42 protein-coding genes (1 of these 42 only partly in view) are annotated in these 42,135 nt (G+C 73.4%); 29 read left to right on the forward strand and 13 right to left on the reverse strand.

What is annotated here, in order from left to right; translation table 11 throughout:
- The 7 genes from ACFYZF_RS12835 to pheT form a co-directional block, all read left to right on the forward strand.
- Nucleotides 1-348, forward strand: the 3' portion of a protein-coding gene (locus tag ACFYZF_RS12835) for a PH domain-containing protein (RefSeq protein ID WP_387019221.1). It extends 114 nt beyond the left edge of the window; the window shows 348 of its 462 coding nt (coding positions 115-462); its start codon lies off the left edge, out of view; the stop codon is at nucleotides 346-348.
- Between the two features lie 378 nt (nucleotides 349-726).
- The gene (gene infC / locus ACFYZF_RS12840; RefSeq protein WP_387019224.1) at nucleotides 727-1,377 is read left to right on the forward strand and encodes a translation initiation factor IF-3; all 651 of its coding nucleotides are present in this window, start codon (nucleotides 727-729) and stop codon (nucleotides 1,375-1,377) included.
- A gap of 19 nt (nucleotides 1,378-1,396) precedes the next feature.
- Nucleotides 1,397-1,591 (forward strand): 50S ribosomal protein L35, encoded by a 195-nt coding sequence (rpmI, locus tag ACFYZF_RS12845; protein ID WP_320067918.1) that lies wholly within the window; start codon nucleotides 1,397-1,399, stop codon nucleotides 1,589-1,591.
- Between the two features lie 32 nt (nucleotides 1,592-1,623).
- Entirely contained in the window at nucleotides 1,624-2,016 is a 393-nt protein-coding gene (rplT, locus tag ACFYZF_RS12850) for a 50S ribosomal protein L20 (protein ID WP_161691512.1), read from the forward strand.
- A gap of 29 nt (nucleotides 2,017-2,045) precedes the next feature.
- Nucleotides 2,046-2,897 carry a TrmH family RNA methyltransferase gene (locus ACFYZF_RS12855; protein WP_387019226.1) on the forward strand — a complete coding sequence of 284 codons (852 nt, stop codon included), beginning with the start codon at nucleotides 2,046-2,048 and terminating at the stop codon, nucleotides 2,895-2,897.
- A 250-nt stretch (nucleotides 2,898-3,147) separates the two neighbouring features.
- Nucleotides 3,148-4,227, forward strand: coding sequence for a phenylalanine--tRNA ligase subunit alpha (gene pheS, locus ACFYZF_RS12860; RefSeq protein WP_387019229.1), 1,080 nt, complete (start codon nucleotides 3,148-3,150; stop codon nucleotides 4,225-4,227).
- 39 nt (nucleotides 4,228-4,266) lie between these two features.
- Nucleotides 4,267-6,816 (forward strand): phenylalanine--tRNA ligase subunit beta, encoded by a 2,550-nt coding sequence (gene pheT / locus ACFYZF_RS12865; protein ID WP_387019232.1) that lies wholly within the window; start codon nucleotides 4,267-4,269, stop codon nucleotides 6,814-6,816.
- 69 nt (nucleotides 6,817-6,885) lie between these two features.
- Here pheT and ACFYZF_RS12870 read toward each other — a convergent pair whose 3' ends face one another.
- Entirely contained in the window at nucleotides 6,886-7,770 is an 885-nt protein-coding gene (locus tag ACFYZF_RS12870) for a Crp/Fnr family transcriptional regulator (RefSeq protein WP_387019234.1), read from the reverse strand.
- A gap of 215 nt (nucleotides 7,771-7,985) precedes the next feature.
- On the opposite strand from ACFYZF_RS12870, the gene ACFYZF_RS12875 reads away from it, so the two are divergent.
- From ACFYZF_RS12875 to argH, 9 genes are all read left to right on the forward strand, one after another.
- A complete protein-coding gene (locus tag ACFYZF_RS12875) occupies nucleotides 7,986-8,780 on the forward strand; it encodes a hypothetical protein (RefSeq protein WP_387019334.1) in 795 nt (264 codons plus the stop codon).
- Between the two features lie 287 nt (nucleotides 8,781-9,067).
- Entirely contained in the window at nucleotides 9,068-10,072 is a 1,005-nt protein-coding gene (gene argC, locus ACFYZF_RS12880) for an N-acetyl-gamma-glutamyl-phosphate reductase (RefSeq protein ID WP_387019236.1), read from the forward strand.
- Nucleotides 10,069-11,241, forward strand: coding sequence for a bifunctional glutamate N-acetyltransferase/amino-acid acetyltransferase ArgJ (gene argJ / locus ACFYZF_RS12885; protein WP_387019238.1), 1,173 nt, complete (start codon nucleotides 10,069-10,071; stop codon nucleotides 11,239-11,241). The genes argC and argJ overlap by 4 nt, the downstream gene beginning before the upstream one ends.
- Before the next feature lie 114 nt (nucleotides 11,242-11,355).
- Nucleotides 11,356-12,297, forward strand: a complete 942-nt coding sequence (gene argB / locus ACFYZF_RS12890; protein WP_387019241.1) for an acetylglutamate kinase — start codon at nucleotides 11,356-11,358, stop codon at nucleotides 12,295-12,297.
- Nucleotides 12,294-13,478: an acetylornithine transaminase gene (locus ACFYZF_RS12895; protein WP_387019243.1), complete on the forward strand. Its 1,185-nt coding sequence runs from the start codon at nucleotides 12,294-12,296 to the stop codon at nucleotides 13,476-13,478. The genes argB and ACFYZF_RS12895 overlap by 4 nt, the downstream gene beginning before the upstream one ends.
- Complete coding sequence (gene argF / locus ACFYZF_RS12900; protein WP_387019246.1) at nucleotides 13,475-14,401, forward strand: ornithine carbamoyltransferase; 927 nt, start codon at nucleotides 13,475-13,477, stop codon at nucleotides 14,399-14,401. The genes ACFYZF_RS12895 and argF overlap by 4 nt, the downstream gene beginning before the upstream one ends.
- On the forward strand, nucleotides 14,398-14,913 hold the full coding sequence (locus ACFYZF_RS12905; RefSeq protein WP_387019249.1) for an arginine repressor: 516 nt from the start codon (nucleotides 14,398-14,400) through the stop codon (nucleotides 14,911-14,913). Before argF ends, ACFYZF_RS12905 begins: the two co-directional genes overlap by 4 nt.
- Nucleotides 14,910-16,115, forward strand: coding sequence for an argininosuccinate synthase (locus ACFYZF_RS12910; RefSeq protein ID WP_387019252.1), 1,206 nt, complete (start codon nucleotides 14,910-14,912; stop codon nucleotides 16,113-16,115). The genes ACFYZF_RS12905 and ACFYZF_RS12910 overlap by 4 nt, the downstream gene beginning before the upstream one ends.
- A gap of 14 nt (nucleotides 16,116-16,129) precedes the next feature.
- Nucleotides 16,130-17,593, forward strand: coding sequence for an argininosuccinate lyase (argH, locus tag ACFYZF_RS12915; protein ID WP_387019336.1), 1,464 nt, complete (start codon nucleotides 16,130-16,132; stop codon nucleotides 17,591-17,593).
- Between the two features lie 146 nt (nucleotides 17,594-17,739).
- Here argH and ACFYZF_RS12920 read toward each other — a convergent pair whose 3' ends face one another.
- Both ACFYZF_RS12920 and ACFYZF_RS12925 read right to left on the reverse strand, forming a co-directional pair.
- Nucleotides 17,740-18,093, reverse strand: coding sequence for an MmcQ/YjbR family DNA-binding protein (locus tag ACFYZF_RS12920; RefSeq protein ID WP_387019254.1), 354 nt, complete (start codon nucleotides 18,091-18,093; stop codon nucleotides 17,740-17,742).
- Nucleotides 18,093-18,539 carry a DNA-binding protein gene (locus ACFYZF_RS12925; protein WP_387019256.1) on the reverse strand — a complete coding sequence of 149 codons (447 nt, stop codon included), beginning with the start codon at nucleotides 18,537-18,539 and terminating at the stop codon, nucleotides 18,093-18,095. The genes ACFYZF_RS12920 and ACFYZF_RS12925 overlap by 1 nt, the downstream gene beginning before the upstream one ends.
- 138 nt (nucleotides 18,540-18,677) lie before the next feature.
- Between ACFYZF_RS12925 and ACFYZF_RS12930 the strand changes: the two genes are divergently transcribed.
- The 8 genes from ACFYZF_RS12930 to ACFYZF_RS12965 all read left to right on the forward strand — a co-directional run bounded on the left by ACFYZF_RS12930 (nucleotide 18,678) and on the right by ACFYZF_RS12965 (nucleotide 25,811).
- Nucleotides 18,678-19,187: a GNAT family N-acetyltransferase gene (locus ACFYZF_RS12930; RefSeq protein WP_387019258.1), complete on the forward strand. Its 510-nt coding sequence runs from the start codon at nucleotides 18,678-18,680 to the stop codon at nucleotides 19,185-19,187.
- A gap of 223 nt (nucleotides 19,188-19,410) precedes the next feature.
- Nucleotides 19,411-19,803, forward strand: coding sequence for a VOC family protein (locus ACFYZF_RS12935; protein WP_387019338.1), 393 nt, complete (start codon nucleotides 19,411-19,413; stop codon nucleotides 19,801-19,803).
- A gap of 400 nt (nucleotides 19,804-20,203) precedes the next feature.
- Nucleotides 20,204-21,478 (forward strand): MFS transporter, encoded by a 1,275-nt coding sequence (locus tag ACFYZF_RS12940; RefSeq protein ID WP_387019260.1) that lies wholly within the window; start codon nucleotides 20,204-20,206, stop codon nucleotides 21,476-21,478.
- 159 nt (nucleotides 21,479-21,637) lie between these two features.
- A complete protein-coding gene (locus tag ACFYZF_RS12945) occupies nucleotides 21,638-22,279 on the forward strand; it encodes a DNA-3-methyladenine glycosylase (protein WP_387019263.1) in 642 nt (213 codons plus the stop codon).
- A gap of 296 nt (nucleotides 22,280-22,575) precedes the next feature.
- Nucleotides 22,576-23,661: a WD40/YVTN/BNR-like repeat-containing protein gene (locus ACFYZF_RS12950; RefSeq protein WP_387019264.1), complete on the forward strand. Its 1,086-nt coding sequence runs from the start codon at nucleotides 22,576-22,578 to the stop codon at nucleotides 23,659-23,661.
- Nucleotides 23,662-23,937, forward strand: a complete 276-nt coding sequence (locus ACFYZF_RS12955; RefSeq protein WP_387019267.1) for a ubiquitin-like small modifier protein 1 — start codon at nucleotides 23,662-23,664, stop codon at nucleotides 23,935-23,937. It abuts the gene before it with no gap.
- A 111-nt stretch (nucleotides 23,938-24,048) separates the two neighbouring features.
- Nucleotides 24,049-25,191: an LLM class flavin-dependent oxidoreductase gene (locus tag ACFYZF_RS12960; protein ID WP_387019270.1), complete on the forward strand. Its 1,143-nt coding sequence runs from the start codon at nucleotides 24,049-24,051 to the stop codon at nucleotides 25,189-25,191.
- Nucleotides 25,188-25,811: an FMN reductase gene (locus tag ACFYZF_RS12965; protein WP_387019273.1), complete on the forward strand. Its 624-nt coding sequence runs from the start codon at nucleotides 25,188-25,190 to the stop codon at nucleotides 25,809-25,811. Before ACFYZF_RS12960 ends, ACFYZF_RS12965 begins: the two co-directional genes overlap by 4 nt.
- A gap of 121 nt (nucleotides 25,812-25,932) precedes the next feature.
- Here the strand turns inward: ACFYZF_RS12965 and ACFYZF_RS12970 are convergent, their stop codons facing one another.
- The 3 genes from ACFYZF_RS12970 to ACFYZF_RS12980 all read right to left on the reverse strand — a co-directional run bounded on the left by ACFYZF_RS12970 (nucleotide 25,933) and on the right by ACFYZF_RS12980 (nucleotide 30,646).
- Nucleotides 25,933-26,811, reverse strand: coding sequence for a universal stress protein (locus ACFYZF_RS12970; RefSeq protein WP_387019276.1), 879 nt, complete (start codon nucleotides 26,809-26,811; stop codon nucleotides 25,933-25,935).
- A gap of 206 nt (nucleotides 26,812-27,017) precedes the next feature.
- Nucleotides 27,018-27,914, reverse strand: a complete 897-nt coding sequence (locus ACFYZF_RS12975) for a universal stress protein (protein WP_387019279.1) — start codon at nucleotides 27,912-27,914, stop codon at nucleotides 27,018-27,020.
- Nucleotides 27,911-30,646 carry a cation-translocating P-type ATPase gene (locus ACFYZF_RS12980; protein WP_387019281.1) on the reverse strand — a complete coding sequence of 912 codons (2,736 nt, stop codon included), beginning with the start codon at nucleotides 30,644-30,646 and terminating at the stop codon, nucleotides 27,911-27,913. Before ACFYZF_RS12980 ends, ACFYZF_RS12975 begins: the two co-directional genes overlap by 4 nt.
- Before the next feature lie 276 nt (nucleotides 30,647-30,922).
- Here ACFYZF_RS12980 and ACFYZF_RS12985 point away from each other — a divergent pair, with 276 nt between their 5' ends.
- Complete coding sequence (locus ACFYZF_RS12985; protein WP_387019284.1) at nucleotides 30,923-31,399, forward strand: cyclic nucleotide-binding domain-containing protein; 477 nt, start codon at nucleotides 30,923-30,925, stop codon at nucleotides 31,397-31,399.
- 53 nt (nucleotides 31,400-31,452) lie between these two features.
- Here ACFYZF_RS12985 and ACFYZF_RS12990 read toward each other — a convergent pair whose 3' ends face one another.
- From ACFYZF_RS12990 to pflB, 3 genes are read right to left on the reverse strand one after another with little or no spacing between them, the layout of a single operon-like run.
- Complete coding sequence (locus tag ACFYZF_RS12990) at nucleotides 31,453-31,743, reverse strand: hypothetical protein (protein WP_387019286.1); 291 nt, start codon at nucleotides 31,741-31,743, stop codon at nucleotides 31,453-31,455.
- Between the two features lie 32 nt (nucleotides 31,744-31,775).
- Nucleotides 31,776-32,528: a pyruvate formate-lyase-activating protein gene (pflA, locus tag ACFYZF_RS12995; protein ID WP_387019288.1), complete on the reverse strand. Its 753-nt coding sequence runs from the start codon at nucleotides 32,526-32,528 to the stop codon at nucleotides 31,776-31,778.
- Nucleotides 32,525-34,771 carry a formate C-acetyltransferase gene (gene pflB / locus ACFYZF_RS13000; protein ID WP_387019340.1) on the reverse strand — a complete coding sequence of 749 codons (2,247 nt, stop codon included), beginning with the start codon at nucleotides 34,769-34,771 and terminating at the stop codon, nucleotides 32,525-32,527. The genes pflA and pflB overlap by 4 nt, the downstream gene beginning before the upstream one ends.
- Nucleotides 34,772-35,044: 273 nt before the next feature.
- On the opposite strand from pflB, the gene ACFYZF_RS13005 reads away from it, so the two are divergent.
- The 3 genes from ACFYZF_RS13005 to ACFYZF_RS13015 all read left to right on the forward strand — a co-directional run bounded on the left by ACFYZF_RS13005 (nucleotide 35,045) and on the right by ACFYZF_RS13015 (nucleotide 37,749).
- Nucleotides 35,045-35,527: a GNAT family N-acetyltransferase gene (locus tag ACFYZF_RS13005; RefSeq protein ID WP_387019290.1), complete on the forward strand. Its 483-nt coding sequence runs from the start codon at nucleotides 35,045-35,047 to the stop codon at nucleotides 35,525-35,527.
- A gap of 67 nt (nucleotides 35,528-35,594) precedes the next feature.
- A complete protein-coding gene (locus tag ACFYZF_RS13010) occupies nucleotides 35,595-36,236 on the forward strand; it encodes a hypothetical protein (protein ID WP_387019291.1) in 642 nt (213 codons plus the stop codon).
- Nucleotides 36,237-36,411: 175 nt separating this feature from the next.
- Nucleotides 36,412-37,749, forward strand: coding sequence for a hemolysin family protein (locus ACFYZF_RS13015; protein ID WP_387019292.1), 1,338 nt, complete (start codon nucleotides 36,412-36,414; stop codon nucleotides 37,747-37,749).
- 41 nt (nucleotides 37,750-37,790) lie between these two features.
- Here the strand turns inward: ACFYZF_RS13015 and ACFYZF_RS13020 are convergent, their stop codons facing one another.
- From ACFYZF_RS13020 to ACFYZF_RS13035, 4 genes are all read right to left on the reverse strand, one after another.
- On the reverse strand, nucleotides 37,791-38,099 hold the full coding sequence (locus ACFYZF_RS13020) for a PRC-barrel domain containing protein (protein ID WP_387019295.1): 309 nt from the start codon (nucleotides 38,097-38,099) through the stop codon (nucleotides 37,791-37,793).
- On the reverse strand, nucleotides 38,086-38,466 hold the full coding sequence (locus tag ACFYZF_RS13025) for a hypothetical protein (RefSeq protein WP_387019298.1): 381 nt from the start codon (nucleotides 38,464-38,466) through the stop codon (nucleotides 38,086-38,088). Before ACFYZF_RS13025 ends, ACFYZF_RS13020 begins: the two co-directional genes overlap by 14 nt.
- Nucleotides 38,463-39,689, reverse strand: coding sequence for an NRAMP family divalent metal transporter (locus tag ACFYZF_RS13030; protein ID WP_387019301.1), 1,227 nt, complete (start codon nucleotides 39,687-39,689; stop codon nucleotides 38,463-38,465). Before ACFYZF_RS13030 ends, ACFYZF_RS13025 begins: the two co-directional genes overlap by 4 nt.
- An 88-nt stretch (nucleotides 39,690-39,777) precedes the next feature.
- Complete coding sequence (locus ACFYZF_RS13035) at nucleotides 39,778-40,161, reverse strand: PaaI family thioesterase (protein WP_387019343.1); 384 nt, start codon at nucleotides 40,159-40,161, stop codon at nucleotides 39,778-39,780.
- Between the two features lie 107 nt (nucleotides 40,162-40,268).
- Here ACFYZF_RS13035 and tyrS point away from each other — a divergent pair, with 107 nt between their 5' ends.
- Nucleotides 40,269-41,576 (forward strand): tyrosine--tRNA ligase, encoded by a 1,308-nt coding sequence (gene tyrS, locus ACFYZF_RS13040; RefSeq protein ID WP_387019304.1) that lies wholly within the window; start codon nucleotides 40,269-40,271, stop codon nucleotides 41,574-41,576.
- Nucleotides 41,577-42,135: the final 559 nt, after the last annotated feature.

The raw sequence follows: 42,135 nt of genomic DNA on the forward strand, positions 1-42,135 counted from the left end.
GGGACCGGCAATGGCTACGGCAGCTTCCAGCGCGGGGACCAGCTCGCCATGATCGGCCTGGGCGTCTTCGGCGCGCTCGGCATTCTGCTGTTCACCCGGCCCCGGGTGGAGGCGGACGCGCGTGGCGTGCGGGTGCGCAACGTCATCGGCTCGTACGAGCTGCCCTGGGAGGTCGTCCGGGGGGTGCGCTTCGACCGTGGCGCGCCGTGGGCGAGCCTGGAGCTGCACGACGACGACCTGCTGCCGATGGTGGCCCTCCAGGCGGCCGACAAGGAGCTGGCGGTCGAGGGGGTGCGCGCCCTGCGCCGGCTGCACGAGGCCCGCCTCGCGGCCCTCGCCACCCGCTGAGCCGTCCAGGTCATGGCCCCGGGCCGTGGGGGGCGGCCAACCCGGGGGCTGAGCTGCGCGCCCGGGTTGGGATCGGATCGGGTGAGGGTGTAGTCTTGCTGAGTCGACCAGACTGCCCCCGTGTCCCACGTGCGGGTGGTCTTGAAGCGGAGCGCCTGCTCCCACCCGAGTTGCCCCAGTCGGTGGCCGGGTCCGGTCACCGGTTCCGGGCACGCCCCGGGCCCGGATGCGCGATCATGTGATCGTGCCGACCGGTCGAGCGGGCCCTGGCATATGCCGGGGCCTTCTGCTTTCCGGATCGGCCTCCACCATGGGGGCCGCGGAGTCGGCCACGCAGGAGACTCGACTCGAGGAGGCCCCATCAGCGTCGAACCACGCGTGAACGAGCAGATCCGGGCACGTGAGGTCCGACTGGTCGGCCCCGAGGGTGAGCAGGTGGGCATCGTCCCGCTGGAGCGCGCCCTTCAGCTGGCCGCGGACGTCGACCTGGACCTGGTCGAGGTTGCGCCGATGGCGCGCCCACCGGTGTGCAAGCTCATGGACTTCGGCAAGTTCAAGTACGAGAGCGCACTCAAGGCGCGCGAAGCGCGGCGTAACCAGCAGCAGACCGTCATCAAGGAGATGAAGCTCCGGCCGAAGATCGACCCGCACGACTACGAGACCAAGAAGGGTCACGTGGTGCGGTTCCTCAAGGCCGGCGACAAGGTCAAGGTGACGATCATGTTCCGCGGTCGCGAGCAGAGCCGCCCGGAGCTGGGCTACCGGCTCCTGCGCCGGCTCGAGTCCGAGATCACGGAGCTGGGATACGTCGAGGCCGCTCCGAAGCAGGACGGTCGAAACATGATCATGGTTCTCGCTCCGCACCGGGCCATCAAGGCCTCCGCGGTCGCCGCGACGGCGTCCCGCGGTGCACCCCGGGACCGGGCCGTGGACGAGTCCGCTGCTCCGGCAGCCGGTGAGACCGTGGCAGTCGGCGAGACCGCACCAGCCGGTGAGACCGGCGCAGTCGCCGACAACAGCGGCGAGTAACAGGGGAGAAGACGTTTCAATGCCGAAGATGAAGAGCCACACGGGCATGGGCAAGCGGGTCAAGGTGACCGGCAGGGGCAAGCTCGTCACCGAGCAGGCCGGCAAGCGCCATCTCCTGGAGAAGAAGGCCTCCACCCGCACCCGCCGGCTGACCGGCACCGTCGAGGTGGCCAAGGCCGACGTCAAGCGCATCAAGAAGCTGCTCGGCCGCTGACGCGCGCCACCTGAACCGAATAAGGAGTTGAGATGGCACGCGTCAAGCGGGCTGTGAACGCCCAGAAGAAGCGTCGTACTCTGCTGGAGTCCGCGAGCGGCTACCGCGGTCAGCGCTCCCGGCTGTACCGCAAGGCCAAGGAGCAGGTGCTGCACTCGATGCAGTACGCCTACCGGGACCGTCGCGACCGCAAGGGCGACTTCCGGCAGCTGTGGATCACCCGGATCAACGCGGGTGCCCGCGCCAACGGGATGACCTACAACCGGCTGATCCAGGGCCTGCGCCTGGCCGGCGTCGAGGTCGACCGGAAGATCCTGGCCGACATGGCCGTCAACGACGCCGCCTCGTTCGCCGCGATCGTCGAGATCGCCCGCGTCGCCGTGGCGGCCGAGGGCACCGGTGGCGCGGCGGCCCAGGCCGCCTGATCCGCCAGCACCCGGCCGAGGCGCCCCCCGTGTCGTCCACGACGCACGGCGGGCGCCTCGGTCGCGCTCCGGAGCCGGACACCATGCCCTTCACCCCACGTACCCCCAGGGTCGTCGCCGCCCGCCGGCTGCACCGGCGCCGTGACCGCGACGCCGCCGGCCGGTTCCTCGCCGAGGGGCCGCAGGCCGTCCGGGAGGCCCTCGCCCGCCCCGGCACCGTCGTCGAGCTGTTCGGCACCCCGGGAGCCCTCGACCGGTACGCCGACCTGGCCGCCCGGGCCGCCCACGCCGACGTGCCGGTCTCCGAGGTCACCGACGACGCCCTCGCCGCGCTCACCGAGACCGTCGCCCCGCAGGGCCTGGTCGCCGTCTGCCGGTACCTGGACGTGCCGCTGGACGACGCGCTCGCCGCCGGCCCCCGGCTGGTGGCGGTGCTCGCCGAGATCCGCGACCCGGGCAACGCCGGCACCGTGCTGCGCACCGCCGACGCCGCCGGTGCCGGTGCCGTGGTCTTCGCCGGGGACGCGGTCGACCCGTACAACGGCAAGTGCGTGCGGGCCTCGGCCGGCAGCCTCTTCCACGTCGACGTGGTCCGCGCGCCCGACCCCCTCGCCGTGGTCGCCGCGCTGCGCGCCGCCGGGCTCTCGATTCTCGCCACCACCGGGTACGGCGACAGCGACCTCGACGACCTCACCGACGGCGGTCGGCTGGCCGCCCCCACCGCCTGGTTGTTCGGCTCGGAGGCGCACGGGCTGCCCGAGGAGCTGGCCGCCGCCGCCGACGCCCGGGTGCGGGTGCCGCTGCACGGGCGCGCCGAGAGCCTGAACCTGGCTGCGGCTGCCGCCGTGTGCCTGTACGCTTCAGCGAGAGCACTGCGCTGACGCCCGAGCGCGTCCGCACCCGGTGTGCGGGTGCCCGGCCGGCGGCGCGGTTCCAGCACAGGGGAGTCGTCCACATGATGAACGCGCCACGGCGTTCGTTTAGCCAGCCCGCCGGTGTCGGCGGGCGGCGGGCCTGACCCTTCCCCCTGCGCGACCTCCCACCGGCGGGCTGCGGCACAGCCGCGCGTCCGTAGACTCGCTTCGCCGCCCGTGCAGGGCCGGTGCCGCCGTGAGGGAGTGCCCGTAAGCCATGACCTATCGCAACGATCCGTACGACCCGAAGCAGGTCGCCCTGCTCGCCCCGGACGCGCTGGCCGGGGCCGTGGCCGACGCCGAGCAGGCGCTCGCCGCCGCCGCCGACCCGGACGCGCTCACCGCGCTGCGTCCCGCGCACCTCGGTGACCGGTCCCCGGTCTCGCTGGCCCGCCGGGAGATCGGCGCGCTGCCGCCGGCCGCGAAGTCCGACGCCGGCAAGCGGGTCAACGAGGCCCGCCGGGCGATCGAGGCCGCCTACGCCGCCCGCGCCGAGGTCCTCGAACGCGAGCAGGCCGAGCGGGTGCTGCTCACCGAGCGGGTCGACGTCACGCTGCCCTTCGACCGCCGGCCGCGCGGCGCCCGGCACCCGCTGAGCACGCTGATGGAGCAGATCAGCGACCTGTTCGTCGGGATGGGCTACGAGGTGGCCGAGGGGCCCGAGGTCGAGCTGGAGTGGACCAACTTCGACGCCCTCAACATCCCCGCCGACCACCCGGCGCGCGGTCTGATGGACACCTTCCACATCGCACCGCCGCCGGGAGCGGAGAGCTCCGGGCTGGTGCTGCGCACCCACACCTCACCGGTGCAGGCGCGCACCATGCTGACCCGTAAGCCGCCGATCTACGTGGTGGTGCCCGGCCGGGTGTACCGCACCGACGAACTGGACGCCACCCACGCCCCCGTGTTCCACCAGGTCGAGGGCCTGGTGGTGGACAAGGGGATCACCATGGCGCACCTGCGCGGCACCCTCGACCACTTCGCCCGGGCCATGTTCGGCGAGGGCGCGAAGACCCGTTGGCGGCCGCACTACTTCCCGTTCACCGAGCCGTCCGCCGAGTTCGACGTGTGGTTCCCGGAGCACCGCGACGGGCCGCGCTGGGTCGAGTGGGGCGGCTGCGGCATGGTCAACCCCCGGGTGCTGCGGGCCTGCGGGATCGACCCGGAGGCATACTCCGGATTCGCCTTCGGCATGGGCATCGACCGGACCGTGATGTTCCGCCACGGGGTCAGCGACATGCGGGACATGGCCGAGGGCGACGTGCGGTTCACCCGCGCGTTCGGGGCCGGGGCGTAGACGGTGCGGGCACGAGTAACGGAAACGGTGATCTGAGTCATGCGAGTCTCTGTCAGCTGGCTGCGGGAGTGCGTCGACCTCCCGACCGACCTGCCCGCCGAGGACCTGGAGCAGGCGCTGGTCGACCTCGGTATCGAGGTCGAGTCGATCGTGGACCTGCGGGCCACGGTCAGCGGCGCCCTGGTCGTCGGCGAGGTTTTGGAGATCGAAGAACTCACCGGCTTCAAGAAGCCGATCCGGTTCTGCCGGGTCGACGTCGGCGCGGCCAACGGCACCGGTGAGCCGCAGGAGATCGTGTGCGGGGCGCGTAACTTCGCCCCCGGCGACCGGGTGGTGGTGATCCTCCCCGGCGGGGTGCTGCCCGGCGGCTTCGCCATCGGCGCGCGCAAGACGTACGGGCGCAACTCCCACGGCATGATCTGCTCCGCCAAGGAGCTGGGCCTGGGCGACGACCACTCGGGCATCATCGTGCTGCCCGAGGACGTCAAGGCGCTGCCCGGTGACGACGCCCGCCCGGTGGTCGGGCTCGACGACGTGGTCGTCGAGGTGGAGATCACCCCGGACCGGGGGTACGCCCTGAGCGTCCGCGGCATCGCCCGGGAGTTGGCGCACGCCCTCGGTGTGCCGTTCCGCGACCCGGGCCTGGCACCCGCCCCGGCCGGTACGGTCGAGCCGGCTTACCCGGTCGAGGTGCGCGACACCGTCGGCTGCGACCGGTTCACCGCCCGGATGGTGCGCGGGATCGACCCGACCGCGTCGACCCCGGGCTGGATGCAGCAGCGGCTCACCGTGGCCGGCGTGCGCAGCATCTCGCTGCCGGTCGACGTCACCAACTACGTGATGCTCGAACTGGGCCAGCCGATGCACGCCTTCGACGCCGACCGGATCTCCGGGCCGCTGGTGGTGCGCCGGGCCGGGGCGGGGGAGAAGCTGACCACCCTGGACGGGGTGGCCCGCATTCTGACCGCCGAGGACATGGTGATCTGCGACGACAGCGGGCCCATCTCGCTCGCCGCGGTGATGGGCGGCGAGACCAGCGAGGTCCTCGCCTCCACCACCGACGTGCTGTTCGAGGCCGCGCACTGGGACCCGGTGATGGTCGGACGCACCGCCCGCCGGCACAAGCTGTTCAGCGAGGCGGCGAAGCGCTGGGAGCGGGGCGTCGACCCGGCCCTGGCGCTGGTCGCCGTCGAGCGGGCGGTACGGCTGCTCACCGAGCACGCCGGCGGCACCCCCGGGGCGGAGATCCTCGACCTGGACCACGTCCGGCCGCGTACCCCGGTCACCCTGCCGGCGGACCTGCCGAGCCGGCGGGTCGGGGTCGCCTACTCCCCGGAGCGGGTGGTGTCCCTGCTGGAGCAGGTCGGCTGCCGCGTCACCCGGGGCGTCGACCGGCTGGGCGAGGACCCGGGCGCGGCCGGGGTTCCGGCCACCGGGGGTGCCGACGTGCTCACCGTCGTCCCGCCGACCTGGCGTCCGGATCTCACCGACCCCGCCGACCTGGTCGAGGAGGTGGTCCGCCTCGACGGGTACGACCGGGTCCCGTCGGTGCTGCCCACCGCGCCGCCCGGCCGAGGGCTGACCTGGCAGCAGCGCCGCCGCCGGGCCGTGGCCCGCTCGCTCGCCGAGCGCGGGTACGTCGAGGTGCTGGCCCACCCGTTTGTCGCCGGCGAGCTGGCCGACCTGCTCGGACTGCCCGCCGACGACCCGCGCCGGCCGGCGGTGCGGGTGGCCAACCCGCTGTCGGAGGAGGAGCCGCTGCTGCGCACCATGCTGCTCGGCCCGCTGCTCGGCATCCTCAAGCGCAACCTCGGCCGGGGCCACCGCGACGTCGCCGTCTACGAGATCGGGACGGTCTTCCACCCGCGCGCCGGCGTCGGCGCCCCGCCCGCGATGGGCGTGGACCGGCGGCCCACCGCCGCCGAGTTCGCCGCCGCCGACGCGGTCGTGCCCGACCAGCCCCGGCACGTCGCCGTGGCGCTGGCCGGTGACATCGAGCCGGCCGGCTGGTGGGGCGCCGGCCGGCCGGCCGGCTGGGCGGACGCTGTCGAGGCCGCCCGGGCGGTGCTCGCCGCCGCCGACATCCCCGCCGACCGGGTCGAGGTGCGGGCCGCCGAGCACGCGCCCTGGCACCCGGGCCGCTGCGCCGAGCTGCTGGTCGACGGAACCGTCGTCGGCCACGCCGGTGAGCTGCACCCGGCCGTGGTGGCCGCGCTGGAGTTGCCCCGGCGCACCAGCGCCATGGAGCTGGACCTGGATGCGCTGCCGCCCGCCCCGGTCGCCCCGGCCCCGACGATCTCCGGCTTCCCGCCGGCGCTGATCGACGTGGCGCTGGTGGTGGACGAGCGGGTGCCCGCCGCCGAGGTGCAGCGGGCCCTCGTCGAGGGCGCCGGCGACCTGTTGGAGGGCGTCCGGCTGTTCGACGTGTACGCCTCGGAGCAACTCGGCGCGGGTCGCCGGTCGCTGGCGTACAAGCTGACCTTCCGCGCTCCCGACCGGACGCTGACGGTCGAGGAGGCGGTGGCGGCCCGCGACGCGGCCGTCGCCCGCGCGGCGGAGCGCTTCGGGGCCACTCTGCGCGGCGCCTGAGGTGCGAGCAGGGCCCCTTCCCGACGCTTCCGCTCCGGGAAGGGGCCCCTGCCAACTCGCGTCGGTCGATCAGCCCTCGTCCGGGTCCAGCTTGCCGAGAGCGCGTAGCCGGGGCAGGTCGCGAACGGTGATCCTCCGGTAGTCGGTGTCCAGCAGGCCGTCGGCCCGCAGCTCGCGTAGCGTCTTCTGGATCGACGTCTCCGCAGCCCCGCAGATGGTGGCCAGCTCCGGCTGGGTGAGCCGCACGTCGATGACCACCCCGTCCCGGCTGCGCCGGCCGTGGGTGCGGCACAACTCGGCGACCACCCGGGCCACCCTGACCTTCACCGCGTACGAGGTGAAGTCGATCCGGCGCCGGTTCGACCAGCGCAGCCGGTCGGACACCATCGCCGCGAGCTCGACCGCAGCCTGTGGATGTTCCCGCAGGAACCGGTTGAACCGCTCCCGCGGGATGACGCTGTAGCGGATGGACCCACAGGCCGTCACCGTCGCCGAGCGGGGCTTGTCGTTGAGCGCGGACATCTCGCCGACCAGGTCACCGCCCACCCGCAGCGACAGCAGCGCGGAACGCCCGTCGGGCAGGCTCGCCGTCACCTTCGTCAGCCCCGCCTCCAGCAGCACCAGGTGCGACTCATGGGTGCCCTCGTGGATCAGGATCTGCCCGGTCGGCACCCGGCGTCGCACGCCCAGATCGAGCAGGACCGTGCGGACCGGCGGTTCCAACCGCCGCAGGAAGGTTCCGTACGGCCACTCGACGCCGGAGGGCTCGCGGTGCATCGACATTCTCGCCTTCCCCAAGCCACGGAAACTGTCGAAGCGTAGCCGAACCTGCGCGTAGTGCGACGCACCTGCCTGGAGTAGGGCGGTCGCCACGCTCTGTAGGGCCAGCACCGTCAGCACCTGCGCGGGTGACCAGCCGATGGTCAGCAGCAGTTCGGCCACGTCTTTCGTCATGTCCCCAGCACACCCCGGCCGGCCGTTGGGAATACCGGACCTGGGCGGGATGACCGGTGGCCGACAGCGCGCGGGAAGCCGTACTTCTACGGGGTCCCGTTCGGCGCGCGCGGGTTCGATGTCTCCGGCGGCCCACCCGGCGGGGGCGGGCCGGGTGACGAAAGGGCGGCACGCTCATGCACCATCCCGAGCGAAGGCTGTTGGTCTCCGTGGACATGGAGCGGTACAGCCGCCGCAGCAACCTTCAGCAATACGAGGCCCAGCAGGACTTCCGACGTCTGCTGTACGAGGCCGCCCGCGGCGTCGGACTGGACCGGGTGGCCTGGAGCACCCAGCAGGCAGGGGACGGCGAACTGGCCATCCTGCCCCGGGATGTTCCCGAGGCGCGGGTGGTCGGCCGGTTCGTGCCGGAGCTGAACCGGCGGCTACGTGTGTACAACGACAGTCGGGTGGCGGCGACGAGGATCCGGCTGCGCATCGCGGTCCACCAGGGACTCGTCCACCTCGACGGTGCGAACGGCTTTCCCGGCAACGCCGTCGTGTTCGTCAGCCGGCTCTGCGACGCCGAACCGGTCCGGCGCGCGCTGTCGGCCTTTCCCCACGCGGGCGTGGCGCTGGTCGTCTCGACCGACATCTTCCGCGATGTGGTGTCCGAGTACCCGGAGGAGATGCGTCCGGAACGGTTCCGGCGGGTGCGGGTCAGCAAACCCGACATGGGCTTCGACGAGTACGCCTGGCTCTGCGTGGTGGACGAGGACCTGTCTTCCGTGCCGCCGCTGGACGGGGACGGACCGGCAACACCGCAGACCGATACGGAGGCGGGGACGGCGGACTCACCGGCCGTTCCGCCGCCAGGGCCTTCCCGCCCCGACACCGGCGGGCGCGTCGCACCGGGCGACAGCATCCGGACCGGCGACATCCGGGTGCGCGGGCAGAACGCGGTGGGGCCGGGCGCGATGGCGATCGGTTCGATCGGCCGCGACGCGATCTTCGGCGGGGGCGAACGGTGAACGGGTCCGCGCCGTGGCCGGGGCCTGGGCGGGCCGGGTACGACGACGGTGCGAACGGGTCGTCGCCGGCTCCCGCCTACGTCCCCGGCGAGGCCCGTGACAGTGCGTCGTCCTCAGGGGCGGAGGGGTGGCGAGGTGGCGTCGAGGACAGCCCGGTGGGCCTCCCCGCCCCGGTCGGGTGGAGGTGACGACGGTCACCGTGTCATGTCCATGCGGTGGCCCGTATGAACTTGCAGTGCGTCGCCCGGACCGGGTAGCCTTCGCTGCATAGTCATGCGGAGGTAGGAATGGGTATCCGAGTTGCGGTAGCGGGGGCGAGCGGTTACGCCGGGGGCGAGCTGCTGCGCCTGGTCGCCGGCCACCCCGAGCTTGACCTGGTCGCCGCCACCGCGCACCGCCAGGCAGGCGCGCCGGTCACCGCCGTGCACCCGCAGCTCGTCGGGCTGGACCTGGTGTTCGGGGCGACCGACCCGGCGACCCTGGCCGACGCGGACCTGGTCTTCCTGGCCCTGCCGCACGGCGAGTCGGCGGCCCTGGCCGCCGCCCTGCCCGAGACGGTGCGGGTGGTCGACCTGGGCGCGGACCACCGGCTGCGCGACGCCGCCGCCTGGACGCGGTACTACGGCGGTGAGCACGCCGGGACCTGGACCTACGGCCTGCCCGAACTGCCCGGCCAGCGCGCCGCGATCGCCGCCGCGACCCGGGTCGCCAACACGGGCTGCTACGCGGTGGCCACCACGCTCGCGCTCGCCCCGCTTGTCGCGGCCGGCGCGGTCGACCCCGCCGACGTGGTGGTGGTCGCCGCCTCCGGCACCTCCGGCGCGGGCCGGGCCGCCAAGACCAACCTGCTCGGCAGCGAGGTGATGGGCGACCTGTCGCCGTACAAGGTGGGGGCCCACCAGCACGTGCCGGAGATCAAGCAGGCCACCGGCGCGACCAGCCTCTCCCTTACCCCGCTCCTCGCGCCGATGCCGCGCGGCATCCTCGCCACGGTCACCGCCGTGCCGACCGGCTTCGGCGTCGACCCTCGCGCGGTCCTGGCCGAGGCGTACGCGGACGCGCCGTTCGTGCACGTGCTGCCCGAGGGGGCCTGGCCGCACACCGCCGCCACCCTCGGCTCGAACTCCTGCCACCTCCAGGCGGGTGTCGACGTCGACTCCGGTCGGGTGATCGTGGTCAGCGCGATCGACAACCTCGGCAAGGGCGCCGCCGGCCAGGCCGTGCAGTGCGCCAACCTGATGCTCGGCCTGCCGGAGGCCACGGGCCTGTCCGTCTGGGGGATCGCACCATGAGTGTCACCACACCGAAGGGATTCCGGGCCGCCGGGGTCGCCGCCGGGCTCAAGGGCAGCGGCGCCAGCGACATCGCCCTGGTCGTCAACGACGGCCCGGACGCCGGGATCGCCGGCGTCTTCACCGCCAACCGGGTCAAGGCCGCCCCGGTGCTGTGGACCCAGCAGGTGGTCCGCGGCGGCGTGGCCCGCGCCGTGGTGTTGAACTCCGGTGGCGCGAACGCCTGCACCGGCCCGGCCGGCTTCCAGGACACCCACGCCACCGCCGAGCACACCGCCGCCGCGCTGACCTCGGCCAGCCCTCGGCTGCGGCTCGGCGCCGCCGACGTCGCGGTCTGCTCCACCGGCCTGATCGGCGAGCGGTTGCCGATGCTGAAGCTGCTGCCCGGCGTGCGGGCGGCGATCCGGGGCCTGTCCCGCGGCGGCGGTACCGCCGCGGCCGAGGCGATCATGACCACCGACACCCGGCCGAAGACCACCGTGGCCGTCGGCAGCGGCTGGACCGTCGGCGGCATGGCCAAGGGCGCCGGCATGCTCGCCCCGGCCATGGCGACGATGCTCTGCGTGCTGACCACCGACGCGGTGGCCGGGCCGGAGGCGCTCGACGCCGCCCTGCGCGCCGCCTGCCGGGTCACCTTCGACCGGATCGACTCCGACGGCTGCATGTCCACCAACGACACCGTGCTGCTGCTGTCCAGCGGCTCGTCCGGCATCGAGCCGACGCAGGCGGAGTTGACCGCCGCCGTCACCGCTGCCTGTCACGACCTGGCCCAGCAGCTCATCGCCGACGCCGAGGGCGCCACCAAGCAGATCGCCATCGACGTGGTCGGCGCCGCGAGCGAGGACGACGCGGTCGAGGTGGGCCGGTCGGTGGCCCGCAACAACCTGGTCAAGACGGCGTTGTTCGGCAACGACCCGAACTGGGGACGGATCCTCGCCGCCGTCGGCACCACCGCCGCCGCGTTCGAGCCGGACGCCGTCGACGTCGCCGTGAACGGGATCTGGGTGTGCCGCTCCGGCGCCGCCGCCGAGGACCGCTCCAAGGTGGACCTTAGCGGGCGGGACGTGACGATCCGGATCGACCTGCACGCCGGCGACGCGGAGGCCACGGTGTGGACCAACGACCTGTCGCACGCGTACGTGCACGAGAACTCGGCGTACTCGACGTGAGCGCGAGGAACGCAGCGCAGCGGAGTCCCGCAGTCGTGATCGGAAGGTGGGCATCGTGAGCGCGAGGAACGCAGCGCAGCGGAGTCCCGCAGTCGTGATCGGAAGGTTGGCACGGTGAGTCTCACCGCGGATCTCACCCGGGCCCAGGCGAAGGCCGAGACCCTGGTCGAGGCGCTGCCCTGGCTGGCCCGCCTCGCCGGCGCCACCGTCGTGGTCAAGTACGGCGGCAACGCGATGGTCGAGCCTGAACTCCAGCGGGCCTTCGCCGCCGACATGGTGTTCCTGCGCTACGCCGGCCTCAAGCCGGTCGTCGTGCACGGCGGCGGGCCGCAGATCTCCGCCATGCTCGGCCGGCTCGGCATCGACAGCGAGTTCAAGGGCGGCCTGCGGGTCACCACCCCCGAGGCGATGGACGTCGTGCGGATGGTGCTGGTCGGCCAGGTCGGCCGGGAGCTGGTCGGGCTGATCAACGCGCACGGCCCGTACGCCGTCGGCCTCTCCGGCGAGGACGCCGGCCTGTTCACCGCCGTGCGCCGCCCGGCGTACGTCGACGGGGAGCCGGTGGACATCGGCCAGGTCGGCGACGTCGAGTCGGTCGACCCGTCGGCGGTGACCGACCTGATCGCGGCCGGCCGCATCCCGGTGATCTCCACCGTCGCGCCGGACGCCGACGGGGTGCTGCACAACCTCAACGCCGACACCGCCGCCGCCGCGCTCGCGATCGCGCTCCAGGCCCGCAAGCTGGTCGTCCTCACCGACGTCCCCGGCCTCTACGCGAACTGGCCCGACACCGACAGTCTGGTCAGCGAGATCACCACCGACGACCTGGCGGAGCTGCTGCCGTCCCTGGAATCGGGGATGGTCCCGAAGATGGAGGCCTGCCTGCGGGCGGTGCGCCAGGGCGTGCCCGCAGCACACGTCGTCGATGGCCGGGTCGCCCACTCCACGCTGCTTGAGGTCTTCACCTCGGAAGGGTTCGGAACGATGGTCGTGAGCGCGAGGAGTGAGCCTGCGAGCCCCGCAGTCGCGAACAGGAAAGGCTCGGTTCCGTCATGAGCACGCTGGTGGACCGCTGGCGGCAGTCGTTGATGGACAACTACGGCACCCCGCCGCTCGCGCTGGTGTCCGGCTCCGGCGCGGTCGTGGTCGACGACGCCGGTCGGGAGTACGTCGACCTGCTCGGCGGCATCGCGGTCAACGCCCTCGGCCACGCCCACCCGGCCGTGGTGGCCGCCGTGTCCCGGCAGGTCGCCACCCTCGGACACGTGTCGAACCTGTTCGTCGCCGAGCCGCCGGTGGCCCTGGCCGAGTTGCTGCTGGCCCTCGCGGGCCGGCGCGGCCGGGTCTTCTTCGCCAACTCCGGCGCCGAGGCCAACGAGGCCGCGTTCAAGCTGTCCCGGCTCACCGGGCGTACCCACGTCGTGGCGACCGTCGGTGGCTTCCACGGCCGGACCATGGGCGCGCTCGCGCTCACCGGCCAGCCCGCCAAGGCCGACCCGTTCCGCCCGCTGCCCGGCGACGTCACCCACGTCGCGTACGGCGACGCGGCGGCCCTCGCCGAGGCGGTGACCGACTCGACCGCCATGGTCATCCTGGAGCCGATCCAGGGCGAGAACGGCGTCGTCGTCCCGCCCCCCGGCTACCTCACCGAGGCCCGGCGGATCACCGCCCGGCACGGCGCCCTGCTGGTCCTCGACGAGGTGCAGACCGGTGTCGGCCGCACCGGGCACTGGTTCGCCCACCAGGCCGAGGGCGTCGAACCCGACATCGTCACCCTTGCCAAGGGCCTCGGCGGCGGCCTGCCCATCGGCGCCTGCCTGGCCTTCGGCCCGGCCGCCGACCTGCTCAGGGCCGGCTCCCACGGCACCACCTTCGGCGGCAACCCGGTGAGCTGCGCCGCCGCCCTCGCGGTGGTGTCGACCATCGCCAGCGAAGGGCTGCTCGACCACGTCAAGCGGGTCGGCGAGCGGCTGCGCCGGGGCGTCGAGGCGCTCGGCCACCCCCTCGTGGCCGAGGTGCGCGGCGCGGGCCTGCTGCTCGGGATCGTGCTCACCGCCGACGTGTCCGGCCCGGTGGCGACCGCGCTGCGGGAGGCCGGGTTCCTGGCCAACCCGGTGCAGCCCGGCGTGGTCCGGCTCGCCCCGCCGCTGGTCCTCACCACCGACCAGGCCGACGCCTTCCTGGCCGCACTGCCCGCCGCCCTCGACGCCGCCACCACCCCGGAGGCCACCGCATGACCCGCCACCTGCTGCGCGACGACGACCTCTCGCCGGCCGAGCAGTCGGCCGTGCTGGACCTGGCCGCCCGGATGAAGGTCGAGCGGTACACCCACAAGCCGCTGGCCGGCCCGCGGTCGGTGGCGATGCTGTTCGACAAGCAGAGCCTGCGCACCCGGATCTCGTTCGACGCCGGCGTCGCCGAGCTGGGCGGCCACCCGCTCGTGGTGGACACCCAGGTCACCCACTTCGGCCGGGGCGAGGCCCTCGCCGACGCCGGCCGGGTGCTGTCCCGGTACGTGGCCGCGATCGTGCTGCGCACCCACGGTGACGACCGGATCGCCGAGGTCGCCGCCGGGGCGAGCGTGCCGGTGATCAACGCCCTCACCGACGGCTTCCACCCCTGCCAGCTCCTGGCCGACCTGCTCACCGTCCGCGAGCGGTTCGGCGACACCCGGGGCCGCACCCTGGCGTACGTCGGGGACGCGGCGAACAACATGGCGCACTCGTACCTGCTGGCCGGGGCGACCGCCGGGATGCACGTGCGGGTCGCCGGGCCGGACGGGTTCGACCCCGACCCCGAGGTGGTCACCCGGGCGGCGGAGATCGCCGCCGGCACCGGCGGGTCGGTACGGGTGCTGCGCGACCCGGTGGAGGCGGTCCGGGACGCCGACGTGCTGGCCACCGACACCTGGACCTCGATGGGGCAGGAGTCCGACGGGCTGGACCGGATCACCCCGTTCCTGCCGTACCAGCTCAACAAGGAGCTGCTCGGGCACGCCGCGCCGGGCGCGATCGTGCTGCACTGCCTGCCCGCGCACCGGGGTGAGGAGATCACCGACGAGGTGCTCGACGGCCCGCAGAGCGCGGTGTTCGACCAGGCGGAGAACCGGCTGCACGCGCAGAAGGCGCTGCTGGCGTACCTGCTGGAGAGCCCGGAATGACCGCCCCGCTGACCCGCGCCGCCCGGCACGCCCGCATCGTCGAGCTGATCCGCGACAAGGCGGTCCGCTCGCAGACGGAGCTGGCCGACCTGCTCGCCGGTGACGGTGTGGGAGTCACCCAGGCCACCCTGTCGCGGGACCTCAAGGAGCTGGGCGCGGTCACCGCCCGGGGCGGCGACGGGCGCCCCGTGTACGTCATCCCCGAGGACGGCCACCGGCCGCTGCGCGACGCCGAGGCCGCCCCGGCCCGGCTGATCCGGCTGCTGAGTGAGCTGCTCAACGAGGTCGACTCCAGCGGCAACATCGCCGTGCTGCGCACCCCGCCGGGCGCAGCCCAATACCTGGCCAGCGCGTTGGACCGAGCGGGCCTGCCCGAGGTCGTCGGCACCATCGCCGGCGACGACACCATCCTCGTCGTGGCCCGCGAGGCCGTTGGCGGCGCCGCCTTGGGCGAGAAGCTCGCCGCGTGGTCCCGCCGGGAAGAGAACGTCGAAGGGAGCAACACACCATGACCGAGCGGGTCGTCCTTGCGTACTCCGGGGGGTTGGACACCTCCGTCGCGATTCCGTACCTGGCTGAGCAGACCGGCGCCGAGATCATCGCGGTGGCGGTGGACGTCGGGCAGGGCGGCGAGGATCTCGACGCCATCCGGCAGCGTGCCCTGGACTGCGGGGCCGTCGAGTCCGAGGTGGTGGACGCGCGCGACGAGTTCGCCGCCGAGTACTGCCTGCCGGCGATGCGGGCCAACGCCCTCTACATGGACCGGTATCCGCTGGTCTCCGCGCTGTCCCGGCCGTTGATCGTCAAGCACCTGGTGGCCGCGGCCCGCAAGCACGGCGGCACCATCGTGTCGCACGGCTGCACCGGCAAGGGCAACGACCAGGTCCGCTTCGAGGTCGGCCTGGCCGCGCTCGCCTCCGACCTGAAGATCATCGCCCCGGCCCGGGACTTCGCCTGGACCCGGGACAAGGCGATCGCCTTCGCCGAGGAGAAGGGGCTGCCGATCGACGTGTCGGCCAAGTCGCCGTACTCGATCGACCAGAACCTGTGGGGCCGGGCCGTGGAGACCGGGTTCCTGGAGGACATCTGGAACGCCCCCATCGAGGACCTGTACTCGTACACCTCCGACCCGGCGCAGGAGCGCGACGCCGACGAGGTGGTCATCACCTTCGACGCCGGCGTGCCGGTCGCGATCGACGGCGAGACCGTCACTCCGTACCAGGCGATCCTGGAGCTGAACCGGCGCGCGGGCGCGCAGGGCGTCGGCCGGCTCGACATGGTCGAGGACCGCCTGGTCGGCATCAAGAGCCGCGAGGTGTACGAGGCCCCTGGCGCGATCGCGCTGATCGCCGCCCACCAGGAGCTGGAGGCGGTCACCGTCGAGCGGGACCTGGCCCGGTTCAAGAAGGGCGTCGACCAGCGCTGGGGCGAGCTCGTCTACGACGGCCTCTGGTTCTCGCCGCTGAAGAAGGCCCTGGACGCCTTCATCGACGACGCCCAGCAGCAGGTCTCCGGCGAGGTGCGGCTCACCCTGCACGGCGGCCGGGCCACCGTCACCGGCCGACGCTCCGAGGCCAGCCTGTACGACTTCGGCATGGCCACCTACGACACCGGCGACACGTTCGACCAGTCCCTGGCCAAGGGCTTCGTGCAGTTGTGGGGCCTGCCGAGCAAGATGGCCGCCGCGCGGGACGCCCGGTTGGTTGGCTCCTGACCGTGGGAACCACAATGGGTGGCGTGGACGACAAGAGCCTCACCGAGAACAGTGCCGCGACCAACCGTACGAGCCTGTGGGGTGGCCGGTTCGCCGGCGGCCCCTCCGAGGCCCTGGCCCGGCTGTCGGTCAGCGTGCAGTTCGACTGGCGCCTCGCCCCGTACGACATCGCCGGGTCCCGGGCGCACGCCCGGGTCCTGGCGGGCGCGGGCCTGCTCGACCCGGAGGAGCTGGGCCGCATCCTCGCCGCCCTGGACGACCTGGAGGCCGCCTGCGCCTCCGGGTCGTTCCGCCCCACCGTGGACGACGAGGACGTGCACACCGCCCTGGAACGCGGGCTGCTGGAGCGCCTCGGCAGCCTCGGCGGCAAGCTGCGCGCCGGCCGGTCCCGCAACGACCAGGTCGCCACCGACCTGCGGCTCTACCTGCGCGACCACGCCCGGGGCGTGGCCGCCCGGCTGGTCGAGCTGGCCGAGGCCCTCACCGAGCAGGCCGAGCGGCACGTCGACACGGCCGCGCCGGGGATGACCCACCTCCAGCACGCCCAGCCGGTCACCTTCGGCCACTGGCTGCTGGCCCACGTGCAGCCGCTGCTGCGCGACCTGGACCGAATGCGGGACTGGGACCACCGGGCCGCGGTCAGCCCGCTCGGGGCGGGCGCGCTGGCCGGCTCCGGCCTGCCGCTGGACCCGGTGGCCGTCTCGAAGGAGCTCGGCTTCCGCACGTCCTTCGCCAACTCGATGGACGCCGTGGCCGACCGGGACTTCGTCGCCGAGTTCCTCTTCATCACCGCGATGATCGGGGTGCACCTGTCCCGCCTCGGCGAGGAGGTGGTGCTGTGGACGTCGCACGAATTCGGCTGGGTCGAGCTGGACGACGCCTTCGCCACCGGCTCGTCGATCATGCCGCAGAAGAAGAACGCGGACATCGCCGAGCTGGCCCGGGGCAAGTCCGGCCGGCTCGTCGGCGGCCTGGTGAGCGTGCTGACCATGCTCAAGGGCCTGCCGATGGCGTACGACCGGGACATGCAGGAGGACAAGGAGCCGGCCTTCGACGCGGTCGACACCCTGGAGCTGCTGCTGCCGGCCCTCGCCGGGATGATCTCCACGATGACCGTCCGCGTCGACCGCCTGGTGGCCGCCGCCCCTGTCGGCTTCTCCCTGGCCACCGAGGTCGCCGACTGGCTGGTCCGCCGCAACGTGCCGTTCCGGGACGCGCACGAGATCACCGGCAGGCTGGTCGCGCTCTGCGCGGTCCGCGAATGCGCCCTCGACGAGGTCTCCGACGCCGACCTGGCGACGGTCAGCGAGCACCTCGACCCGTCGGTGCGCGACGTGCTCTCGGTCTCCTCGGCCCTGGCCGCGCGGATCACCCCCGGCTCCACCGGCCCCGGCCCGGTCGCCGACCAGCTCGCCGCCGCCGCCGACCAGCTCGCCGGCTGGCGGGAGTGGGCCGCCGAGCAGGTAGTGCCCCGCTGACGACGCCGTCCTGACGCGGCGGTTGCCGCGACCGACGCGGCGCGCGGGAACCTTCCGCGCGCCGCGTCGGTCGTCGTGCCGCGCTCAGCCCGCCGCGTCGGTCGTCGTGCCGCGCTCAGCCCGCCGCGTCGGTCGTCGTGCCGCGCTCAGCCCGCCGCCGGGCGGTCCCGCTTCGGCAGCTTCGCCACCACCGCCTCGTACGAGGCGTCCACCGCCTCGCGCAGCTCGTCGCCGTCGATCGCGCCGGTCAGCCGCAGGCTGTTCCACCCCGACCGGCCGAGGTAGGGGGAGGGGACCGCGTCGTCGGGGAAGCGGTGCAGCCACTCGTCGGCCAGTTCCCGGGTCGGGCCGCACTTGACGCCCACCCGCTCGCCCGACTCGGGGCCGAGGAAGGCGAAGATGCGCCCGCCCACCTTCACCACCTCGCCGTCGTCCCAGGGCTGGTCCAGCCACGCCCCCGGTTTCGCCAGGCAGTACGCCAACAGCTCCGCGCGCTCCATCACTTTTTCCGCCCCTCGCCGGCCCCGGCGTCGACCCGGCCGGTGAGCCGCTCGTAGCGCTGCCGGGCGGCCTGGGGTGTGCCGAGGCCCAGCCCGTAGGCGATCGACTGCCAGGTCAGCCCCCGGTCACGGGCGAGCCGGAGCAGACCGGCCTCCAGCGCGTCCAGTTCCGCCCGCACGTGCGGCACCAGGGTGAGCGCGGCCACCAGGTCGGCGGAGTCGACCGGCTCCTCGTCGGCGGCCAGCTCGGCCCCGCCCGCGGCCAGCGCGGTCACCAGGGCCACCGCCTCGTACGGGTCCGGCACGTACGGGTTGGTGTGGCGTCGGCGGCGCGCGTCGTCGGACGCGTGCCGCTCGGCGATTCGGGTCAACGCGGCATAGGTGCGCTGTGCCCGGGCGCGGCCGGGGTCGGGGGCGGTGAACGGATCCTGCTCCGCTGCGGTCATGCCGCCGAGTCCAGCAGGAAAACGAGCCGTTGTCAACGGAGCGTTTAAAGCTCCTTGCTTGTCGAGGTCGCGCCGGCGCAAGAAGCGCGTGCCCCGTCCTCTCGCTGGTTGTGGCTGGTCTGCTCATAAGCTCGCGGGATGGTATTGCAGATCACGGTCAACGCTGGTCCGGAGCACGTGGACGCCGCTGCGCAGATCTGGGCCGAGACCACGGCGGCGCGGGACGGTGCTGAGGACGTCGCGCCGCTTGAGTTGGCTCGTCCGCTGATCCGGACTGTGCTGGACAGTTCACCGCGGTCGGTGCTGCTCGTGGCTGACGACGATGGGCGGACAATCGGATTTGCGGCGATGGAACCGTGGGGGCGGGCACGCGAGGATCAAGCGATCGCGGAGGTCCGCTATGTCGGGGTCAGCCCGGGTGCCTGGGGTGAAGGCGTCGGACGACGGCTGATGGCGGAGGTCCCGGACGTGCTGGCGCAAGCAGGGTACGAGCAGGCGGTGCTGATGGTGTACACCGACAACACGCGGGCCGTGCGGCTGTACGAAGGCCTCGGCTGGCGTGTCCAGGGGACGCCGGTACCGCATTCGCGCAGCGGCAGGCTTGAGCAGTTGTACGTCCTCGACGTATCCGGTGGCGACGCGCGATGAGCGTCGGAGTGGGTTGAGGCGGGCCGCCGAGCCCACGACGGTTTACAACGAAGGCATTTCGGGTGCGCTCCCCCTCGAACAAAAGGGCACCCATCCGTTTGCGGAGGGTGCCCTTTTTCTGCGCGGACTCAATCCCGGTCCGCTTGCCACGACAGCGCCGATGGTGGTTGTGCATGGACATCAGGCGTGGAATCCTCGGTGCCGGGAAAAGGGGATATCTATGATCAAAGTTGCCGTGACCAGTGTCTTCGTCGACGACCAGGAGAAGGCGCTGCGCTTCTACACGGACGTGCTGGGCTTCGCGGTGGGGCACGACATCCCGCTCGGCGGTGGTGCCCGGTGGCTCACCGTCGTCTCGCCGGCCGACCCCGACGGCGTTCACCTGCTGCTGGAGCCGAACGGCTCGCCGGTGGCGCAGGCGTACCAGCAGGGACTGCGCGCGGCAGGGCTGCCGGTGATCATTTTCGCCGTGGACGACCTGGCGAAGGAACACGAGCGGCTCACCGGTCTCGCCGTCACGTTCACCGCCCCGCCGGCCCCGACCGGGCCGGTCCTCTCGGCGGTCCTCGACGACACCTGCGGCAACCTGGTCATGCTTCAGCAGCCGCTCGGCTGAACAGCCGGGCCGCGAAGGCGAGACAGCGCCGAGAAGCCTGTTCCAGCGAGGAAGCACCCCTGTGCAGGTGGGCGGCGGCCAGCGTCGCTCCCGGTTAAATGGCGAGCCACGGCCACCTGACACCGGTATGGTCCTGGGCGTGCCACGGGAGCGTTCACGCTGCCGGAAAGCAACTGCCGCACCAGGCGTAACCCCGGCCCCGCCCGGCGGTTGCCGGGTTGGGTTGATCGGGCGAGTGCTCACCGACGTACGAGTCAACCGGCCTCCCGAACCGAGCTGGGCCGTTCGCCAGTGCCCCGATGGCGTCACACCCTGCGGTTATCTTCGCCGTCGCCGCTGACAAACTGCCCTGATTGAGGAGACCGTGCCCGAGACAAGCCTTGTCGCCGAGAGCAGTCCCATGCCGGCACCCGCACACTGGAAACGCAACGTGGCGCTTTTCCTGTCCGGCCAGACCGTGTCGCTGTTCGGTTCAATGATCGTCCAGTACGTGGTCATGTGGTACGTCACGCTGGAGACCAAGTCCGGCCTGGCGATCGCGCTCTACGCCGTCTGCGCGTTCGCCCCCCAGGGTGTCGTGTCGATCTTCGCCGGGGTGCTGGCCGACCGGATGAACCGCAAGACGCTGACGATCATCGCCGACGCGGGCATTGCGGCGGCGACCCTGGTCCTGGCCCTGTTGATGTTGAACGGCATCACGGAACTGTGGGTGATCCTGCTGGCGGTCGCGGTCCGATCCTTCGGGGCCGGGGTGCAGACACCGACGGTGCAGGCGATCATCCCGCAGATCGTGCCGGCCGACCAGCTGATGCGGGTCAACGGCATGTTCCAGACCACCGGCTCCGCGATGGCGCTGCTGGCTCCGGCGGTGGCTGCCGCCATCTACGCCGGTTTCGGAGTGGTGCCGGTCTTCTTCCTGGACGTGATCACCGCCGTGATCGGCATCGGGCTGCTGGCCCTGGTCGCGGTGCCCACCCTGGATCGGGCGACAGAGACCACGACCACCTACCGGCAGGACCTGGTCGAGGGCATGCAGTACATCTGGACCCACCGGATCGTCCGCTGGCTACTGCTGGTCTTCGCGATCATCTTCATGCTCACCGTCGCGCCGTCGTTCGTCACGCCGCTGATGGTGGCCCGCACCTTCGGTAGCGAAAAGTGGATGCTGGCCGTACTGGAGATCGCGTTCAGCGTGGGAATGCTGCTCGGCGGAGCATTGATCGCCACCTGGCTGGCCAAGCGCAGCCGGATCGGACTCATCCTGATCTCCACCTTCAGCTTCGCGATCCTCACCGTGGCGCTGGGCCTCAGCACCCACCTGTGGGTCTTCTACGGCTTCATGTTCTTGTTCGGGCTCGCGGTCCCACTGTTCTCCACCCCGTTCATGACCTTGATCCAGGAAACGGTGGAGCCGGAGAAGCACGGCCGGGTGTTCAGCTACGTCGGCATCGTGATGGCCCTGGCCACCCCGATCGGCATGGTGGTGTTCGGCCCGCTGGCCGACGTGATCAGCGTTCAGACCCTGCTGATCGTGGCTGGCCTGGTCACGGTCGCCGTGATGATCGTGGCGATCATGGTGCCGTCCGGGCAGGCTGCGATCGCCGCCGCCCGAGCCACGTCATCGCCGGTAGCCGAGGGCCCAGCTGCCGAGGAGCCGCTGGTCGCCCCCAGCTAGGCGCTGCGCCCGTCGAAAACCCGGCCTCAACGTGACACCTCGCCACCAGATGGTTACCTGACAGTCTCCGAGCCGCCCGGCGGCCGACCCTCGGGAGCCCGACGCCACGGACGACGCGGTCGCCGGGTGCGTCGGTTCGGCCCCGGATAGGCTCGCGCCATGGTGTCGTCCCCCACCGCATCGGCGCACGACGCCGGCCTCGCCGCGCTGGCCGAGCTGCTGGCCGGGCCGGTCGTGCCCGCCGCCCGGGGCCTGCTCGGCTGCCGGCTGTCGGCCGACGGGGTCACCGTCCGGATCACCGAGGTCGAGGCTTACGCCGGTACGGCCGGCGACCCGGCCTCGCACGCGCACCGGGGCCGTACCCCGCGCAACGCCGTGATGTTCGGCCCGGCCGGGCACGCCTACGTCTACTTCACCTACGGCATGCACTGGTGCATGAACGTGGTGACCGGGCCCGACGGGGAGGCCTCGGCGGTGCTGCTGCGCGCCGGCGAGGTGGTCGACGGACTCGACGTGGCCCGCGCCCGGCGCGCCGCCGCGCGCCGGGACATCGACCTCGCGCGCGGGCCCGCCCGGCTCTGCGCGGCGCTGGGCATCGACCGGGCCACCTACGGCGTCGACCTGCTCGGCGACGGGTCGGTGCGGCTGCGACCGGCCGACGTGCCAGTGCCTGATCGCGCGGTTGCCGCCGGGCCCCGGGTCGGCGTGACGGGCGCGCACGACATGCCGTGGCGGTTCTGGATCGCGGAGGATCCGACGGTCAGCGCCTACCGCAGGCACGTCCCCCGTCGGCGGTCCTGACGCCGCTGTCGTCCGAGGGGGATACCGGCTTCCCCACCTGGAAGGACGTCACCAGCGGAGTCGCTTCGACGGTCGGCTGGGCGGCCTCCTGAGGCAGGCCTCGACCGCTTCCCTGAGGTTGGCCAAGGCGTCGTCGAGCGTCTCGTACAAGGCGATGTGCGCGCGGTACCTGCGCGGCGACGTGCCGGTGCGGCTGCGCCCCGTGCCGGCGGGGGTCGCCCCGGTGCGTCCGCCGGTTTCTGTCGGTCCGGGTGGTCATAATCACGCCACATGTTCCCGGCGGACCGGAGGTAACCGTGGCGACCCTGCTCGTGATCGGCACCGGCAAGGGGCTCTTCCTCGCCACCAGCACCGACGGCCGTCGAAGTTGGCAGATCGGCGGCCCGCACTTTCCGATGACCGGTGTCTACGCGGTGGCGGTGGACAAGCGGCGTGCCGTTCCCCGCCTGCTCGCCGGGACGTCCAGCTCGCACTTCGGGCCCAGCCTGGCGACCAGCGACGATCTGGGGTCGTCCTGGCAGGAGCCCGAGCACGCCCCGGTCGCCTTCCCGGCCGACGCCGCGGCGAGTCTCGGTCGGGTCTGGCAACTCGCCCCCGGTGGGCCGGCGGAGCCGGACGTGGTCTGGGCCGGCACCGAGCCGTCGGCGCTGTTCCGTTCCGCCGACGGTGGCCGCACCTTCGAGCTGGTCCGCGGGCTCTGGGACCATCCCCACCGCACGCAGTGGGGCGCGGGCTTCGGCGGGCAGGCGGTGCACAGCGTCCTGCCGCACCCGCGCGACCCGGCCCGGCTCGTGGTGGCCATGTCGACCGGCGGGGTCTACCGGTCCGACGACGCGGGGGCGAGCTGGGCGCCGGGCAACACCGGAATCCACGCCCGCTACCTGCCCGACGAGTGGCCCGAGTTCGGCCAGTGCGTCCACAAGATCGCCCGGGACGCCGGTGACCCCGAGCGGCTCTACGCCCAGAACCACCATGGGGTCTACCGCTCCGACGACGGGGGCGGCACCTGGGCCTCGATCGCCGCCGGCCTGCCCAGCGACTTCGGCTTCCCGATAGTGGCCCATCCCACCCGCCCCGGCATGATCTGGTCGTTCCCCCTCGTCGCCGACTGGCAGCGCTTCCCGGCGGACCACCGCTGCCGGGTCTACCGTTCCGCCGACGCCGGTGGGACGTGGGAGCCGCTTGCCACCGGCCTGCCCGACGGCCCGTTCTACCCGGCGGTGCTGCGCGACGCGATGTGCGCCGACGACGCCGACCCGGCCGGGGTCTACTTCGGCACCCGCTCCGGCGAGGTCTACGCCAGCCGCGACGAGGGCGACTCCTGGTCCCTGGTCGCCGCCCACCTGCCCGACGTGCTCTGCGTCCGGGCCGCGGAGGTCTGAGTGGTCACCGTCCTGGTGCCCGGTCCGCTGCGCGGCGAGGTCGGCGGCGCGGCGCGGCTCACCGTCCGGGCCCACGGCACGCTGCGGGACGTCCTCGACGAACTGGCCGACGGCTGGCCCCGGCTGGCCCGCCGCCTCCGCGACGAGCGGGGTGACCTGCGCCGGTACGTCAACGTCTACGTCGACGGGGAGGACTGCCGGCACGCCGGCGGCCTGGCGGCGCCGGTCCGCCCCGGTGCCGAGGTGCGGGTGCTTCCCTCGGTGGCCGGCGGCTGACTCCGGCCCGGTGGGCGGGGCCCCGCCCGACGGAATAGTTGACTCGTCAAATAGGTTGTGCGCTGCGTCCGAGGGTCGGAGACGGCCCCGGTAGTCAGCGAGGAGTGGGTCATGCAGTTCGGGATCTTCAGCGTCGGAGACGTCACCGTCGACCCGACCAACGGGCGGGAGCCGTCCGAGCACGAGCGGATCAAGGCGATGGTGACGATCGCTCAAAAGGTGGAGGAGGTCGGCCTCGACGTCTTCGCCACCGGCGAGCACCACAACCCTCCGTTCGTGCCGTCGTCGCCCACCACCATGCTGGGTTGGATCGCGGCCCGCACCGAGCGGCTGCTGCTCTCCACCGCGACCACGCTGATCACCACCAACGACCCGGTGAAGATCGCCGAGGACTACGCGATGCTCCAGCACCTGGCCGACGGCCGGGTCGACCTGATGCTCGGCCGGGGCAACACCGGCCCGGTCTACCCGTGGTTCGGCAAGGACATCCGCGCGGGCATCCCGCTGACCATCGAGAACTACGACCTGCTGCGCCGGCTGTGGCGCGAGGACGTCGTCGACTGGTCCGGCAAGTTCCGTACCCCGTTGCAGTCCTTCACCGCCACGCCGCGCCCGCTCGACGGGGTGCCGCCGTTCGTCTGGCACGGCTCGATCCGCAGCCCGGAGATCGCGGAGCAGGCCGCGTACTACGGCGACGGCTACTTCGCCAACCACATCTTCTGGCCCAAGGAGCACACCCAGCGGATGGTCGGCCTGTACCGGGAGCGCTTCGCCCACTACGGGCACGGCTCGCCCGACCAGGCGATCGTCGGCCTCGGCGGCCAGGTGTTCATGCGGCGCAACTCGCAGGACGCGGTGCGGGAGTTCCGTCCGTACTTCGACAACGCCCCCGTCTACGGTCACGGCCCGTCGCTGGAGGAGTTCACCGAGCAGACCCCGCTGACCGTGGGCAGCCCGCAGCAGGTGATCGACCGCACCCTGGGATTCCGCGACTACGTCGGCGACTACCAGCGGCAGCTCTTCCTGATCGACCACGCGGGCCTGCCGCTGAAGACCGTGCTGGAGCAGCTCGACCTCCTCGGCGAGGAGGTGGTTCCGGTGTTGCGCCGGGAGTTCGACGCGCTGCGTCCCGCGCACGTGCCCGAGGCACCCACCCACGCCTCGCTCGTCGCCGCCCGGGCCGCGGAGTCGGCCGCCGGGCCTGCCGCCGCCGAGCCGGCCGCCGCCGGTGCGGGGACGGAGACCGGCCGATGAGCCGCCGCACCCTGGCCGTGGTGTCCGCCGGGCTCTCCCAGCCCTCGTCCACCCGGCTGCTCGCCGACCAGCTCGCCGCGGCCACCCGCGACGAGTTGGCCCGGGCGGGCGTCGAGGTCGAGCTGCGCCCGGTCGACCTGCGCGACCACGCCCACGACGTGGTCAACAACCTGCTCACCGGCTTCCCGCCGCCGGCGCTGCGGCAGACCCTCGACGCGGTCGCCGGGGCCGACGGCGTCATCGCGGTCACGCCGATCTTCAACGGGTCGTACAACGGGCTGTTCAAGTCGTTCTTCGACGTGCTCGACTCCGGCACGCTGGTGGACCGGCCGGTACTGATCGCCGCCACCGGCGGCACGGCCCGGCACTCCCTGGCCCTGGAGCACGCCCTCCGGCCGATGTTCGCGTACCTGCGGGCGGTGGTCGTGCCCACGGCGGTCTTCGCCGCGCCGGAGGACTGGTCCGGTGGGACCGCCGAGGGCGCCCTGCGCGCCCGGATCGTCCGTGCGGGCGGGGAACTGGCCGACCAGGTGGGGCGGCGGCCCACCGCCGCCCCGCCCGACCCGTTCGCGCTCACCACCAGCTTCGACGACCTGCTCGCCGGCCGCGACCAGCCCTGACCCGGGGCGCCGGCCCCTAACCCCACCCCACCGGCCGCGTCGGTCCCCGGCCGCCGTGACCGGCGCCGACGGGCCGGCACCGGCGTGGCCGGGGCTGGTGTCGGGGTGGTCGCCCGGCCGCTCAGCCGGCGTCGGTCGGGTACGGGTGGGCGACCAGCACCGGGCAGTGCGCGTGCTGCACCAGCGCCTGGCTGACCGATCCGAGCAGCAGCCCGGCGAAGCCCCCGCGCCCACGGGAGCCAACCACCACCAGGGTCGCGTCCCCGCTGGCCCCGATCAGCGCCTGCTCGGGCTTGGCCGCCCGTAGCGGCCGCCGCTCGACGGTCAGGCCCGGGTGCGCCGCCTCCACCTCGGCGGCGGCCCCGGCGAGTAGGTCCGTCGAGTCGGCCCGGCCCTTCACCCCCGACTCCTCGTCGGGCACCGGACGGGCGTCGTCGGCCGTCGCGACGTGCGCCAGCACCAGGCCGGTGCCCCGGTGGGCCGCCTCGGCGGCGGCGAGGGCGACGGCGAGCCGCCCCGGCTCCGACCCGTCCACCCCGACGACCACCGGGCCGTCGACCGGGATCGGCTGCTCCTCGGGGCGGACGACCAGCACCGGGCAGTGCCCGTGCCCGGCCACCTGGGCGCTGACCGAGCCGACCAGCAGGCCGGTGAAGCCGCCCAGCCCTCGGCAGCCGACCACCACCAGTTCCGCCCGGCGGGACTCCTCGACCAGGCTCGCCGCGGGGCCGCCGGCCACCTGGCGCACCTCGACGTCCACGCCGGGCCAGCGCCCGCGAAGCTCGGACGCCATCCGGTCGAGCATCCGCCGGGACTCGTCGGTCGGCGCGGGCACCCCGAGGTCGTACGGGTTGATCGGCACGCCGTAGCCGAGCGGGTGCAGGTAGCCGTGCACCAGCAGCAGCGGCCGGGACCGCCATGCGGCCTGCTGCGCCGCGTGCTCGGCGGCGACCAGGCTCAACGGCGATCCGTCCACGCCCACCACGACAGGTCGGTTCATCAGCTCTCCCGGGCTCGATCAGAGGCCATTGTCGACGGCCCCGCCGCCGATCACCGGCATTTGCCCGGACACGCCGCCGGGCATGCCTGCCGGAAAGGAGGCCGTGGCCGTCCCGGCACGTGTCGTACCCCGCTCGGTGCCTGCACCCGGCCGCCCGTCGGGCCCGCGTCGGGCGGGGGAGCGCCCGACGCGGGCCCGACGCGGGGTCAGCCGTGGTCGGCGTCCCGGCGGTGCCGCACGATCGCCAGCGGGGAGCGGGCGTGGTGCAGCACTGCGTGGCTGACCGAGCCGAGGAGCAGCCCGCCCCACGCGCCCCGGCCGTGCCCGCCGACGACGGTCAGCTGGGCGGAAGCGGACTCCTCGACCAGCACCGGGGCCGGCGTGTCCCGGATCAGGCGTTGCCGCACCGGCACCTGCGGGTACCGCTCCGACCAGCCGGCGACCGCCTCGGCGAGCGCCCGCTGCTCCTCCTCGACCAGCGCGTCGAGGTCGTACGCCACGGGCAGGATGTCGCCGGGGCCGACCGGCGCGGGGTAGAGCCAGGTGTGCACCGCCACCAGGCCGGTGCCCCGAAGCGCCGCCTCCTCGAAGGCGAAGCCGACCGCCTCGGTGGACAGCGCCGAGCCGTCGACGCCCACCACCACCGGCCCGTCGGCACGGGGCTCGCCGCGCACCACGAGCACCGGGCAGTCGGCCCGCGCCGACAGCTGGACCGCCGCCGAGCCGACCAGCAGCTCGGCGAAGCCGCCGAGGCCGCGGGAGCCGAGCACCACCAGCGCCGCGTCGCGGGACTCCCGCAGCAGCACCGGGATGGGGGAGCCGCCGACGAGTTCTCCGGTCACGTCCACCTCGACGGAGATCTTCCTCGCCTCGGCGACCGCCTCGGCGACGACCTGCTCCGCGAGGTCGCGCAGCCCTGCCTCGGCCGGGCCACCGGGCACCGGCCCGAGCGGGGTGGCGATCAGCGGCCAGACGAAGGCGTGCACCACCCTCAGCGGGCGGTTGCGCGCCGTAGCTTCCCGGGTCGCCGCCCGGACCGCGTCCAGGGCCGAGGCGGAACCGTCCACACCCACCACGACCGGGGCACCGGACCTGCTGGTCATCGCATCCTCCTTCGTCCGGTTCCAGCCTGCTCCGGCGTGGGCTCGCCGGTCAGGGTCGCCGGGCCCGGACCCTGGGCCATTGGTCCCGGACCACCGTCACCGTCACCGACGCGGGGAGCCGGGGCGGTGCGGCCGGGGTCCTCGCGGGGCTCCGCCGAGGTGGGGCCCGGCCCGGTGCGGGTGCCGCCGAGGCGTGGGCGCAGCAGGCGCAGCGCCAGCCCCGGCAGCACGGCGACCGCCGCGCACGCCGTCAGCTCGGCCGCCCCGAGCGGGTCGGTGCCGAGCAGCATCCGCAGCGGCTCGACCAGCACCCCGCCGACCTGGAGCAACGCCGAGCCGGCCACCGCGACGAACAGCGCCGGATTGCCCGCCCGCACGCCTGCCGGCCGGGGTGCCCGGACCGCCAGCGCCACCCCGAGCTGCGCCAGGCCCAGGACCACGAACACCACCGACTGCCAGGGCCGGTCCCAGCGGGCGGCGGCCACCCCGGCGCCGAGCACCACGGCCGCGATCAGCCCGCCGGTGACCAGCACGTCCCGGCCCAGGCCGGCGCCCAGCACCGACTCCTGTGGCGAGCGCGGCGCGCGGCGCAGCGTCCCCGGCTCGGCCGGCTCCGCCCCGAGCGCCACCCCCGGCACCCCGTGGGTGAGCAGGTTGATCCAGAGGATCTGCGCCGGCAGCAGCGGCACGGGCAGCCCGAACAGCGGGCCGAGCAGCATGACCGCGATCTCGGCGACCCCGCCGGAGAGGGCGTAGCGCAGGAACCGGCGGATGTTGTCGTAGATGCGCCGGCCCTCGCCGATCGCGGCGGCCACGGTGGACAGCTCGTCGTCGACCAGCACCAGGTCGGCGGCCTGCCGGGCCACCTCCGTGCCCCCGCCCATCGCCACCCCGATGTCGGCGCGGCGCAGCGCCGGGGCGTCGTTGACCCCGTCGCCGGTCATCGCCACCACGTGCCCCCGGGACTGCAACCCGGCGATGATGTCGAGCTTCTGCTCCGGCTGGGTGCGCGCGTACACCCGGGCCGCCGGGTGCGCGTCGGCCAGCTCGCCCTCGTCGCCCCGGACCAGCGGGTCACCGTCGCGCCAGAGCCCGAGCTGACCGCCGATCGCGGCGGCCGTCGCGGGATGGTCCCCGGTGACCAACAGCAACCGGACCCCGGCCGCGTCGAAGCTCGCCGCGAGGTCGGCGGCGCCGGCCCGCAGCGGATCGCCGACAGCGACCAACCCGGCGGGGCGCAGCCCGGTCGGCGCGGCCGGGTCGGGCAGGGTCTCCACCAGCGCAGTCGCGACCGCGAGCACCCGCAGCCCCGCGCCGGCCAGTTCGTGCGCCCGGGCGGTCAGCGCGGCGACCTCCGCGTCGTCCGCGTCGAGCAGCGGCGCGGCGAGGACGTTCTCCGGAGCCCCCTTGCACACCACCAGCCAGCGGCCGTCGCAGGATCGGTGCACCGTGGTCATCCGGCGGTTCGCCTGATCGAACGGATGCTCGGCGACCCGTGGCCAGGCGGCCCGGGTGGTCGCCGGGTCCAGCCCGCACCGGGCGGCGAAGGCCACCAGCGCCGCCTCCAGCGGATCGCCCACCGCGTCCCAGCCCGGCCGCTCGTCCGTCGGTGGGGAGAGCGTGGCGTCGTTGCAGAGCAGCCCGGCCCGCGCCAGGCGGCGCAGCCCGTCCGGTACGGCCACCGCGGCGCCGTCGCGTCGCACCGTCCCGCGCGGCTCGTAGCCCGTGCCGGCGATGTCGTACGCGGCCCCGTCGACGGCCACCGCCCGCTGCACCGCCATCCGGCCCTCGGTCAGGGTGCCCGTCTTGTCGGACGCGATCACGGTCACCGAGCCCAGCGTCTCCACGGCGTGCAGCCGCCGGGGGATGGCCCGCACCGTGGCCATCCGACGGGCCCCGAGCGCCAGGGCCAGGGTCACCACGGCCGGCAGCGACTCCGGCACCGCCGCGACGACGAGGCTGACGGCGGTGACCGCCATGTCCACCACCGGCCGCCCGCTGAAAACGCCGATGCCGAACACGAGCCCGGACAGCGCCACCGCGACCAACCCGAGCATCCGGCCCAGGCCGGCGAGCCGGCGCTGCAACGGGGTGGCCCCGGGCCGGGTGGCGGAGACCAGGGCGCTGATCCGGCCCAGCGCGCTCGCCGTCCCGGTACGGACCACCGTGCCCACCGCCCGGCCGACGGTCACCACCGTGCCGGCGGACACCTCGTCGCCGACGTCCCGGCCGACCGGCGCCGACTCGCCGGTCAGCGCCGACTCGTCCAGGCGCAACCGGCTCGCCTCGACCAGCCGCAGGTCCGCCGGGACGACGTCGCCGGCCTCGACGCGTACCAGGTCGTCGCGGACCACCCCGGCGGCCGGCACGATCAGGTCTTGGCCGTCGCGGACCACCCGGGCAGTCGGGGCGGCGAGCTGGTCCAGCGCGGCGATCGCCCGGTCCGCGCGGACCTCCTGCACCACGCCGATCGCGGTGTTCACCAGCACGACCAGGGCGATGACCGCGGTGTCCGGCCAGTCGCCGAGCGCGGCGGTGACCACGGCCGCGGCCAACAGCAGGGCCACCAGCGGGTCGGTGAGCTGGTGCAGGACGCGGGCGGCCAGGTGCCGTCGGGCCGGCGGTGCGACGCTGTTCGGGCCGTCGGCGCGCAGCCGGGCGGCGGCCTCGGCCGAACCCAGCCCGCATGGCTCGCCCAGCCCGTCCGGTCGGTTCCTGGTGTCAGTGTGCATCCGTCCGCTCCCGTCCGACCGGTCCCGCCACCGCTGACCCCCTGGTGCCCCCGTGACGCGTCACCGGGCACGCCACCCCCTCCACCGTCGTCCTCGCGAGCCGCCGGCGGCAGGGGCGTTGCACCCGGGCGGCCCGGGACCAACGGCCCTGCCGCCGACAGCGCACGGGGGGTTCGGATGGGGGGTGGGACCATCGACAGGAGGTCGAAGCTGTCCACCGTTGCGAGGTTCCTGGGTGACGCGCCGGGGCCCCGCGCCGAGGCGAGAAGAGGCGCCATGACCCCGCTCGACATGCTCCGCGACCACCCGTTCCTGGCCGACGTCCCCGAGCCCTGGCTGACCCGGCTGACCGGGTACGCCCGACCCGTCGTCTGGCACCCCGGCCACCGGCTGTTCCGGGCCGGTCAGCCCGCCGAGCGGTTCTGGCTGGTCCGGGGCGGTGAGGTGACTCTGGACTTTCCGGTGCCCGGACGCGGCGACGTGGGAATCGAGACGATCGGCCCGGGCGGGGTGCTCGGCTGGTCCTGGCTCTTCCCGCCGTACCGCTGGCAGTTCGGGGCGGTGGCCGTGCGGCGCAGCACCGCCGTCGAGTTCACCGCCGCCGGGGTACGCCGGCTGATGGAGTCCGACGACGCGTTCGGCCGGCAGCTCACCGCCCGGTTCATGAGCGTGGTGGTGGACCGTCTCCAGGCGTCCCGGGTACGCCTGCTGGACCTGTACGGCTACCCCGCGGCCCCGCCCCCGACGGCCTGACCGACCCGTCCCGCGAGCAGGGCGAAGGACGGCAGCTCCCGGAGGGCTGTCCGTCACCCGTCGTGGGTGGACCCCCGGGCGGGAGGGCCGTCGACGCGCCGGTGCACGATCAGCTCGTCGACCTCCAGCCGGCCGATGCGCAGCTGCCCGATGACCGCCCGGCGGATCGCCAGCCGGCCGATCGCGACGGCGGCCACGGCGACAGCCCCGCCGGCCAGCACCGCGAGGGCGAGCGAACCGGTCGCGGCCGCGCCCATCGCCCGCGCCCCGACCGCGAGGGCACCCGTGGCGTGCGCCGGCGACACCCGGATCCGGTGCCGGAGGAACGTTCCTGATCCGTTCATGTCCGTGATCCTGCCACGGCGTCGCGTCCGGCTCAGTACACGGTCAGGCCCCGGGCGGCGAACTGCCCACGCACCCGGTCCAGCAGCTCCGCGGCGGGCGGTGCGGTGTCCGCCAGCGGGAAGGCCAGCCCCAGCTCCGCGTACTTGTGCGCGCCGAGCCGGTGGAACGGCAGCACCTCCACCCGTTGCAGGCTGGGCAGCTCGGCGGCGAAGTCGGCGATCCCGGCCACGTTGTCCGGGGCGTCGGTGAGGCCGGGCACCAGCACGAACCGGATCCAGATGGGGGTGCCCCGCTCCGCCAGCCGGCGGCCGAACCGCAGGGTCGGGCCGACCTCCCCGGTCCGGGTCACCCGCCGGTACGTCGCCGGGTCCCGCGACTTGACGTCGAGCAGCACCAGGTCGGTGGCGTCGAGCAGGGCGTCGTCCGCGCGGGCGCCGAGGAATCCGGAGGTGTCCAGCGCCGTGTGCAGGCCCAGGGCGTGACAGCGGCGCAGCACCTCGCCGGTGAACCGGGGTTGCAGCAGCGGCTCGCCGCCGCTGAGCGTCACCCCGCCGCCGGCCACACCGATGAAGCGCCGGTAGCGCTCGATCTCCGCCATCAGTTCGTCCACGGTGCGGTGCCTGCCGCTGCGCCGGTACCAGGTGTCCGGGCTGTGGCAGTACCGGCAGCGCAGCGGGCAGCCGGCCAGGAACGCCACGAACCGGGTGCCGGGGCCGTCCACCCCGACCGACAGGTCCCAGGAGTGGACGGCCCCCGTCAGCTCCCGCGTGGCCCCGGCGGTCACAGCGACCCGTGGAAGGTGCGGGACACCACGTCGCGCTGCTGCTCGGGCGTGAGCCGGACGAAATTCACCGCGTACCCGGACACCCGCACCGTGAGCTGCGGGTAGCGCTCCGGGTGGGACATCGCGTCGAGCAGGGTGTCCCGGTCCAGCACGTTGACGTTGAGGTGGAACCCGCCCGCGTCGGTGTACCCGTCGAGCACCCCGGCGAGGTTGCCGATCCGCTCGTCCCGGGTGCGGCCCAGCCCGTCCGGGGTGACCGTGCCGGTCAACGAGATGCCGTCGCGGGCGGCGTCGTACGGCAGCTTCGCCACCGACAGCGCGGCCGCGACCAGGCCGTGGGTGTCCCGGCCGTTCGTCGGGTTCGCGCCGGGCGCGAACGGCTCGCCGGCCCGCCGCCCGTCCGGGGTGTTGCCGGTGTGCCTGCCGTACACCACGTTGGAGGTGATCGTGAGCACCGACATGGTCAGCTCGGCGTCCCGGTAGGTGCGCTGCCGGCGTAGCTTCTCCGCGAACGCCTCCACCAGCCACACCGCGATGTCGTCGGCCCGGTCGTCGTTGTTGCCGTACGTCGGCAACTCGCCCTCGACGGCGTAGTCGACGGCCAGCCCGGTGGCGTCGCGCAGCACCTTCACCTTTCCGTACCGGATCGCGGCGAGGCTGTCCACCGCCACCGACAGGCCGGCGACACCGGTGGCCATGAACCGGTGCACCGGGTGGTCGTGCAGCGCCATCTCCAGCCGCTCGTACGCGTACCGGTCGTGCATGTGGTGGATGACGTTCAGCGCGTCCACGTACGTCTCGGCCAGCCAGTCCAGCGTCCGGTCGTACGCGGCGAGCACCTCGTCGTAGTCGAGCACCTCACCGCTCACGGGCGGGGCCGCCGGGGCGACCTGCGCGCCGGTCAGCTCGTCCCGGCCGCCGTTGACCGCGTACAGCAGCGCCTTGGCGAGGTTGACCCGCGCGCCGAAGAACTGCATGTCCCGACCCACCCGCATCGCCGACACGCAGCAGGCGATCGCGGTGTCGTCGTCGTACGCGGGCCGGATCAGCTCGTCGTTCTCGTACTGGATGGCGCTGGTGTCCAGCGACACCTGGGTGCAGAACCTCTTGAACCCGTCGGGCAGCCGTGGTGACCACAGCACGGTCAGGTTCGGCTCCGGCGCCGGGCCGAGGTTGTACAGGGTCTGGAGGTAGCGGAAGCTGGTCCGGGTCACCAGCGTCCGGCCGTCGGCGCCCATTCCGCCCAGGGACTCGGTGACCCAGGTCGGGTCGCCGGAGAAGAGCTGGTCGTACTCGGGGGTGCGCAGGAACCGGACGATCCGCAGCTTGATCACGAAGTCGTCGACCAACTCCTGCGCGTCCTGCTCGGTCAGCCGTCCCTCGGCCAGGTCCCGCCGCAGGTAGACGTCCACGAAGGTCGCGGTACGCCCCAGCGACATCGCCGCGCCGTTCTGCTCCTTCGTGGCGGCCAGGTAGGCGAAGTACAACCACTGGATCGCCTCCCGGCCGGTCGCCGCCGGGCCGGAGATGTCGTGCCCGTAGGCGGCGGCCATCTCCTTCAGCTCGCCCAGGGCGCGGATCTGCTCGGCCAGCTCCTCCCGGTCCCGGATCACCTCGTCGGTCGACGGCCGGTCGTCCAGGGCCGCCTTCAGCTCCCGCCGCTGCGTGACCAGGCGGTCCACCCCGTAGAGGGCGACCCGCCGGTAGTCGCCGATGATTCGGCCCCGCCCGTACGCGTCGGGCAGCCCGGTGATGATGTGCGAGCGCCGCGCGGCCAGCACGTCGGCCGGGTACGCGTCGAAGACCGCGTCGTTGTGCGTCCTGCGGTAGCCGGTGTAGATCCGGTGCACCGTCGGGTCCGGGTCGAAGCCGTACGCCTTCAGCGCGGTCTCCACCATCCGCAGCCCGCCGTTCGGCATGATCGCCCGGCGCAGCGGCGCGTCGGTCTGCAACCCGACGATCAGCTCGCGGTCCCGGTCGACGTACCCGGGGGCGTGGGCGGTGATCGTGGACGGGGTGGCCGCGTCGACGTCGTACACCCCCCGGCGGCGCTCCTCGACGAACATCTCCGTCAGCCGCCCCCAGACCGCCAGGGTCCGGTCGGTGGGGCCGGTGAGGAACGCGGCGTCCCCGAGGTACGGCTCGTGGTTGCGGCGGACGAAGTCCGCGACGTCGACCGTGGTGCGCCACGCCCCGTCGACGAAGCCCCGCCACGGGGCCCGGATGTGCTCGGTGCCGGTCATGGTCTGTCCCTCCGGGTCGGTGGTGCGTGTCACGGCGTCAGGACGAGCCGGGCGGCCAGCGTCCTCGACCACCTCGGCTCGCGCGCATCGGGGACCTCCCAGGTCGACTCGCCGCTTGCACCACCAGCCTCGCCCATCCGCGCCGCCGCAGGCAGGGCCCCCGGCCACCCACCCCCAGGACCTTCGACCCCACCCCAGCTCACCCTGACCGGACGTCGGCAGGACCGGACCGGGCGGTACCCGGGCCGTCCCGGCGGCCGGTACCCTGCCCCGGTGACCGCCGAGGACCTGCGCCTGCGCCCGGTGCGCGACGACGACCTGCCCCACCTCTTCGCCTTCGAACAGGACCCGGAGGCCAACCGGGTGGCCGCCTTCGGCCCCGCCGACCCGACCGACCGGGCGGCGTTCGAGGCGCACTGGCGGCGCATCCGCGCCGACCCGGCCATCGTCACCCGCACCGTCACCGTCGACGGCGCGGTCGTGGGCCACGTGGCCGCCTTCCCCGTCGAGGAGCAGACCGAGGTCAGCTACTGGATCGACCGGGCCCGCTGGGGCCGCGGGTACGCCACACGGGCCCTCGCCGCGCTGCTGGCCGCGCTGCCGCAGCGACCGGTGCACGCCCGCGCCGCCAAGGACAACGCCGCCTCCCTCGCCGTGCTGCGCAAGTGCGGCTTCGTCGTCCGCGGCGAGGACCGGGGGTACGCCAACGGTCGCGGCGCCGAGGTCGAGGAATGGATCCTGGAACTCGCCGGCTGACCCGGGGCACGGCGAACCGGGCGGCGGCCAGCAGGCGGGCTGGGCTGGTTACCACTAGTCTCGCGGGGTGAACTGGCTGGACTTGATCGGCTGGATCGGCTCCGCGCTGCTGGTCTGGTCGCTGTTGCAGGCGCGCGTCCTGCGGCTGCGCGCGCTCAACCTCGTCGGCTGCCTCGTGCTGATCGGCTACAACGCCGCCCTCGCCGTCTGGCCGATGGTCGGGCTCAACGTGGTGCTCGCCGTGATCAACGTGTGGTACCTGCGGAAGATGCTCGCCACCCGGCACGACGAGCAGACGTACGAGGTGGTGGAGGTGGGGGTCGACGACCAGTTCCTGGCCCACACCCTGCGGGTGCACGCCGCCGACATCGCCCGGTTCAACCCCGGCTTCCGCTGGGGCGGGCACCCCACCCGGCGTTCGGCGTTCCTGGTGGTCCGGGCCGACGAGGTGGTCGGGGTGGTGCTGTCGCACGCCGAGGGCGACGACGTCGCCCAGGTCGACCTGGACTACGTCACCCAGCGGTTCCGCGACTTCACCCCCGGCGAGTTCGTCTACCGGCGCAGCAGCCTCTTCACGGACCGGGGATTCCACCGGGTGGTCAGCCCGCCCGGCATGGTCGCCCCCTACTATTCCCGGCTCGGCTTCCGCCCCGTGGGCGGCTCCTACGTACTCGATCTGCCCGCCCCACCCGTCGCCGACCGGGTCTGACCCAACGCTCGCGGAGCCCTGACCAGCCGCTCGGCCCGGGCTGACCGGCCGGTTCCCGGGGGCAGGGTTCGCGGACCCGCGCACGGGGCACAGAGAGCCCTACGCCGGCCGGGTCCTCGGGCGGCACCGCCGGTCCTACCCGACCGGGTCGTCCTCGTGAGGGAGAAAACCGGGCGTGCAGAGCTACTGGAGCCAACTGGCCCTGGTCGGAGTCCTGGTCGTCCTCAACGCGATCTTCGCCGGCAGTGAAATGGCGCTGGTCTCGCTGCGGGACAGTCAGATCCAGCGGCTGGAGCGCACGAGCCGGGCCGGGCGGGTGCTGGCCCGGCTCGCCAAGGACCCCAACCGCTTCCTCGCCACCATCCAGATCGGCATCACCCTGGCCGGCTTCATGGCCTCGGCCGCCGCGGCCGTCTCCCTGGCCAAGCCACTGGTGCCGCTGCTCGGGGTGTTCGGCACCGCCGCCGACACCATCGCCATCGTGGCGGTCACCCTGGTCCTGACCTTCGTCACCCTGGTCTTCGGCGAGCTGGCGCCCAAGCGGATCGCCATGCAGGCCGCCGAGCGCTGGGCACTGCTGGTGGCCCGCCCGCTGGACCTGCTGGCCACCCTCACCCGGCCGGCCGTCTGGGCGCTCGGCGCCACCAGCGACCTGGTGGTCCGCCTCGTCGGCTTCAACCCGAAGCACGAGCCGGACGAGATCGGCCCCGACGAGCTGCGCGACATCGTCGCCGGCAACCACGGCTTCACCAAGGAGCAGCGGACCATCATCGCCGGCGCGGTGGAGATCGCCGACCGGCGGCTGCGCGCGGTGCTCGTACCCCGGTTGCAGGTCTTCACGCTCGACAGCGGGACCACCGCGGAGGCCGCGCGGCTGGTGCTGGCCGCCACCGGGCACTCCCGCGCGCCGGTGGTGCGCCACGGCGGCCTCGACGACGCGGTCGGCGTCATCCACCTGCGTGACCTGGTCGGCGTGCCCGACGACCGTCCCGTCGACGAGTGCGCCCGCCCGCCGATGCTGCTGCCCGACTCGCTGCCGGTGGTCGACGCGTTGCGCCAGTTCAAGGCCGAACGCCAGCACATCGCCCTGGTCGTCGACGAGCGCGGCGCGGCCGACGGGATCGTCACCCTGGAGGACATCCTGGAGGAGATCGTCGGCGAGATCTACGACGAGACCGACCGGGACGTGCACGGGGTACGCACCGAGGCCGACGGCGCGATGCTGCTGCCCGGCACCTTCCCGGTGCACGACCTGCCCGACATCGGCGTCGACCTGCCGGGCCGACCGGCCGGCGACTACACCACGGTCGCCGGACTGGTGCTCACCCTGCTGGGGCACATCCCCACCGTCGCCGGCGAGGACGTCACCAGCGACGGCTGGGAGCTGCAGGTCGCCGACATCGACCACCGGGCCATCACCGCGGTACGGCTGCGCCGGGCCGCCGCACCGGCGGAGCCGGACGCCGACGAGACCCCGGACGCCGAACCCGCCCTCGACCCGGCCCGCGGCTGACCGGACGCCTCGGCGTGCCGGCCCGGCCGGCACGCCGCGGCTCAACGTGGCTCCCCGAACGGGAAGCCGGGCACCGGCGGGACCAACCGGATCATGTCGGTCGGCACCTGCTGGCTGTTCCGGCCGAGCAGCCGGGCCACCCAGCGGATCAGCCACGGCCCCGACGGGTGCCGCTCGGGGCCGATCAACCGGCCGACCATCCGGCTGTACCAGTGCCTCGCGACGACCACGTCGGTCAGCCGCAGCCGCCCGTCCGGGCCGTCCCCGCGCACCACCACGTCCACCACCCGGCCCAACCGCCGCCCGCGCAGGTCGTACGCGGTCCGGCCGAGCAGCTCACCCGCTCGCACGGTCCGACCCCGGGATCCGGTCGATCAGGTGCCGCCGCAGCCACTCCTCCATCGGGGAGCCGGGCAGCTCGTCGAGGCCGACCCGCAGCCGAACCGCGCTGTCCACCCGCTCCACCAGGGAATACGGGACGCGTAGCGGCGTCACCGGCGGGTCGTCGACCAACCGGTCCGCCACCGCGAGGAGGAACCGCCCGACCCGGCCGCCGATCCGCTGCGCGAGCGCCCCCTGTCCGCTCAGCAGGGCGGCCACGTACGGCACCCCGTCGGTGTCGACCCCGAACTCCACGTCGTCGACCTTGCCGACCAGCCGCCCGTCCCGGTCGACGATCTGCCGGTCGAGCAACTGCCGGCTGAGCTGCATCCTCATCGGCCCATCCCCGTCATCACCGCCAGCGGGATCGCCGCCACCGACGCGGCGACGATGAGCAGCAGGAACACCGCCCCCAGCAGGTTCAGCACCGGCCCGTTCACCCGGTCACCCAGGTAGGTCCGGTCGTTCGCGACGATCAGGATCGGCAGGTACGTCAGCGGCAGCGCCACCGCACTGATGATCAACATGTACTCGGTCAGCGTCACCGGGTCGACCGTGGTCAGCAGCACCAGCACCCCGAGCAGCACGCTGACCAGCAGCACGCTGTGGAACCGGGCCGCCTCCCGCGGGCTCACCCGCTTGCCCCACTGCCAGCCGAAGTACTGCGCGGCGGCGTACGCGGCGCTCAGCCCGGTCTCCAGCGCGGCACCGAAGGTCACCGCGAAGAACGCCAGCACCGCCACCGCCAGCCCGACGCCCCCGAACGCGAGCACCACCGGCTGCGCCACCTGGTCGAGGGAGTCCAGCGACGCCCCGCCCGGGTGGTACACCACCGCCGCCGTGGCGATCAGCGACAGGGCGAGGAACCCGCCGACCGGGAAGCCGATCAGCACGCTGGTCCGGGCGTCGGCCAGGTCCGCGCCGCTCCACTTCTCCTCCACCCCGCCGGAGGAGAAGAAGAACACCTCGTACGGGCTGACCGTCGAGGCGAACAGGGCCACCGCCACGAACCAGTACGCGCCCCAGCCGTGCCCCGCCGCCCCGCCGTGCAGCCCAGCCCGGCCGAGCGCCGCCCAGTCCGTGGGCAGCCAGAACAGGGCCACCGCGAACACCACCAGGGCCAGCCCGGCCAGCCCGAACACCCGCTCCATCAACTGGAACCGCATCCGCCACAGCACCAGCCAGACGGCCAGGGCGGCGACCGGCACCCAGATCAGGTAGCTCAGCCCGGAGGCCAGTTGCAGGGCCAGCGCCACGCCGCCCAGCTCGGCGGCGAGGGTCAGCACGGTCACCAGGTAGGAGGCCACCAGGTTGAGCAGCGCCACCCGCGGCCCCAGCCGCTCCCGGACCAGGTCGAACACCGCCCGACCGCTGACCGCCGCGATCCGTCCGGCCATCTCCGCGTACGCGCAGATGCCGACCACCCCGAGCAGCAGCACCCAGGCGTGCGCCATGCCGAAACGCGCCCCCGCCTGGCTCGCCGCCACCAGGTCGCCGATGTCCACGAACCCACCGACGGCGGAGAGCACGCCGAGCGTGGCGGCGAGGAGTTTCCTCACCTCGGGTACTGGTCAGCGGATGCCATCGCCGCGACGATAACCGGGCGTACCGCCCCTCATGCCCCGAACCGGGCATCCGGCGGGTGGCTCAGTCCGTGGTCAGGTTCTGCAACCGGACCTGCCCCCGGGAGACCAGCCGCCCGGCGCCGTCGGAGATCTCCACCTGCCAGAGCTGCTGGCTGCGGCCCCGGTGCAGCGGCGTGCCGACGGCCGTCAGCTCGCCGTCGCGTACCGCCCGGAGGAAGTCCGTCTGGTTCGACACCCCGACCACCCGGCCCCGCTCGCCCAGCCACAGCGAGCCACCGACGCTCGCCGCGGTCTCCACCACCGCGCAGTACACCCCGCCGTGCTGGATGCCGTGGGGCTGGTGCAGCTCGGGGCGGACCCGCCACCGGATGACCACCCGGTCCCCGCTCACCTCGTCGAACTCCAGGCCGAGCAGGGCAATGAAGCCCCCGGTCGGGTCGGGCATCTCCACGGCGGCTCCTCCTCGGGTACGGAAGGGGCCAGCCTAGCCAACCGTGATCAGAGAGAAACCCGGTACGGCTCGCCGCCGGGGATGGGGGAGAATCGGTAACCGTGACCGACAGCAGCCCCCCGCCGACCGTGCGGGACTCCCTGACCGAAGACCTGCGGTGGCGAGGCCTCATCCAGGACTCGACCGGCCCCGACGAGCTGCGCGCGCTGCTCGACGACGGGGCGACCACCTTTTACGTGGGCTTCGACCCGACGGCGGCGAGTCTGCACGTCGGCCACCTCATGCAGGTCGTCACCGCCCGCCGGCTCCAGCTCGCCGGGCACCGGCCGCTGCTGCTCGTCGGCGGTGCCACCGGCCAGATCGGCGACCCCAAGGAGAGCGCCGAGCGCTCCCTGAACCCGCCGGAGGTGGTCGCCGGCTGGGTGGGCCGCATCCGCGACCAGCTCTCGCCCTTCGTGTCGTACACGGGGGACAACGCGGCGCAGTTGGTCAACAACCTGGACTGGACCGCCGAGATGTCGGTGGTCGAGTTCCTCCGCGACGTCGGCAAGCACTTTCCGGTCAACAAGATGCTGGCCCGGGAGGTGGTCAAGGCCCGGCTGGAGAGCGGCATCAGCTTCACCGAGTTCAGCTACCAGCTCATCCAGGCCAACGACTTCTACGAGCTGCACCGCCGGCACGACTGCCGGCTCCAGTTCGGCGGCTCCGACCAGTGGGGCAACATCACCGCCGGTGTCGACTACGTCCGTCGACGGGGGGCCGGGCCGGTGGAGGCGTTCGTCACCCCGCTGGTGACCAAGGCCGACGGCACGAAGTTCGGCAAGACCGAGGGCGGCGCCGTCTGGCTCGACCCCGAGCTGACCAGCTCGTACGCGTTCTACCAGTTCTGGCTCAACGCCGACGACCGGGACGTGGCCCGCTACCTGCGCTACTTCAGCTTCCGCTCGCGCGAGGAGATCGAGCAGCTCGAAAAGGAGACGGCGGAGCGGCCGGCGGCCCGGCTCGCCCAGCGGGCCCTCGCCGAGGAGCTGACCACCCTGGTGCACGGCGAGCGGGAGATGGCCCAGGCGGTCGCCGCCAGCCAGGCGCTGTTCGGCCGGGGGTCGCTGGACGAGCTGACCCCGGAGACGCTGCGGGCGGCGCTGACCGAGGCCGGGCTCGTCCACCTCACCGAGCTGCCCGACGTCGCCGGCCTGCTCAAGGAGTCGGGCCTGGTGTCGAGCATGAAGGAGGCCCGGCGGGTGATCGCCGAGGGCGGCGCGTACGTCAACAACAACCGGATCACCGAGGTCGACGCGACGGTGACGCCCGAGGACCTGCTGCACGGCCGGCACCTGGTGCTGCGCCGCGGCAAGAAGTCCTTCGCCGGGGTAGAGCTGCTCGACCAGCCGAGTACGTCGAGAGTGTGACGTGGGACGCCCCCGGCTGATTTGACGAGCAATCAGCCGGGGGCGTAACTTTCTCTCTGCCAGCGCGGAACGGACGAAACGGGCGGAAGCCCGCTAGGCCGGAGCGCGGGAATGAGCTTCGGGCGGCGAGGGTGGTACTCCTCGGAGCCCGGGCCGGGCGGGGCCCCGGATCTGTCGCAGGGCGGATTTGGCGAGGCGAGACCGACCGGGTATGGTTCATCGCCGGTAGGGCACCGGGCAAGCTAGCGGGTCACCGCAGCGGCCGGCCTGCCGGAAACCACGTACGAGGCGGCGGAAGCCGGTGAATGCGTGGTGCCCGTAAATTGGGTGGAAGTTGGTCGGATCGGGTTACACCGGTTTGACACGGCGGAAATCGGCGGGTAGCGTAGTAAAAGTGCCCGGCGCGAGAGCGGCGGGTGTGGGTACGGAAAAGCCCCGGACGGGGCCCTCCTGGTGGGGGTGTTCGGATGGTGTGTGGTTGTTCTTTGAGAACTCAACAGGGTGCTTGATAAGCCAGTGCCAATATGATTTATACCCGGGCTGGTTGGGGCTTTAGGGC

Origin of the sequence: Micromonospora sp. NPDC001898, assembly GCF_042891255.1 — a bacterium.
In the GTDB taxonomy this organism is placed as follows: Bacteria; Actinomycetota; Actinomycetes; order Mycobacteriales; family Micromonosporaceae; genus Micromonospora.

What these genes read in the sequence shown, in the direction of transcription:
- rpmI (WP_320067918.1), top strand. Translation starts at nt 1,397, where the DNA reads ATGCCGAAGATGAAGAGCCACACGGGCATGGGCAAGCGGGTCAAGGTG.
- rplT (WP_161691512.1), top strand. Translation starts at nt 1,624, where the DNA reads ATGGCACGCGTCAAGCGGGCTGTGAACGCCCAGAAGAAGCGTCGTACT.
- pheS (WP_387019229.1), top strand. Translation starts at nt 3,148, where the DNA reads ATGACCTATCGCAACGATCCGTACGACCCGAAGCAGGTCGCCCTGCTC.
- pheT (WP_387019232.1), top strand. Translation starts at nt 4,267, where the DNA reads ATGCGAGTCTCTGTCAGCTGGCTGCGGGAGTGCGTCGACCTCCCGACC.
- ACFYZF_RS12870 (WP_387019234.1), bottom strand. Translation starts at nt 7,770, where the DNA reads ATGACGAAAGACGTGGCCGAACTGCTGCTGACCATCGGCTGGTCACCC.
- ACFYZF_RS12875 (WP_387019334.1), top strand. Translation starts at nt 7,986, where the DNA reads ATGGAGCGGTACAGCCGCCGCAGCAACCTTCAGCAATACGAGGCCCAG.
- argC (WP_387019236.1), top strand. Translation starts at nt 9,068, where the DNA reads ATGGGTATCCGAGTTGCGGTAGCGGGGGCGAGCGGTTACGCCGGGGGC.
- argJ (WP_387019238.1), top strand. Translation starts at nt 10,069, where the DNA reads ATGAGTGTCACCACACCGAAGGGATTCCGGGCCGCCGGGGTCGCCGCC.
- ACFYZF_RS12895 (WP_387019243.1), top strand. Translation starts at nt 12,294, where the DNA reads ATGAGCACGCTGGTGGACCGCTGGCGGCAGTCGTTGATGGACAACTAC.
- argF (WP_387019246.1), top strand. Translation starts at nt 13,475, where the DNA reads ATGACCCGCCACCTGCTGCGCGACGACGACCTCTCGCCGGCCGAGCAG.
- ACFYZF_RS12905 (WP_387019249.1), top strand. Translation starts at nt 14,398, where the DNA reads ATGACCGCCCCGCTGACCCGCGCCGCCCGGCACGCCCGCATCGTCGAG.
- ACFYZF_RS12910 (WP_387019252.1), top strand. Translation starts at nt 14,910, where the DNA reads ATGACCGAGCGGGTCGTCCTTGCGTACTCCGGGGGGTTGGACACCTCC.
- argH (WP_387019336.1), top strand. Translation starts at nt 16,130, where the DNA reads ATGGGTGGCGTGGACGACAAGAGCCTCACCGAGAACAGTGCCGCGACC.
- ACFYZF_RS12920 (WP_387019254.1), bottom strand. Translation starts at nt 18,093, where the DNA reads ATGGAGCGCGCGGAGCTGTTGGCGTACTGCCTGGCGAAACCGGGGGCG.
- ACFYZF_RS12925 (WP_387019256.1), bottom strand. Translation starts at nt 18,539, where the DNA reads ATGACCGCAGCGGAGCAGGATCCGTTCACCGCCCCCGACCCCGGCCGC.
- ACFYZF_RS12930 (WP_387019258.1), top strand. Translation starts at nt 18,678, where the DNA reads ATGGTATTGCAGATCACGGTCAACGCTGGTCCGGAGCACGTGGACGCC.
- ACFYZF_RS12940 (WP_387019260.1), top strand. Translation starts at nt 20,204, where the DNA reads ATGCCGGCACCCGCACACTGGAAACGCAACGTGGCGCTTTTCCTGTCC.
- ACFYZF_RS12945 (WP_387019263.1), top strand. Translation starts at nt 21,638, where the DNA reads ATGGTGTCGTCCCCCACCGCATCGGCGCACGACGCCGGCCTCGCCGCG.
- ACFYZF_RS12960 (WP_387019270.1), top strand. Translation starts at nt 24,049, where the DNA reads ATGCAGTTCGGGATCTTCAGCGTCGGAGACGTCACCGTCGACCCGACC.
- ACFYZF_RS12965 (WP_387019273.1), top strand. Translation starts at nt 25,188, where the DNA reads ATGAGCCGCCGCACCCTGGCCGTGGTGTCCGCCGGGCTCTCCCAGCCC.
- ACFYZF_RS12970 (WP_387019276.1), bottom strand. Translation starts at nt 26,811, where the DNA reads ATGAACCGACCTGTCGTGGTGGGCGTGGACGGATCGCCGTTGAGCCTG.
- ACFYZF_RS12975 (WP_387019279.1), bottom strand. Translation starts at nt 27,914, where the DNA reads ATGACCAGCAGGTCCGGTGCCCCGGTCGTGGTGGGTGTGGACGGTTCC.
- ACFYZF_RS12980 (WP_387019281.1), bottom strand. Translation starts at nt 30,646, where the DNA reads ATGCACACTGACACCAGGAACCGACCGGACGGGCTGGGCGAGCCATGC.
- ACFYZF_RS12985 (WP_387019284.1), top strand. Translation starts at nt 30,923, where the DNA reads ATGACCCCGCTCGACATGCTCCGCGACCACCCGTTCCTGGCCGACGTC.
- ACFYZF_RS12990 (WP_387019286.1), bottom strand. Translation starts at nt 31,743, where the DNA reads ATGAACGGATCAGGAACGTTCCTCCGGCACCGGATCCGGGTGTCGCCG.
- pflB (WP_387019340.1), bottom strand. Translation starts at nt 34,771, where the DNA reads ATGACCGGCACCGAGCACATCCGGGCCCCGTGGCGGGGCTTCGTCGAC.
- ACFYZF_RS13025 (WP_387019298.1), bottom strand. Translation starts at nt 38,466, where the DNA reads ATGAGGATGCAGCTCAGCCGGCAGTTGCTCGACCGGCAGATCGTCGAC.
- ACFYZF_RS13035 (WP_387019343.1), bottom strand. Translation starts at nt 40,161, where the DNA reads ATGCCCGACCCGACCGGGGGCTTCATTGCCCTGCTCGGCCTGGAGTTC.